Source organism: Halobacteriovorax sp. RT-2-6, assembly GCF_047085025.1.
In the GTDB taxonomy this organism is placed as follows: Bacteria; Bdellovibrionota; Bacteriovoracia; order Bacteriovoracales; family Bacteriovoracaceae; genus Halobacteriovorax_A.
Genome location: NZ_JBKIYH010000002.1, coordinates 804,447 through 861,232, shown reverse-complemented (window position 1 = coordinate 861,232; position 56,786 = coordinate 804,447). Strand labels below are relative to the sequence as shown.

At 36.6% G+C, this 56,786-nt stretch carries 62 protein-coding genes (2 of these 62 cut by a window edge); 33 read left to right on the top strand and 29 right to left on the bottom strand.

What is annotated here, in order from left to right; translation table 11 throughout:
- Together panB and ACMAYS_RS12655 are read right to left on the bottom strand one after the other, a co-directional pair.
- A protein-coding gene (panB, locus tag ACMAYS_RS12660; RefSeq protein ID WP_103217993.1) for a 3-methyl-2-oxobutanoate hydroxymethyltransferase crosses the window boundary here: on the bottom strand, nt 1-383 show its 5' portion. Its footprint begins 424 nt before the window's first position; the window shows 383 of its 807 coding nt (coding positions 1-383); its start codon is at nt 381-383; its stop codon lies beyond the left edge, outside the window.
- Nucleotides 355-1,323: a hypothetical protein gene (locus ACMAYS_RS12655; protein ID WP_412463413.1), complete on the bottom strand. Its 969-nt coding sequence runs from the start codon at nt 1,321-1,323 to the stop codon at nt 355-357. The genes panB and ACMAYS_RS12655 overlap by 29 nt, the downstream gene beginning before the upstream one ends.
- A gap of 39 nt (nt 1,324-1,362) precedes the next feature.
- Here ACMAYS_RS12655 and ACMAYS_RS12650 point away from each other — a divergent pair, with 39 nt between their 5' ends.
- The 5 genes from ACMAYS_RS12650 (at nt 1,363) to ACMAYS_RS12630 (ending at nt 5,183) form a co-directional block, all read left to right on the top strand.
- On the top strand, nt 1,363-2,163 hold the full coding sequence (locus tag ACMAYS_RS12650; protein ID WP_412463412.1) for an aminotransferase class IV: 801 nt from the start codon (nt 1,363-1,365) through the stop codon (nt 2,161-2,163).
- A gap of 5 nt (nt 2,164-2,168) precedes the next feature.
- Complete coding sequence (locus tag ACMAYS_RS12645) at nt 2,169-2,372, top strand: DNA gyrase inhibitor YacG (protein ID WP_199177538.1); 204 nt, start codon at nt 2,169-2,171, stop codon at nt 2,370-2,372.
- Entirely contained in the window at nt 2,356-3,198 is an 843-nt protein-coding gene (locus tag ACMAYS_RS12640; RefSeq protein WP_103217818.1) for an inositol monophosphatase family protein, read from the top strand. The genes ACMAYS_RS12645 and ACMAYS_RS12640 overlap by 17 nt, the downstream gene beginning before the upstream one ends.
- 115 nt (nt 3,199-3,313) lie before the next feature.
- A complete protein-coding gene (locus ACMAYS_RS12635) occupies nt 3,314-4,372 on the top strand; it encodes a hypothetical protein (RefSeq protein ID WP_412463411.1) in 1,059 nt (352 codons plus the stop codon).
- Between the two features lie 46 nt (nt 4,373-4,418).
- Nucleotides 4,419-5,183, top strand: coding sequence for a HEAT repeat domain-containing protein (locus tag ACMAYS_RS12630; RefSeq protein WP_103217820.1), 765 nt, complete (start codon nt 4,419-4,421; stop codon nt 5,181-5,183).
- Here ACMAYS_RS12630 and ACMAYS_RS12625 read toward each other — a convergent pair.
- From ACMAYS_RS12625 to fabF, 6 genes are all read right to left on the bottom strand, one after another.
- Nucleotides 5,180-5,584: a hypothetical protein gene (locus ACMAYS_RS12625; protein ID WP_103217821.1), complete on the bottom strand. Its 405-nt coding sequence runs from the start codon at nt 5,582-5,584 to the stop codon at nt 5,180-5,182. The two genes, ACMAYS_RS12630 and ACMAYS_RS12625, sit on opposite strands and share 4 nt — an antisense overlap.
- 1 nt (nt 5,585) lies before the next feature.
- Nucleotides 5,586-6,065, bottom strand: a complete 480-nt coding sequence (nusB, locus tag ACMAYS_RS12620; RefSeq protein ID WP_158246856.1) for a transcription antitermination factor NusB — start codon at nt 6,063-6,065, stop codon at nt 5,586-5,588.
- A complete protein-coding gene (gene nrdR, locus ACMAYS_RS12615) occupies nt 6,040-6,576 on the bottom strand; it encodes a transcriptional regulator NrdR (protein WP_021268241.1) in 537 nt (178 codons plus the stop codon). Before nrdR ends, nusB begins: the two co-directional genes overlap by 26 nt.
- Before the next feature lie 43 nt (nt 6,577-6,619).
- Entirely contained in the window at nt 6,620-8,203 is a 1,584-nt protein-coding gene (locus ACMAYS_RS12610; RefSeq protein WP_103217823.1) for a YiiX/YebB-like N1pC/P60 family cysteine hydrolase, read from the bottom strand.
- Nucleotides 8,204-8,304: 101 nt separating this feature from the next.
- Complete coding sequence (gene glyA / locus ACMAYS_RS12605) at nt 8,305-9,555, bottom strand: serine hydroxymethyltransferase (RefSeq protein ID WP_103217824.1); 1,251 nt, start codon at nt 9,553-9,555, stop codon at nt 8,305-8,307.
- Nucleotides 9,556-9,558: 3 nt separating this feature from the next.
- Nucleotides 9,559-10,818, bottom strand: coding sequence for a beta-ketoacyl-ACP synthase II (gene fabF / locus ACMAYS_RS12600; RefSeq protein WP_103217825.1), 1,260 nt, complete (start codon nt 10,816-10,818; stop codon nt 9,559-9,561).
- A gap of 224 nt (nt 10,819-11,042) precedes the next feature.
- Between fabF and ACMAYS_RS12595 the strand changes: the two genes are divergently transcribed.
- Nucleotides 11,043-12,632, top strand: a complete 1,590-nt coding sequence (locus ACMAYS_RS12595; protein ID WP_393057236.1) for a protein-glutamine glutaminase family protein — start codon at nt 11,043-11,045, stop codon at nt 12,630-12,632.
- Between the two features lie 11 nt (nt 12,633-12,643).
- Entirely contained in the window at nt 12,644-12,901 is a 258-nt protein-coding gene (locus tag ACMAYS_RS12590) for a hypothetical protein (protein WP_412463410.1), read from the top strand.
- 51 nt (nt 12,902-12,952) lie between these two features.
- Here the strand turns inward: ACMAYS_RS12590 and acpP are convergent, their stop codons facing one another.
- The 7 genes from acpP to ACMAYS_RS12555 form a co-directional block, all read right to left on the bottom strand.
- Nucleotides 12,953-13,177 (bottom strand): acyl carrier protein, encoded by a 225-nt coding sequence (acpP, locus tag ACMAYS_RS12585; RefSeq protein ID WP_021268262.1) that lies wholly within the window; start codon nt 13,175-13,177, stop codon nt 12,953-12,955.
- Nucleotides 13,178-13,262: 85 nt separating this feature from the next.
- A complete protein-coding gene (gene fabG / locus ACMAYS_RS12580) occupies nt 13,263-14,027 on the bottom strand; it encodes a 3-oxoacyl-ACP reductase FabG (RefSeq protein WP_233189709.1) in 765 nt (254 codons plus the stop codon).
- 8 nt (nt 14,028-14,035) lie between these two features.
- A complete protein-coding gene (gene fabD, locus ACMAYS_RS12575; protein WP_412463409.1) occupies nt 14,036-14,989 on the bottom strand; it encodes an ACP S-malonyltransferase in 954 nt (317 codons plus the stop codon).
- A 15-nt stretch (nt 14,990-15,004) separates the two neighbouring features.
- On the bottom strand, nt 15,005-16,003 hold the full coding sequence (locus tag ACMAYS_RS12570; RefSeq protein ID WP_103217829.1) for a beta-ketoacyl-ACP synthase III: 999 nt from the start codon (nt 16,001-16,003) through the stop codon (nt 15,005-15,007).
- Nucleotides 16,004-16,146: 143 nt separating this feature from the next.
- Nucleotides 16,147-17,457, bottom strand: coding sequence for a cytochrome-c peroxidase (locus ACMAYS_RS12565; protein WP_392993364.1), 1,311 nt, complete (start codon nt 17,455-17,457; stop codon nt 16,147-16,149).
- Between the two features lie 147 nt (nt 17,458-17,604).
- Nucleotides 17,605-17,811 (bottom strand): 50S ribosomal protein L32, encoded by a 207-nt coding sequence (rpmF, locus tag ACMAYS_RS12560; RefSeq protein ID WP_103217831.1) that lies wholly within the window; start codon nt 17,809-17,811, stop codon nt 17,605-17,607.
- A 105-nt stretch (nt 17,812-17,916) separates the two neighbouring features.
- Complete coding sequence (locus ACMAYS_RS12555; RefSeq protein ID WP_392993361.1) at nt 17,917-18,489, bottom strand: YceD family protein; 573 nt, start codon at nt 18,487-18,489, stop codon at nt 17,917-17,919.
- 97 nt (nt 18,490-18,586) lie between these two features.
- Between ACMAYS_RS12555 and ACMAYS_RS12550 the strand changes: the two genes are divergently transcribed.
- From ACMAYS_RS12550 to ACMAYS_RS12505, 10 genes are all read left to right on the top strand, one after another.
- Nucleotides 18,587-19,093: a shikimate kinase gene (locus ACMAYS_RS12550; RefSeq protein ID WP_103217833.1), complete on the top strand. Its 507-nt coding sequence runs from the start codon at nt 18,587-18,589 to the stop codon at nt 19,091-19,093.
- Nucleotides 19,094-19,152: 59 nt separating this feature from the next.
- Nucleotides 19,153-20,505, top strand: a complete 1,353-nt coding sequence (locus ACMAYS_RS12545; RefSeq protein ID WP_103217834.1) for a hypothetical protein — start codon at nt 19,153-19,155, stop codon at nt 20,503-20,505.
- A complete protein-coding gene (alr, locus tag ACMAYS_RS12540) occupies nt 20,502-21,629 on the top strand; it encodes an alanine racemase (protein ID WP_103217835.1) in 1,128 nt (375 codons plus the stop codon). Before ACMAYS_RS12545 ends, alr begins: the two co-directional genes overlap by 4 nt.
- 37 nt (nt 21,630-21,666) lie before the next feature.
- Nucleotides 21,667-22,467 carry an MlaE family ABC transporter permease gene (locus tag ACMAYS_RS12535; protein WP_103217836.1) on the top strand — a complete coding sequence of 267 codons (801 nt, stop codon included), beginning with the start codon at nt 21,667-21,669 and terminating at the stop codon, nt 22,465-22,467.
- 1 nt (nt 22,468) lies between these two features.
- Nucleotides 22,469-23,221 carry an ABC transporter ATP-binding protein gene (locus ACMAYS_RS12530; protein ID WP_103217837.1) on the top strand — a complete coding sequence of 251 codons (753 nt, stop codon included), beginning with the start codon at nt 22,469-22,471 and terminating at the stop codon, nt 23,219-23,221.
- Nucleotides 23,222-23,248: 27 nt separating this feature from the next.
- The gene (locus ACMAYS_RS12525; protein ID WP_103217838.1) at nt 23,249-24,619 is read left to right on the top strand and encodes an MlaD family protein; all 1,371 of its coding nucleotides are present in this window, start codon (nt 23,249-23,251) and stop codon (nt 24,617-24,619) included.
- Nucleotides 24,620-24,633: 14 nt separating this feature from the next.
- Nucleotides 24,634-25,737 carry a hypothetical protein gene (locus tag ACMAYS_RS12520; protein ID WP_103217839.1) on the top strand — a complete coding sequence of 368 codons (1,104 nt, stop codon included), beginning with the start codon at nt 24,634-24,636 and terminating at the stop codon, nt 25,735-25,737.
- 266 nt (nt 25,738-26,003) lie between these two features.
- Entirely contained in the window at nt 26,004-26,828 is an 825-nt protein-coding gene (locus tag ACMAYS_RS12515) for a hypothetical protein (protein WP_103217840.1), read from the top strand.
- Nucleotides 26,825-27,412, top strand: a complete 588-nt coding sequence (locus tag ACMAYS_RS12510; protein WP_412463408.1) for an L-threonylcarbamoyladenylate synthase — start codon at nt 26,825-26,827, stop codon at nt 27,410-27,412. The genes ACMAYS_RS12515 and ACMAYS_RS12510 overlap by 4 nt, the downstream gene beginning before the upstream one ends.
- Nucleotides 27,396-28,019, top strand: coding sequence for a methyltransferase (locus tag ACMAYS_RS12505; RefSeq protein WP_392993350.1), 624 nt, complete (start codon nt 27,396-27,398; stop codon nt 28,017-28,019). The genes ACMAYS_RS12510 and ACMAYS_RS12505 overlap by 17 nt, the downstream gene beginning before the upstream one ends.
- Here ACMAYS_RS12505 and ACMAYS_RS12500 read toward each other — a convergent pair.
- Nucleotides 28,002-28,532, bottom strand: a complete 531-nt coding sequence (locus ACMAYS_RS12500; protein ID WP_158246857.1) for a DUF721 domain-containing protein — start codon at nt 28,530-28,532, stop codon at nt 28,002-28,004. The two genes, ACMAYS_RS12505 and ACMAYS_RS12500, sit on opposite strands and share 18 nt — an antisense overlap.
- A 77-nt stretch (nt 28,533-28,609) precedes the next feature.
- Between ACMAYS_RS12500 and ACMAYS_RS12495 the strand changes: the two genes are divergently transcribed.
- Nucleotides 28,610-29,269: a hypothetical protein gene (locus tag ACMAYS_RS12495; RefSeq protein WP_103217844.1), complete on the top strand. Its 660-nt coding sequence runs from the start codon at nt 28,610-28,612 to the stop codon at nt 29,267-29,269.
- Nucleotides 29,217-30,185: a hypothetical protein gene (locus ACMAYS_RS12490; protein WP_146037839.1), complete on the top strand. Its 969-nt coding sequence runs from the start codon at nt 29,217-29,219 to the stop codon at nt 30,183-30,185. Before ACMAYS_RS12495 ends, ACMAYS_RS12490 begins: the two co-directional genes overlap by 53 nt.
- Before the next feature lie 78 nt (nt 30,186-30,263).
- On the opposite strand, the gene rpsT is transcribed toward ACMAYS_RS12490, so the two are convergent.
- On the bottom strand, nt 30,264-30,524 hold the full coding sequence (rpsT, locus tag ACMAYS_RS12485) for a 30S ribosomal protein S20 (protein WP_103217846.1): 261 nt from the start codon (nt 30,522-30,524) through the stop codon (nt 30,264-30,266).
- Between the two features lie 227 nt (nt 30,525-30,751).
- Between rpsT and ACMAYS_RS12480 the strand changes: the two genes are divergently transcribed.
- From ACMAYS_RS12480 to ACMAYS_RS12465, 4 genes are all read left to right on the top strand, one after another.
- Entirely contained in the window at nt 30,752-31,597 is an 846-nt protein-coding gene (locus tag ACMAYS_RS12480) for a 3-hydroxybutyryl-CoA dehydrogenase (protein WP_103217847.1), read from the top strand.
- Nucleotides 31,587-32,378, top strand: coding sequence for an enoyl-CoA hydratase/isomerase family protein (locus ACMAYS_RS12475; protein WP_233189710.1), 792 nt, complete (start codon nt 31,587-31,589; stop codon nt 32,376-32,378). Before ACMAYS_RS12480 ends, ACMAYS_RS12475 begins: the two co-directional genes overlap by 11 nt.
- 3 nt (nt 32,379-32,381) lie before the next feature.
- Nucleotides 32,382-33,521, top strand: coding sequence for an acyl-CoA dehydrogenase (locus ACMAYS_RS12470; RefSeq protein ID WP_103217849.1), 1,140 nt, complete (start codon nt 32,382-32,384; stop codon nt 33,519-33,521).
- Nucleotides 33,522-33,595: 74 nt separating this feature from the next.
- Nucleotides 33,596-34,651, top strand: coding sequence for a hypothetical protein (locus ACMAYS_RS12465; protein WP_412463407.1), 1,056 nt, complete (start codon nt 33,596-33,598; stop codon nt 34,649-34,651).
- A gap of 380 nt (nt 34,652-35,031) precedes the next feature.
- Here the strand turns inward: ACMAYS_RS12465 and ACMAYS_RS12460 are convergent, their stop codons facing one another.
- The 3 genes from ACMAYS_RS12460 to ACMAYS_RS12450 all read right to left on the bottom strand — a co-directional run bounded on the left by ACMAYS_RS12460 (nt 35,032) and on the right by ACMAYS_RS12450 (nt 38,705).
- Nucleotides 35,032-36,870 (bottom strand): hypothetical protein, encoded by a 1,839-nt coding sequence (locus ACMAYS_RS12460; RefSeq protein ID WP_103217851.1) that lies wholly within the window; start codon nt 36,868-36,870, stop codon nt 35,032-35,034.
- Nucleotides 36,871-36,986: 116 nt separating this feature from the next.
- On the bottom strand, nt 36,987-37,217 hold the full coding sequence (locus ACMAYS_RS12455) for a ferredoxin (RefSeq protein ID WP_021268351.1): 231 nt from the start codon (nt 37,215-37,217) through the stop codon (nt 36,987-36,989).
- Between the two features lie 24 nt (nt 37,218-37,241).
- Nucleotides 37,242-38,705: a SurA N-terminal domain-containing protein gene (locus ACMAYS_RS12450; RefSeq protein WP_103217852.1), complete on the bottom strand. Its 1,464-nt coding sequence runs from the start codon at nt 38,703-38,705 to the stop codon at nt 37,242-37,244.
- Nucleotides 38,706-38,834: 129 nt separating this feature from the next.
- On the opposite strand from ACMAYS_RS12450, the gene mreC reads away from it, so the two are divergent.
- The 6 genes from mreC to ACMAYS_RS12420 all read left to right on the top strand — a co-directional run bounded on the left by mreC (nt 38,835) and on the right by ACMAYS_RS12420 (nt 44,295).
- Nucleotides 38,835-39,725, top strand: coding sequence for a rod shape-determining protein MreC (mreC, locus tag ACMAYS_RS12445; protein ID WP_103217853.1), 891 nt, complete (start codon nt 38,835-38,837; stop codon nt 39,723-39,725).
- Nucleotides 39,722-40,252 carry a hypothetical protein gene (locus tag ACMAYS_RS12440; RefSeq protein WP_103217854.1) on the top strand — a complete coding sequence of 177 codons (531 nt, stop codon included), beginning with the start codon at nt 39,722-39,724 and terminating at the stop codon, nt 40,250-40,252. The genes mreC and ACMAYS_RS12440 overlap by 4 nt, the downstream gene beginning before the upstream one ends.
- Complete coding sequence (gene mrdA, locus ACMAYS_RS12435; RefSeq protein WP_392993333.1) at nt 40,252-42,267, top strand: penicillin-binding protein 2; 2,016 nt, start codon at nt 40,252-40,254, stop codon at nt 42,265-42,267. The genes ACMAYS_RS12440 and mrdA overlap by 1 nt, the downstream gene beginning before the upstream one ends.
- A 15-nt stretch (nt 42,268-42,282) precedes the next feature.
- Nucleotides 42,283-43,395: a rod shape-determining protein RodA gene (gene rodA, locus ACMAYS_RS12430; RefSeq protein WP_103217856.1), complete on the top strand. Its 1,113-nt coding sequence runs from the start codon at nt 42,283-42,285 to the stop codon at nt 43,393-43,395.
- 64 nt (nt 43,396-43,459) lie between these two features.
- Nucleotides 43,460-43,732 (top strand): hypothetical protein, encoded by a 273-nt coding sequence (locus tag ACMAYS_RS12425; protein ID WP_103217857.1) that lies wholly within the window; start codon nt 43,460-43,462, stop codon nt 43,730-43,732.
- A 77-nt stretch (nt 43,733-43,809) separates the two neighbouring features.
- A complete protein-coding gene (locus tag ACMAYS_RS12420) occupies nt 43,810-44,295 on the top strand; it encodes a MarR family winged helix-turn-helix transcriptional regulator (protein WP_103217858.1) in 486 nt (161 codons plus the stop codon).
- Nucleotides 44,296-44,300: 5 nt separating this feature from the next.
- Here the strand turns inward: ACMAYS_RS12420 and ACMAYS_RS12415 are convergent, their stop codons facing one another.
- The 7 genes from ACMAYS_RS12415 to ACMAYS_RS12385 all read right to left on the bottom strand — a co-directional run bounded on the left by ACMAYS_RS12415 (nt 44,301) and on the right by ACMAYS_RS12385 (nt 51,987).
- Nucleotides 44,301-44,807 (bottom strand): rhodanese-like domain-containing protein, encoded by a 507-nt coding sequence (locus ACMAYS_RS12415; protein WP_103217859.1) that lies wholly within the window; start codon nt 44,805-44,807, stop codon nt 44,301-44,303.
- Nucleotides 44,808-44,874: 67 nt separating this feature from the next.
- On the bottom strand, nt 44,875-45,780 hold the full coding sequence (locus tag ACMAYS_RS12410; RefSeq protein WP_392993328.1) for a hypothetical protein: 906 nt from the start codon (nt 45,778-45,780) through the stop codon (nt 44,875-44,877).
- Entirely contained in the window at nt 45,773-46,447 is a 675-nt protein-coding gene (locus tag ACMAYS_RS12405) for a hypothetical protein (RefSeq protein WP_103217861.1), read from the bottom strand. Before ACMAYS_RS12405 ends, ACMAYS_RS12410 begins: the two co-directional genes overlap by 8 nt.
- A gap of 50 nt (nt 46,448-46,497) precedes the next feature.
- The gene (locus ACMAYS_RS12400; protein WP_412463406.1) at nt 46,498-47,811 is read right to left on the bottom strand and encodes an HD domain-containing protein; all 1,314 of its coding nucleotides are present in this window, start codon (nt 47,809-47,811) and stop codon (nt 46,498-46,500) included.
- A gap of 17 nt (nt 47,812-47,828) precedes the next feature.
- Nucleotides 47,829-48,071, bottom strand: coding sequence for a glutaredoxin family protein (locus ACMAYS_RS12395; RefSeq protein WP_103217863.1), 243 nt, complete (start codon nt 48,069-48,071; stop codon nt 47,829-47,831).
- 69 nt (nt 48,072-48,140) lie between these two features.
- Entirely contained in the window at nt 48,141-49,088 is a 948-nt protein-coding gene (locus ACMAYS_RS12390; RefSeq protein WP_412463405.1) for a histone protein, read from the bottom strand.
- A gap of 133 nt (nt 49,089-49,221) precedes the next feature.
- On the bottom strand, nt 49,222-51,987 hold the full coding sequence (locus ACMAYS_RS12385) for a Tad domain-containing protein (protein ID WP_103217865.1): 2,766 nt from the start codon (nt 51,985-51,987) through the stop codon (nt 49,222-49,224).
- 389 nt (nt 51,988-52,376) lie between these two features.
- On the opposite strand from ACMAYS_RS12385, the gene ACMAYS_RS12380 reads away from it, so the two are divergent.
- The 3 genes from ACMAYS_RS12380 to ACMAYS_RS12370 all read left to right on the top strand — a co-directional run bounded on the left by ACMAYS_RS12380 (nt 52,377) and on the right by ACMAYS_RS12370 (nt 54,317).
- A complete protein-coding gene (locus tag ACMAYS_RS12380) occupies nt 52,377-52,799 on the top strand; it encodes a hypothetical protein (RefSeq protein WP_103217866.1) in 423 nt (140 codons plus the stop codon).
- A 212-nt stretch (nt 52,800-53,011) separates the two neighbouring features.
- Nucleotides 53,012-53,485, top strand: a complete 474-nt coding sequence (locus ACMAYS_RS12375; protein ID WP_103217867.1) for a single-stranded DNA-binding protein — start codon at nt 53,012-53,014, stop codon at nt 53,483-53,485.
- Between the two features lie 130 nt (nt 53,486-53,615).
- On the top strand, nt 53,616-54,317 hold the full coding sequence (locus ACMAYS_RS12370; RefSeq protein WP_103217868.1) for an ankyrin repeat domain-containing protein: 702 nt from the start codon (nt 53,616-53,618) through the stop codon (nt 54,315-54,317).
- A gap of 58 nt (nt 54,318-54,375) precedes the next feature.
- Here the strand turns inward: ACMAYS_RS12370 and secG are convergent, their stop codons facing one another.
- Nucleotides 54,376-54,717 carry a preprotein translocase subunit SecG gene (secG, locus tag ACMAYS_RS12365; RefSeq protein ID WP_103217869.1) on the bottom strand — a complete coding sequence of 114 codons (342 nt, stop codon included), beginning with the start codon at nt 54,715-54,717 and terminating at the stop codon, nt 54,376-54,378.
- Nucleotides 54,718-54,835: 118 nt separating this feature from the next.
- Complete coding sequence (locus tag ACMAYS_RS12360; RefSeq protein ID WP_412463404.1) at nt 54,836-56,272, bottom strand: phospholipase D-like domain-containing protein; 1,437 nt, start codon at nt 56,270-56,272, stop codon at nt 54,836-54,838.
- A gap of 160 nt (nt 56,273-56,432) precedes the next feature.
- Here ACMAYS_RS12360 and ACMAYS_RS12355 point away from each other — a divergent pair, with 160 nt between their 5' ends.
- Nucleotides 56,433-56,786, top strand: the 5' portion of a protein-coding gene (locus tag ACMAYS_RS12355; protein ID WP_103217871.1) for an endonuclease/exonuclease/phosphatase family protein. Its footprint extends 546 nt past the window's final position; the window shows 354 of its 900 coding nt (coding positions 1-354); its start codon is at nt 56,433-56,435; its stop codon lies beyond the right edge, outside the window.

Genomic DNA, 56,786 nt, shown 5'->3' with positions numbered 1-56,786 from the left:
TTGATGATATCTAATTGGTGAGGGTAGGCACCTTCAAGCTTAAGTGCTTCAGCTTGAGTTTCTTGAAATAGCTTTGTGGCATTTTCAAGGGCCTTATCAAAAGTTGTATATGAACCAAAAGGCATATCAACAATAACAAATTTATTTGGAGCACCTCTTCTTACTGCTGCACCAAAAATGGACATTTCTGTTAGGCTAACTTGAACAGTCGTATCATAACCAAGAACAACATTACCAAGGCTGTCGCCCACAAGAATCATATCAAGCTCAGTTTCATTTAACATTTGAGCTGTTTGATAATCGTAACAAGTAAGAACTTGTAGTGACTTTCCTGTTGCAGAAAGTTTTGATTTTCTAATTTTGCGAGTTGTTAGCTTCTTCATTCCCATGAACCAATTTCTTTCCAAAGCTATTATAAACCTTGGTGATTTCTAAGTTATTCCACTCACTTATAACCTGAGAGAGCTGCTTTTGGAAATCAGTATGAAGAATTTCACGGGCAAAAGAGCCATTTTCGATATTTTTATAGATTTTATTGAGCTTGTTCTGATACTCATCATCAAAAATCAGTGACTTGGCCATTTCTCCACCCATAAAGGCATTTGGAGAGATGAGCTTCATAAACTCGGTTGGGCCAAATTTTATCATGGCGTCAGCTATGAGTTTAACCTCATGCCAACATTCGATATAAGCAATCTCTGGAGTGTGACCTTTTGCAATCAGGGTTTCAAATGACAGCCTTGCAGCTTGGGGAATGACTGAGCATAGGATTGATTGCTCAGAAAAGAGATCACAAATAGTTTCTTCTTCGAAGCTTGCGACAATTGGGCCAACACTAATGCCTAAATCTTTTGATAGCTTTAGAAGTTTCTCATCTTCACAATTAACAACAGCAGTTAAGGGCGCATTTGTTTCGTAACCAAAGCGTAGTTCACTTGCAATAGCTTTAGGCGCCAAGAGAAAGTGCTCATGTGAAGGAAGCTTTGATCGTAGGTCTTGGTACATAACACTATAGCCATGACCGTAAACTAATCTTTGCTTAAAATTCGTATCAGAGAATTGAAGAGAAGTTAAGATTTCTTCATGTGTATCATCTGGTGTTAGGATGATGATAAATTCATAGTTAGCAATTTTCGAATTATTGATATCAATTGTTGGAAACCCCATCTTATTTGCAAGGGCGATTGAGCTGCTACCTTGGCGCAAGCCTATAGTGACTGATCGAGCAGAATCTCTTAGGTTAAGTGACCATGATTTTGCTTGAGAGCCAAAGCCAATAATTAAAATATCATTAGAAATATTATCGCTACTATTTTTCATCATAAAAATTAGATATCATGGATTGAAACAATAAGGGAAGTTATGGCACAGGAAGTAATCTATTTTTCTAAAAAAGGCTTAACAGCACGTGATGCATTAATTAATGAGGGAAATCTCTGGGGGAATTCTTTTTTTACAACAATACTTGTTAAAGAGGGAAAGGCGATTTTTTGGGATCAGCATCGTGAAAGATTAGAGAAGTCTTTTCAATATTGTTGGCCTAATGATTTTAGTAAATCTTTAATTGATGAAGTCCAATTGGCCACAGCTAAAATTCTTGATGAGTTTACTTCTATTGCTCATGCTTATCTAAGAATTACATTCTATCGTGAACTATCTGGAAAAATTCAATATTGGATTTGGGCGGTAGAAAAATTGCAATTAACGAGTGCCTTAAAGATTATGTCTCGTTGCTACTATCCTGATCGAAACTTTCCCGACTTTTTAAAGCGCAGTAATTACCAATTTCAATTTCAATTGAGAAAAGAGTGTTTGGCCCAAGGTTATGATGACGTTCTCTTGCTTGATTCTGAATCATATATATTAGAGCTACCTACAGCTAATATTATTTTTAAGAGAGGGGATGAGTATATTACTCCCATTGCTGAGTTTGGTGTTCTTGATGGAATTTCCCTTGAGAGAATTAAGTTTATGCTAGAGAAATTAGGACGTCCGCTAAAAGAGATGCGCGTTCATGCAGCAGAACTACATGAATTTGAAAGTTGTTTTTCTACAAGTTCATTTAATGGCATAAGGCATATTTCAAGTATAGATGAAGTAGCTTATAATGAAGATACACAAATTAAGAAGTTAGTTAACGAGTTTTACGGAGAAATTTGGTGACAAAAGTGTTGAAGGTTAAATGCCCTGAATGCTCAAAAGAGTTTAATTATTATTCAAGTGAATTTCGTCCATTTTGTAGTGAGAAATGTAAAATGGTTGATTTGGGAATGTGGCTTACTGAAAATTATACAGTCGCAAGTAATGAGCCATTATCTGAAAGTGATTTAGAGGCCGTAATTAGAAAGAGACAGGATGAAGAAGATTACTAAGAGTGAACTTATTGCCATTGAAGGTGAGTTGATTAGAATTGCTCGTGGAGCTGGAAGAATTTTAAAACCTTATCAAAAAGATCTTTCAAATTTATCGATTAGTTATAAAGATGCTCAAGGCGCAGTCTCAGCAGCAGATCATGCTTCTGAGGGATATATTATAGATCAGCTCTATAAACTACATTCAGATATTCCTGTATTGGCCGAAGAAGACTTCTATCACAAGTACCAAGGTGATTATAAGCATCTTAAGGAATATCAAGATAGCGACTACCTTTGGGTTATTGACCCCCTTGATGGTACAAATAATTTTGTCCACGGCCTGGAACATTACTGTGTTTGTCTTTCGCTAACTTATAAACTTCAACCGGTCGTTGGGGTAATTTACATCCCTGAAAAAGGTGAGTTTTATTGTGCTACAAAAGGCAATGGAGCATATCTTATGAAGGGCAAAGAAAAGACTCAACTAAAAAAAACGCGCTCAAGAGATCGTGGTTTTCTATTAGCAACAGGCTTTGCCACAGAGAAGGGAAAGCCATTTAATGATGAGTTCAAAAAATTTAAAAAAGTCATGGTTAATATCTCTGCTGTTCGCAGACTTGGTTCAGCGGCCATCGATCTTTGTTATGTGGCCCGTGGAATCTTTGATGGCTTTTGGGAGAAGGGGCTGGCCCCATGGGACGTAGCCGCTGGAAAAATAATTTGTTCAGAAGCTGGTGCAAAAGTAACAGAGTATAATGGTCATGATCATAATATCTTCTCAGAGACAATTATTGTGGGCAGAAATCCCCTTTATGAGAAACTAAATGAAATGGTTTCTGATTAAAAAGCTCGGCCAAACACCTACTTTATAGGTTCATTTTTGCTATTTTTTCATATCTTTTAAATAGCGCTGATTATGTTAAAATAATCAAAGGTTTATATATTAAAAGGATTAAAAAGTGACGAATTCTATCACGAGATTATCAAGAGAAATGATGTACGTTAGTGACAACGTTTTTTATATTTTATTCTCTATTCTTATACTTTTAATTTGTATCATCGTCGTTTATTGGTTTTATACAAGAAAACGTATGCAGGAGTTACAACATCAAATTCCAGCAAATGTTCTAAAGAGCTATCTAGACTCAGTTATTCAAAACTCGAATGCTCTTAAGTCATCTCTTTTTAGAGGCGGTGGATTAGATACAGGAGAGGGGATTCCTTCTGTAGTTCCTGGAGGAAGTCTTCCAACAGGTAATGTTGATGGTGCACAGCTTGCAAGTAAGAATGCAGAAATTGCTGCACTTAATGGACAAATTGCAAATAAGGATTCTCTAATTAGAGACCTTGAAGCACAACTTAATGTTGTAGAGCAATCGGGTTCTAATTCTGATTCAGCTCAAATTATAACAAATCTAAATTCTGAAATTGCACAGTTAAAAGCACAAGTTGAAACTTTAAAAACTGCTAGTGCCACGGCCGGTGATAGTAGTGCTGAAGTATCAGCTCTAGCTTCTGAAAGAGATGAGCTTCAAGCTAGACTTAAAGAATATGAAATGATTGAAGGTGATCTTGCTGACCTTAGAAAGTTTAAGCAAGAAAATGAACAACTTAAAGCGCAATTAGCGGATTCTGGAGCAGCTCCAGTAATGCAAGAGCCTACTGAACCTTCTGAGCCTTCAGAGCCTGAGATTGACTTAACTCCAGAAGCCGAACCTGAGGTTGATCTTTCTCCTGAGCCAGATGAATTTACTTCTCCTGAGGAAGAGCCAGTCGAAGCACCAGAGCCAGTTGAAATTCCTGAACCTGAGACGCTGATGGAAGAAGCTCCTGAGGTTTTCGAAGAATCTTTTGATGAACCGACAATGGATGCAGCCCCTGAACCAATTGAAGAAGCAGAGGCACCTGCTCCTGCGCCAGTGGCCGATGTTGCTGCTGAGAAAGCGCCTGATAATGAATCAGCTGAGCAAAAATCTGCAGAAGAACTTTTAAGTGAATTTGAGAAAATGCTAGGTTAGAATTAATTACTAAAATCTTATAAGTTTATTTGGACAAGGATGTCTTTTGAAAAAACTACTTCTTATTGCAACATTAATTGTTAGTTTTAACTCGTACTCTGCTGTTAATCACAAGGCACATCAAGCTGTCTTAACGCAGAAGCTAGAAAGACAATTCAAGTACAATCTAAAGTCTGCTGAAATGGATAAGCTTAAACAGCAAGTATTAAAGCTTAAAGGAAAGTCAGTAGCGGCACTTATCAATGTAATGAAGAACGAAAAGTATCCGGAGAAAAATCGTTGGATGGCTACTTTCTTACTTGGTAGAGTTATGGGAAAGAAATCAGCTCCATTTATTTCTAAGTTTGCGAAGCATCCTAACTGGGTTATGAGAATGGCCGCTCTAAAATCATTATTAGCTTTAAATCAAACAGATTATAAGGATGTTTATAAGCAATCTCTAAAAGACAATTCTCTAATTGTTCGCTATCAAGCACTAGAGAATGTTAAGAAGTTAAACCTTACAGACCTCGCTCCAAATATTTGGGCCATGCTATATGATAAGAGAAACTATCATATCAATGAAAAACTCAAGTCAACAAAGAGGGCCCATATTGTAAAAGAAATTATTACTACAATAGGTGATCTTAAGTTCGAAAAAGCTAAGAAACCTCTTCTATCAATGATTCAAAAAGAAAAATATTCTGATATTCACAGTGAAATCTCTGATACATTAGAGAAGATTACTGGTAGAAAAGCGCCAAACGGTAACTTAAAAGAGAAGAAACGTTTCTGGTCTAAAATTTCTCAAGCGGCAGTAGTTATCCGCTAGTATTCAAAATGATTAATCTGAAATGATGGGTGATGAAACTTAAAGGCATGTCCTTTAGGTTTTATCACAACGATCTCTTTCTCTTCGATATGAGTTTTCTTCTGAGCATCTAAAACACCAATGAATTGCTTTAATTCAATTTGAGAAGGTGTATTAGGAATTGAAGTGAAAATGATATTGAGTTGTTCACCATAATTCTTTGAAAAGAAGTAATGGCTTAAGCTATCTTTAATTAGATTTTTATTCTTAGACTTTAAAATTCTTTCCTCTAGTGTGCCATCAACGAGATGGTTAATGGCCTCGAGGATTTGAGCAGAACTTTCTTGTTGCTCGTCATAGAGACAGATGACTGCGCCAACTTTTTCATTTATTAATGTGAAGAGTTCGTGCTTTAGTGCCATTTTATTGTGCTTTACTTACCTTATCTAGGATTCCGTTAACAAAGCTTTTAGATTCTTCTTTCCCATAGCTCTTTACAAGGTTGATGTACTCATTGATTGCAGCATTATTTGGAGTATCTTCAAACTTAATCTCATAAGTTCCAAGGCAAATAATTGCTCTTTCAATTGCATCTACTGAATCAAAGCTTCTTTTTAGAATATAAGCTGATGCTGTTTCTTTGATTTCAGGAAAGTTCTTGATAACACCTGTAATTAGTTTATTACCAAAGCTTTGTACGCTTGGGTTGATATCATTATCATGGTGCTCTTCGTCTTCTTTCATGTATGATTCTTCAAACATTTCAATATCGGCCTTAAGCTTTCCAATATCATCTTTATATTCTTCAAGTTCTGTTTTGAAGTCTTTTAAAAATAATTTGTAGATAAATTTAAAAGCAAAACGACGTGCTGCTGACTTATTGTTGAATGCTTGGTTTTTCACTAGTTGAATCCTTATTTAATAAAAACTTTTCTTTTAAATTTCCAAATTGACCGATGCTCTTTTGTAAACTTTCGATGAAACCATCGATGTCTTTAAAGTTCCAATAGAATGAAGCATATCTAACGTAGGCAACAGGGTCTAGCTCGTAAAGCTTTTCCATAACAACTTCACCAACAATTTTCGCAGGAACTTCGATATTGTTCATTTGCGATAGAGTCATCTCAACATCATCAATTAATCGGTTGATTTGTGCCGTAGTTAAAGGTCTTTTTTGACAGGCCTTATTGATCCCTTTCGAAATTTTTTCGCGGTTATATGGCTCTCGTCTTTTGTCATTCTTTACAAGTGCCGGAACTTGAAGCTGAAGCTTCTCATAAGTCGTATAACGAAAGTCACAATTTAGACATGCCCTGCGACGACGAACAGCAAGTCCATCTGACAGATGTCTGGAATCAATAACTTTTGTGTTAGGTGTTTGGCAACTTGGGCAATACATATCTATTTTTAGCATAATATGAATGCATTGCATATTCCCATTTTTACGGTGTGAATATTTATTGAAGAGAAGAGAGCTTTCTGAAATTATCCTCAAGGTCTTCCATTACTTCGTTTCCATCATGGTAGAGAAGAACCGTGAAAAAGTCTTGTTGTTCTCCTGTGCGCTGTGTAATTTTATATGGAGCAACAGCTTCTTGTTTGTACATGTGGGACTTATCCCACTTAATCTGAGGAAAGGATTCAAAGACTAACTGCGCAAATGAAATGCGACTTGTATCTGAAGGGTCCATCTTGTAATCATATGGCTTACCTATATTACTTAGGGCCAGAACAATTCCTTGAGTTGTTTCATGATAAGATAATTTTCTTTTTCGAATTACAGCAAGGTCGTCTTGATTATAGATCGATTCGATACTTTTTAGTTTGATGCCTTCTCTTGTTGTTGTAATAAAGTTGAGGTTTTTAGATTGAATCTCATTACGATACTTAATAATGAGAGGATGCTTAGATAATCCAAGCTTAACGATTTCATCCCAAGAACCAATCCAGATTCCAACATTATCCCAAAAGCGATCGACGACAGCGTTATTAAAGCTATTCTTATTATGAGTAAAAATAATGTCCATTGGTTTAAGTTGATAAACTAAATGGTCTTTTTCTGTTTTTCCTAAATAGGTAACTTGACCACCTGTTAAATTTTCAAATTTGATAGCTTTATTAAAGTAGCCTACATAATAAGTCTTATCTTTAAGTGCCATCGATGAGATTGTATTTTGAAGTGAAGAAGTAATTTCATTCCATCTTTTCTTTTTATTATAGCTCTTAATCAATTCATTATAGACAAGCGTCTCTTCAATAAGTGGATTGATATAATAAGAAATTCTTGTTTTATTTTTAACTTCTTCAAATATTTTTATATCACGATAAATTGCGGCCATCTTTGCTAGTCTCCTATGAGAAGGGGACTTAACAAGCTTGTTGACAAGGTTGTTGTGATAATTTTCAAGCTCTTTTTGAAGAGTAATATCTTTTTCACTTTTTATTGCTTCACGAATTTTATTCTTTAATAGTAAGTGATTTTCATAGATTGCAATATTTGCGATAAAACCAATTTTTATGGCCTTTATAATTTCGGCACCTTTTATGTCATAAGGATTAATGATTGCGTAGTCGATATCTCTTTCTTGTCTTTTAAGCTTTCGTTTTCCCTCAAAATATATTTCTCGTCTTTGTTCAACTAGTGTCGTTTGATTAGTTCGTATTTCAAAACGTGTTGTTGGATCTGTTACCCACGAAATATTTTTTAAAAAAGTATTTAGCTCAGAAGTTATTTTTTGATTCGAATCAAAATACGGTGAAATAAATTTTAGAGAACTCTGATTATTTTTCTTTTGTGCTTTTGCAAAGTCCATTCGCCACACAAGATTTTTTTCAACGGCTTCCTGAAGTTCATAGATAACTTCTTTACTGATCTTGAACTTAGATGGATTGTAGTCTGGTGTTGTTGAAGCGATATAGCGAGATACTGCAGCAGAGTACTGATCATAGGCCATTTCTATTTGATCGACAGTAGAAGCACAAGACGATAACAAAGTTGAAACTAAAATGACTGAAATAAATTTCGAATGAAAATTCCTCACAATATCCCCACAAACTAAATCTCATTTAGTTATCGGCTAATTTAAGAAATTTTATTAATATTAGAGGATAGTAGGCTACTATCCTCTATAAAGTATTGAAATTAGTAGACAGGAAATTCTTTGCAAAGCTTTTCAACTTGCGACTTGATGTCCTTAAGAGCGGCTTCATTCTCTGCATTTTTTAGGGCCTCGACAATCCAAGTACCTATTTGCTTCATCTGCTCTTCACCCATTCCACGAGTTGTAAGTGCAGGTGTTCCGAGACGAATCCCACTTGTTACAAATGGAGATCTTGTATCCCCTGGAATCATATTCTTATTACAAGTAATTCCTGCTTCTTCTAAAGCCTTTTCCGCAACTTTACCTGTAACGCCTGCTGGATCAGTTTTCATAAGGATTAGATGATTATCTGTACCACCTGAAACAATTTCCATTCCTAGCTCAATTAGCTGTTTAGCTAATGCTTGAGCGTTTGTAATAACTTGCTTTTGATATTCCTTATATTGTGGATCAAGAGCTTCTTTAAAAGATACCGCTTTCGCAGCAATAACGTGCTCAAGAGGTCCACCTTGAATTCCCGGGAAAACGTTGAAGTTTATCTTCTTTGCAAGTTCTTCATCGTTTGTCAGGATAATACCACCACGTGGTCCACGTAATGTTTTATGTGTAGTAGACGTTACAATATGCGCGTGAGGAAATGGTGAAGGGTGAAGGCCTGCAGCAACAAGGCCAGCGATATGGGCCATATCAACCATTAAGTAAGCACCAACTTCATCAGCTATTTCTCTGAACTTAGCGAAGTCAATTGTTCTTGGATATGCAGATGCACCAGCTACGATTACCTTTGGTTGGTGTTCTTTAGCAGCTCTTCTTACATCATCGTAATCAATCATTTCTGTTTCAGGATTTAATCCATAAAACTTCACATCAAAATATTTTCCAGAGAAGTTTACCGGTGAACCGTGAGTTAGGTGGCCACCTTCTGATAGATCCATCCCAAGAATTTTGTCTCCCGGAGCAATGATTGAAAAGTATGCGGCCATATTTGCGCTTGAACCTGAGTGAGGTTGTACGTTTGCAAATTTACATCCAAACAATTCACATAGACGATTAATTGCAAGCTGTTCAACTGAGTCAACAACTTCGCACCCACCGTAGTAGCGCTTGTTAGGTAAACCTTCGGCATACTTATTTGTAAGTACTGAACCTTGTGCTTCCATTACTGCAAGTGAAGTATAGTTTTCAGAAGCAATTAATTCTAATCCTTCTTCTTGTCTCGCTAGTTCTTTTTTTGTTAACGAGAAAATTTCCTCATCCATTTTTTCTAGGCTATTGGCGTTTTTATGAAACATTCTTTATCCTTCAATTTTCTTCAGTACTAATGAAGAGTTAGTCGACCCAAAACCAAATGAGTTATTAAGGGCGTATTTAATATCTTTCTTAACTGCCTTATTAGGAGTGTAGTTAAGATCACATTTAGGGTCTTGATTGTCGATGTTAATCGTTGGGGGAATAATCCCGTGGTGAAGAGCTAGAGCTGTAAAGACAGTCTCAACACCACCAGCAGCACCTAAAAGGTGACCAGTCATTGACTTAGTTGAAGATACATTTATTTTCTTTGCATGCTCTTCTCCTAGTACTCTTTTAATTGCACCAGTTTCTGCAACATCTCCAAGTGGAGTTGATGTTCCGTGAGCATTTACGTAATCAATATCTTCTGGAGAAATACCTGCATCTTCGATAGCTTTTTTCATACAACCGTAAGCACCATCACCTTCTGGATGTGGAGCTGTAATATGGTGAGCATCTGAAGTTGCACCGTGACCTACGATTTCTGCATAGATCTTAGCTCCTCTCTTAACTGCACTTTCATATTCTTCAAGAATTAGAACTCCAGCACCTTCACCCATTACAAAACCATCACGATCAATATCAAATGGACGAGAAGCTTTAGTAGGCTCATCAACGCGCTTTGAAAATGCTTTCATATTGATGAATCCACCCATACCTAGGTTACAGATAACAGCTTCAGCTCCACCTGTAATCATTAGGTCATGACGGCCAGAACGAATCTCTTCTACCGCATTTGAAATAGCGTGGCACGAAGATGCACATGCAGATGAAACAGTGTAGTTAACACCCATGAATCCATGTCTAATACTTAAAACACCAGTTGCCATATTTGGAATAATCGCCGGGATGAAAAAAGGTGAGATACGACGTGGCCCACGCTCGACAAATGTCCTTGCTGTTTCTTCTGTAATTGGAAAACCACCAATACCAACTCCAAGGATTGCACCAACTTTGTACTTATCGAAATCCTCTAGGTTTGCACCTGAGTCTTTTAGGGCCTCTTCAGTTGCGTGAAGAGCAAAGTGAATGAAGCGGTCATATTTTTTCGCTTCACGAGCTTCCATGATATTTTCATCTAATTCGAAGTTTTTAACTTCTCCAGCAATTTTGATTGCTAGATCTGGAATAGGGAAGCTTTCAGCTTCTGAGATTCCTGATCTTCCTTCGATTAGTCCATTCCAAACATCTTGTGTGTTGTGACCTAATCCACAAATTGTTCCAAGGCCTGTGATAACAACACGTTTATTACTTCTGTTACTCATATATATTCCTTTATCTTCCTTTATTTATTCTTCAATTCTACTAAGTTTTTTTCCTAGTATTTGATAATTTTGCAGGCATTTTGACAAGGCATAGAGGGTCTTAATTTTTACGCTTTTCAAGCATTACTGTTTAATTTTTAACGTAATTTCAGTAGGTTGAACACTTTATTCATTTTTATCGTTAATAAGTTAATATTTTTAAAGGCTTATACGATAAGACTGCCATGAAAAAGATTAACCTATTAATTTTATCAATTTTATCTGTTTACACTTTTGGCGCAAAGGTTTCCGTTGAATTTGCCAATGATATGCGCTTTGACAGCTGTAATGCTCCCGCAGAAGTTCCGGTTGTCATTTGTGAAGATGGTGACTCGCAGGTCGTTCTTCAGCGAAATCAAAGTGGTCACCTATTTGGGATTTATCGCAATGGAAGCACCAAGGAAACTGAGCTTTTTCCTGTTAGGACGATTAGCGATGGAAAAGAAATTATTTTTCATAATGCCAATAGTAAGCAATTTGTTTCTCAAAGAGCAGTACAAGAATTTGATACACCGGCCGCTCGTATCCAAGCAATGGATGAGGCCCAAAAATCTATCTTCTCACTTATTAGAAATATTGATCCTTCCCAAGAAGAAATTAGGGATAGCCTACAGAATATCTTAGAAGGTGTTGAAGACGATATTGAAAATCAAAATGAAAAGGTGACTCAAGCATACACAAAGATGTGGGTCCAAGATAATAATAACAAAAATCATCAGTGTGAGATGGCCACTAAGTGTACTATTAAAAAGTGTGGCGATAATCACTACATAATCTTTGATCCAGCTCGTAATGTGTATATGCCTATCAATTACTCTCGCGATACGAGAGGTAATGCTCAGTTCACTAAGAACGATAGTTATATCAAGTATGCTCGTACTCTTGGTGGTGCTGTTATTGAGAGAAATGAAGAGTATGAGAAGTCACGTCTTACTGTTCAAAGAAAGGCACCTGAAGCGATGGGGCACAACTCCACAACTTTCTTCAGCATGCAGGATGCTGGATTTAGCGACTACCTAAAAACAGTTCTTCCTCATTGTCCAAAAGAGATTCAGGGAGATATTATCGGCCTTGGAAGGCAATCGGTGCGCGAAAGAGATAATTTAGACTTCGTTCATCTTGTTGATGTCGTAAACGGAAATATCAATAGCCAGTATATCAATCGCCAGTTCTTACCAAAGAATAGCTGTCGCGATGGTGATAGTTACTATGCTGCTGATTCATATGAAAAAGTTCAAGACTATCGTCCACGTGCTAGTGGTGTTATCTCGATTCAAAAAGCAAATGAGCTTTTTAAGAAGGCCCGTGCAATGGAAGGGATGGCCTGGCAGTACGTACAAGACGGATGCTATGCTCGTTCAGAACTTATGGTTAATATGTTTGAAGAAGAAGGTGTTATCGCAGATAAGGCCTGGGCATCAGGAAAACTTAAAATTCCTAATCAGCAATATCCTTACTGGAGTTATCATACGGCACCTGTTGTTTATGTTGATAATGGAAGAGGCGGAGTTTCAAAGATGATCATTGATCCTGCTATTGCTTCAAAACCGATTCATGTTAATGAGTGGCTAGAGACAATGGGAGCAGATGCTTCTAAGGTCGATCATGTGGGGTTTCCTCCAAGTTTAGATGCTGTGAGTGTAGGTAAGACTGCTTTTGGAATTGCTAGTAGGGAATCATATCACCCGCAAACTGCGGCCAATATGATGAGCCGTGAAGCAAGATCAAAGGCAGCTAAGGAACTACTAGCAAATTATGAGAAGAGAATTCTTTAGGAATAAGTAAAATGAAAAAAATAATTCTTTGTACATTACTAAGCTTTGTATCTACTTATGCAGCCAATCTGGCCACATCACAATACCATGTCTCAACTTTTAAGTTAGAGAAAGATGAAATTACTGTTAGCTTCGTGGAGAGTGCTCCCTTTTACCGAGCGAGTAAAAAAGATGCGAAGTGCTTTCAAAAGGCAATTAAGTCAAAAGAGAAGGTTGAGATTAAGTACGATTACAAAACTTTTCAAATACAAAGCTGTAAAAATTTATAAAAAGAAAGCCTGCTATAAGCAGGCTTTTTTTATCTAAGAATTATTTTTTGATTATTGCTTAGACTCTAGGTACTTAACTACGTCTTGAACAGACTTAAGTCCTTCTGCATCTTCTTCTGGAATTTGAATATCAAATTCATCTTCCATCTTCATCATAAGTTCAACGATGTCTAGTGAGTCTAGGTTTAGATCGTCTACGAATGAAGTTGTTGCATTGATTTTTGCGATATCGATTTTTGTTTGATCCGCTACTAGTTGAATTACTTTTTGTTCCATATTTGTCTCCTAATAAATATATTAAGTTATAAACTCAATTTCTCTCTCTTATATAAAAATTTAATTTTAGTATATTAATATTTTTCTAGATATAAAGTCCACCGTCAATTTTAATAACTTCACCAGTAATATATCCTGACGCTTGGCTAAGTAGGAAGCAAACTAGGTTTGATACATCTTCCGTTGACCCAAAGCGTGAAGTTGGAATTGAAGCTATATAAGCTTCTTTCGCCTTTTCTTCAAGAGCATCAGTCATATCCGTTTCAATAAATCCTGGACAGATAGCGTTACAACGAATGTTGCGACTAGCTAATTCTTTGGCAATTGATTTTGTTGCACCAATAAGCCCTGCTTTAGAAGCTGCATAAGCTGTTTGAGAAACGTTACCCATTAAACCAACAACTGAGCTCATATTAACAATTGATACATTTTCAGCTTTTAAGAATCCACGTGAACAGATACTTGTTAGCATGATAGCACCTTTAAGGTTTGTATCGATAACTGCGTCTAGGTCAGCCTTTCTCGTTCTAAGCAGAAGAGTGTCTTTTGAAACACCCGCATTATTTACAAGACCTTCAACTGGACCAAATTCCTTAACAAAGTCATTTACTGCCGTCTTCATTTGCTCTTCATTATTTAGATCGAACATTAGGCCAGTTACATTTGAAGCACCAAGCGCTTTAAGTTGCGACTCAACTTCTTTAGCAACATCTTCTTTTCCTTCACGGTAGTTGAAGATAACGTGTGCGCCTTGAGAAGCAAGTGATTTAGCGATATCTAGTCCGATACCACGGCTTGCTCCTGTTATTAAAACTTTCTTGTTCTTTAAATCGTTATAAGTTGCAATCATATTTGCTCCTAAGAGTTTAGTGCTTCTCTTAATTCATCAAAGGCACCATCTTTGTCTAAAGAGATAACTTTGATATTACGGTTAATTTTTCTTGCTAGTCCCATTAGAACTCGTCCTGGTCCAACCTCAACACAAAGAGTGTCATCATCTAGGCTTGCAAAACTTTGAGTCCAAAGAACTGAACCATCAATTTGCTTGATCAGGTTCTCTTTTACAACTTCACCGTCTGTACCAATTTGATACTTTTTGGCGTCAATATTGGCAATATAAGGAATTGTCGTTTTATTAAAAGTTACGTCATTAAAAAATGCTGCCATATTTTCTCTCGCTGGTTTCATAAGACTAGAGTGGAATGGAGCACTTACTTTCAGCTCAACTGTTTTATGTGGTTCAGAGAAGTTTTCTGAAATCCATGCAACGGCCTTGTCACATGCGTCTGCATGTCCCGAAATAACGATTTGTCCTGGCTCATTAAAGTTTGCAGGCATTACTTCATTGCCTTCAGTTGAAACTTCTTTACATGCTTTTTCAACGATATCCGCAGGAACTCTCATTACTGCATACATTTTTCCCATTCCCGCAGGAACAGCTTCTTGCATATATTTTCCACGATTGTGAACAGCTCTTAGTGCATCTTCAAAGCTTAGAGCACCAGCTGCAACAAGTGCAGGGTATTCACCAACTGAGTGTCCAAGTACACATGAAACTTCAATGCCTGCTGCATCTAAGATCTCTTTAGCTTTTTGAAATAGGCCAATTGAGTAAGTCAGAATTGCTGGTTGAGTGTTTTGTGTAAGAGTTAGCTCTTCTTCAGGGCCTTCAAGCATAATTTTTGAAAGGTTGTATCCAAGAGCTCCATTTGCTTCTTCAAGTAATTCAAATGATGGGTGTCCTTCAAGACTTTTTCCCATTCCTACGTATTGTGATCCCTGACCAGGGAAAATTAAAACAACTTTTTTCATAATATAAAACCTTAATTAATATCTAAGTAGAGTTGCTCCACTAGTTAAACCTGCACCAAACGCATCTAGTAATAGTAGCTGACCACGTTTGATTCTTCCATCAACAATTGCTTCGTGCATTGCGATTGGAACAGTTGCCGCCGATGTATTTGCGTACTTATCAATATTAACAATTACTTTCTCTGGGTTGATTCCTAGAAGTTTTCCTGTTGTTTCGATGATTCTTACGTTTGCTTGGTGAGGGATTAACCAATCAACTTCTTCTAAGTCTTTACCTGCTTTTTCTAAAACTTTTTTAGCATTTTCGGCAAGAGTTCTCGTTGCTACACGGAACATTTCTTTACCTTTCATTTGCATAAAGTGAGTTCTCTCGTTTAGGTGTTGAGATGTAATTGGATCAACTGCTCCACCAACTGGTTGGTCAAAGAATTCTTTACCTGCACCATCTGCACCTAATTCAAGTGAAAGGATATCTGAGTCATCACCATCTTCGTTTGCACCAACAATGGCAACACCACAACCATCTCCAAAAAGAATACAAGTGTTACGATCTTCCCAGTTCACTTCTCTAGATAACATTTCCGAACCAACAACAAGTGCATTCTTAATTGCACCCATGCGAATAAGTCCTGTCACCATATTTAAACCGTAAACAAATCCAGAACATGCTGCTGCAATATCAATGGCCGCACACTTATTTGTGATTCCTAGCTTTTGTTGAAGAATACAAGCTGTATTTGGAAGTTTATAATCTGGAGTAACCGATGCGAAGATAATCATATCAATATCATTTGGCTCAAGGTTTGCCGCTTTAAGTGCATCTTGAGTTGCATGGTAGGCCATATCACTTGGCCACTCGCCACCTTCTGTTGAGCAAATATGACGCTGACGGATTCCCGTTCTTTCATAAATCCATTCGTCACTTGTTTCAACCATACTTTCTAGGTCGACATTTGTTCTAACTTCTTTTGGAGCGTAGATTCCAGTTCCTTTAATCTTTACTTTAATATCCATTTAAATTCCTAATCTTGGTAATAAAAAATTGCGCCTATTTTATTGAGTATAACAATGATGGGGAAGGGCAGGGGCGTTATTATTTGACACTGTGTGTTTTTGGGTCAAATTTACAATAAAAGGCCACGTTTGTGGCCTTGTGTTCATTTTAAAAGTTTTGAAGCTTCTTTAAGCCTTTGTAGACGGCGTGAAGCCAATCCTGTCTTTAAGAATTGAACAAGATCTGCTTTCTCATCCTCTGTTAATTGTAGTGGACGTCTAATATCGTCATCGCTTATTAACTGATATCGCAATTTATTGTTAACAAAATTTTCATCTTTTACGATTTTTTCTTCGTAATGACCTTGAGTTACCTCTGTGACAATATAGTTTTTAATAGCAGGACGCGTGTGATTATAGTGATCAACAACCTCTTCTAGAGTCTCATAAACACCGTTGTGCATATAGGGTGCAGATAGATGAATATTTCTTAGCGGTGGTGTTCTGAAATTATATTGGTCTGCCTTATTGCCAGTGACTTCGAAGCGACCTTTATCGTTCAAGGTAGCATCTGAACTGATTGGTCCAATTTGTGGAAGCCCAATTGATTTATAATCCCAGTCGGTTAAGTGTTGGCCACTGTGGCAGTTGATACAAGCGCCTTTATCTAAGAAAACTTTTAGACCTCTTTTTTCGGATTCATTTAGTGCTCCTTGATTTCCATTTAAGTATTCATCGTAGGGAGTATCAACAAGGTTAAAGTTTCTAGTGATAAAAGCTGCTAGTGCATTAGCAACATGTGAAATATCAATTTTATTCGCTTCAAAATCTTTTGGGTAAGCGCGTTTGAAAAGATTTTGGTACATCGCGCTTTTAGATCCATTTAGAAGGCGCTTAACTAGAGCATCCCACTTTGCTAAGTCTCCTTCTTTAGAGGCGATTTCATTATCCTTTCCTAACATCTCTTCAACAGAGAGGAGAGGGAAGATAACTTGAGCTGCTAGGGCATTGCGAATTTTCTTATTTAGTTCAGGCTTGTTATTAAGCTCCACACTTGGAGTTTTAAATTCACCCTTGTTCCAGTCAACGTGAACTCGTCCATCCCAAAACATATCTGTAATTTCGTCGTAGCCAAGATTGATTAAGGCCGGAGCATGGCGCTTAATAATATGGCCTTTACCGTCTTGAACGCGACTTTTTCCAAGTCCGGCACCACCAGTTCCAATTGAGAATGGAATATTGTCTCCTGTACCAAGCATTGGATGATGACAGTGCATGCATGTGATATCTTTATTTCCACTTAGGCGAACCTCTGCAAATAGGCGCGATCCTAGAATTACTTCATTCTGATTTTGTAGTTGGGATTCAGGTAGGGAAGTTAAGTTGTGTTTTTTGATGAGCTTAGAAAGTGCTTCATCTAATGGGGATAGGGCAAATGTATTAAATACGAATGCAATTGTTAAAAGTAGTCTCATGGTCTCTCTCTCAGTTTGTGTAGTTTAGTTATACTAAAAGAAAGTTTGATGGGTCAAACTGATTTTTATTAGATTCCAGCAGACTTTGAAAACGCAAAAAGCCCACTCATAGAGTGGGCTTTCTTATATGAGAAATAATGAATTATCTTATTCTTCTACTTCTTCTCTGTCTGCTTTTGTAGCGAATACTTTCTTACCTTTCCAGTAACCAGATGGAGAAATACATCCCTTCTTAGTTAACTCACCAGTTGTTGAATCAGCTACAACTACATTATTCGCGTAAAGCTTGTGTGTTTGACCAGCTCTTCTTAGGCCTTTTCTTGAAACACTTGTCTTCTTCTTAGGTACTGCCATTTTCTACTCCGTTATATTCAACTTCAATTTTTAAAAATCTTTACGAATGAGCTTACTTAAATACCTTACTCACTCCATTATTACAAGCCTAAAAGTTAGGCCTTATTAATTCTTATGTTCGCAACTGCCTGTATTTAGGTCGACTCCACAAGTTTGACATAGACCCTTGCAATCTGCGTCATGAACTGGGTAGTGATTTATGGCCAAAAAGCAGTTTTCTGCTACGGCTTCTCTTAAATCTGCCTTACCTCTTTCGTGGAAAAACATATCTGCAGTTTCATCAGAGATGTAAATCTCATCAACTTCTTCATACTCAGGATCGTCTTCATATCTCTTATTAATAAAAGCACAAGTGAACTCAGTTTCAAACTCTTGAGGAGTATCAATAAGACAACGTACACAAGTTGCTGTATAGGCTCCTGAAGCTTTTCCTTTAACGATTAGGTGCTCGCCAAAAGTATAGTCGCGAGCATTTTTAAGTTGAAGTTCAACATTTAAGTGCTCGAAGCCCTCAGGCTTAACTTCAGGTTCGAAGTCCTTTGTAATACCGTCTAGGATTGATTTTACCCACGCATTATTTTTATCAGTAAGATGATAAGTTTCAAACTCATCACCAACGCGTGAGATGAGAATCGTTGAATCTTTTAAGAAAGTATTATCTTTATTTACGATTTGCATTTTTTCCTCTGTGATTTGAGTTCTCTGTTTATATTGCGAGGGGCCAAAAGGCAAGAAAATTAGGACATTATGAACTTAATCGTGTAGTTTTTTACTTATGAGAATCTTTCTAACGGGCTTTTCTGGAGCCGGCAAAACAACATTTGGTGAGAAGCTATCTAAGGATGATAAATTTCAAGTATTTGACTTAGATGAAGAAATTTTTAATCGTATGGGAACTGGCTATGACTCGCTTGCGGAGTATATTCAGGACATTGGCATTGAAGAATTTCGTAAAGACGAAATCGATATGATTAAGCTACTTCATCAAAATATGAAAGATGATTATCTTGTTTCACTTGGGGCCGGAGCATTAGATGAGCAAGTTGTGGTTGATTTCATTTCAGAAATTGGCGGAAAGCTTGTTTATATTCAAAGTACATTTGAAGAATGCTGGGAAAGGCTTAAAAAGGATAATAATCGTCCATTGGCCAAAAATGGTATCGATTTTATGAAAGATCTCTATGAAAAGCGAACTCCAAGCTATGAAAAAAGTGATCTATTTCTTACGCAGGCACAAATTCAAGAAATAAATACAGTAGAAGAGCTCTTAAAATTGCTATAACCCTTCTATTTTGATACGATTTTAGACGATGTTATGTCCTTAGAAGGAGTTTTTGCGCCATGACAATGATTAGTCCAAAAGTAGCCATTCTTTCTTCGATGATTGAAGATTGTAAGGGATTTTCTAAAATCTTTAAAAATATCAATATTCTTATTGATTCATTTGATGACGCAGATTCATTTCTAATCTCTCATATTCAAAGACAATATGACTTAGTATTAGTACGCGCTCAAGATGTGGACTATGAAGGCCAATCTCTTTTTGATCGTCCTGAGCTAAAGAAAGTTCAAAGAGCATTCATTGTTGCTTCAAACTCTGACTTGAAGTCAGTTGCTAAAATTGAAAGTCTTGGATCGATCTTCACTGAATTAGATCTTCTAGTGCAAGTGCGTGGAGTTCTTGATCAATATAATCGCAAAACATCTTTAATTAGACAGGTTAATCAGCTTGAAACTTTCCATGATAAATATCGTCACAAACAAGAAGCTTTAGTTGCAAGTCTTGAGAGTGAAAGAACGAAGACTCTTTATGGAAAAGATTTCTTTGAAGTTTGCGACATAATTAATTTCAATAAAGATGAGAGTGACTTTAAATCTCTAATTGCAAATGTATTTGAGCCACAAGAATTTGTAACAAGTGTTACAGTTTTTGATCTTAATAGTAATACGAATAAGTTATGTGCCGTTAAATATGATGGGATGAAGAATATCAATGTTCCTGATATCTGGTTAGGTCATATTAAGCTTAGAGGGGTTAATGAGAACGGAATGAATATGGTAAAGAATATAGTTTCTAGCCTTGTTCATAATCCTGTTGTAACTCTTGCAATGTCTGCAAATGGTGTGGATATTACAACTGTTGTAGCTCTTGAAGTTGATCGTGATTACTTATTTAATTTTAACTGGCAGGTTGTAGAGTCTCTACTAAGTGGAGTATATGCTCAAATAGTGAATGCAAATACTCACTCAGCTGCGGTGGCAAGTGCTCAAGGACCTTTTGAGTTACTTGGTCAAATCTCTCAAACTACTCACGGAAGAAATCTTATTGCTGTAGACACTTCTGAAATATCAGATCTACTGGAATTAAGATCGGACTTTGATTTTGATTGGGAAACTTTTTGGCGCGATATGAAGATCAATCTATCGCAGATAACTAATTTATCAAATATTTATAATATCTCTTTTGAATCAATTGTTTTAGATGTTGAAAATGATTTCTTCGAAGAAAGTTTTGCAGCGGCAAAAGATCTTTGCAAAAATATTCGCTTAGCAAAGTATTTTTCAGGGAAGGATAAGAGTTTAATTCTTTCAATGTCATTAAATGTATTTGAAGTACCATATTCTCAGTATTCAATGGTAACAACAGCAAGAAAGTTGAAAGCTAAGAGATCGTTTCAAGAAAGCACAATATGAGAATAAAAAGTTGCATGGAGATTAACGTCTCAACTCTTGCAAATAATTACCAACTACTGAAAGAAATTTGTCCAAATAATGAAGCCCTTTTTATGGTTAAGGCAAACGCCTACGGCCATGGAATGGTTCCAATTGTTAAGTTTGCGTACTTTGAACTAGGGATTAAAGAATTTGGCTGTGCCAGTATTGGTGAAGCCTTAAGACTGCGTGAAGAAATTCCTAATGGAGAGTTTGAAGTATATGTTTTCTCAGATGTGAATCTAGATCTTCAAGAAGCAGCAGATATCTATTTAAATAATCGAATCATTCCAGTTCTATCAAACGAATCAAACTTGAAGTACTTTTTAGAGCAAGAAGACTTTAGATATTTTCCTCTGTGTTTAAAATTTAATACGGGAATGAATCGACTTGGATTGAGGCTTGATCGAATTGATGAAGTCGTTAAACTAATTAAAGCTTCAGGTAGAAAGAGTATCTATCATTTGATGTCGCACTTTTCGAGCTCTAGTTTATCGATGGATAAAAATAAGAGAAATCTTGCACAAAAAGAAAATTGGCGTGAGCTAAAATCGCAATTGCTTGCATCAGGGATAGAAATTGATAAGTCATCACTTGCAAATTCTGGAGCAATTGAACAGAAAGTAGGCTTGGAGGAAACACACGTAAGGCCAGGACTTATGATGTATGGACCAACTTCACTTCTTCCTCAGTATAGTCACCTGAGCTGTTGGCAAGGAAAGTTAATTTCTAGACTTGAGACAACTTTTATCAACAGTTTTAAAGTAGATCGCGGGACTCCAATTGGTTATGGAGCAACTCCATGTCCAACAGATGGTGTTGTTGGGATATTTGCACTTGGTTATGGGGATGGCTTTTCGACTCGATATCAAAATGTTCACTTAAGACACGGTAAAGAAATTGGCCAAATTGTCGGGCGAGTGAATATGGATATGGGACAAATTTTGTTTAATAACCAAGATCTTGAAATTAAAAATGGAGAGAGATTTGTGGTTTGGGATCAAAGTGGTGAGAACTTCTCTAACATATGCCTCGAGTCTAAGACAATTCCTTATGAAGTGTTCATTCACTTAACAGAAAGAATTCCCAAAATTTATCGACAGTAAGTAGCAGTTTCATTTTTTTTCCCGTAAAATTTCAGTAATGAATTATTTACTTAGAAGTTTTGTCATCTTTAATGAAAACTTAGGTCGCATCATTATTAAAAATGTTGCGGGCCTTGGAACGATAATGAATTTTATCGTTAACTTTTTCTATTGGGCCAGTCGAAAGCCTTATCGTTTCAAATTATTTTTTGAGCAGATGGACTTTATTGGCAATAAAAGTTTATTCATTATTTTCTTGGCCGGATCATTTACGGGAATGGTTATGGCCTACCAAACTTATTTTGGTTTCAAGTTAATTAACGTTGATTCACTAGTTGGGCCAGTTGTTGCAATTACATTGGCTAAAGAATTAGCTCCGGTATTAACTGGTTTGATTGTTGCAGGACGTGCTGGAGCAGCTATGGCAGCGCAGATTGGAACAATGAAGGTTACAGAACAAATTGATGCACTTGAAGTTATGGGTATTAGTAGTGTTCAATTTCTTGCTGTACCAAGAATTGTTGCCGGAACATTATCTCTACCATTACTTTCAATTTTCTTTCTCTTAGTAGGAAATATTGGATCTTATATTGTTGGTACTGTTGCCCTAAAAATTGATGATGCGATTTATCTCTCAAAGCTTGGACAGTTCATGTATGTCTCAGATATTTTCCAAGGAATAATCAAAGCTATCGTATTTGGATTTGTTATTTCTGTTATTGGAACATATTTTGGTTTCTCTGTTACAAAAGGTGCCCAAGGGGTAGGTAAGGGAACAAACTTAGCTGTTGTTTGGGGAATGATCTCGGTACTCGTTCTTGACTATTTCTTAACGAGCTTTTTAGTGCAGGTGATGTAGAATGTTACACTTTGAAGATTCGTCAGTAAAAATATTTAATTTAACTAAGACTTTTGGAAAACATACTGTCTTAAATGATCTTAGTTTTGATATTCAAAGAGGAAGTATTACAACAATCCTGGGGTTCTCAGGAGCGGGGAAGTCGACTCTTTTAAAACATATTCTAGGGCTTCATCATCCAACTTCTGGAAAAATTGAAGTGTTAGGCAAAGATCTTTCTCTTTTAGAAGAAGATGAACTTAGAAAGTTTCGTCAAAACTACGGAATGCTTTTTCAATATGCTGCCTTATTTGACTCTAAAACAACTTTTGAAAACGTTTCTTTTCCATTAGAAGAGTTCACTAAAATGACTCCAAAAGAAATAGAAGAGAAGGTGTTTGGTCTACTAAAGTCAGTAGGTCTCCAAGAAATTTCATTTGATAAATTACCAAGTGAACTTTCTGGGGGGATGAGAAAGAGGGTTGGTCTTGCAAGAGCGCTGGCCTTAAGTCCACAGGTTATGCTCTATGATGAGCCAACTACTGGTCTTGACCCAATTACGACTAAAATGGTCAACGACTTAATTGTCGATACGAGCCATAAACATAAAGATATAGGATTAACGTCAATTATTATTTCTCACGATGTTAAAGCGACGCTGGAAATTTCCGACTACGTTGCCTTCCTTAATCGTGGTAATATTGTTGAGTACTTACCAGCGAAAGAGTTTAGAAATTCAAAGCACCCTTTGGTGCAAGAGTTTATAAATCTGTAAGTACTAAGCCTAGGGAAGAGGGTTAAAATGAATGAATTTAAAGTTGGGCTAATGGCCCTAACTGCCATGATAGCAGTTGTTGTTATGTCACTTATTGTGACTTCAAACCAATCTGGTTTTGGAGCATATAATGAGTACTATACAACAGTAAGTGATGCGTCTGGTATTTTTCCAAAAACACCAATTAAGGTTGCAGGTATCAATGCCGGCCGAATTAAAGAAATTCGTCTAATTGGAAATAAAGCAGAAATTACTTTCGAAGTTCTAGCAAGAGTAGGAATCACAAAAGGATCAAAACTGAAGATTCGCTCTGTTGGTTTCCTTGGCGATAAGTATCTTGAAATTTATATCGGAAACTCTGAGGTTATTCTTCCTGATGGTTCAGAAATTATTGCAGAAGAGAAAGCGGGGATAGAGACGCTTTTAAAAGATGCAACAGATGTTATGCAAGATGTGAAAACACTTGTCGGAAGTATCAAAGAATCATTTGTTCCAGAAGGTGGCGAGCCTGCAATGAAAAAGATCATTCGCGACGTTCAGCTTACTCTAGAAAATACTCGTGAAATGACTGCAAAATTGAATGATATTGTTGGTCGCAATAACGAGAAGATTCAAAATATTGTGAATAATCTTGAAGCATTTTCTGATCAAATTGCCTTTCAAACAGATGCAAATGAGCCTGAGAGTACAGTTGCTGATGTAAAAGAAATTTTAAAGAAAACAGATCGTATGATGGCCGACCTACAAGGCCTTGTAAGAGATATTAAAGATGGTAAGGGGACAGTTGGTAAGCTACTTGTAGAAGAAGAGATTGCTGATGAGGTTAAAACGACTTTAGCTAGTGTTCAAAAAGTTATTGGGCGTGTTGATAGTATTCGTACTCAATTTTCTGTTTATACAGGGGCCAATACGGGAACAGGACAAACTGATACGACAGCTGAACTTAGAATCTTTCCTTCTCCTGGACGTTTCTACTTACTTGGTGTGACAACAACTGAGTTTGGACCAGAAAGAAGAAAGATTACAGAGACGACTGTTGGTGGAACCACAACTGTTGTTGATGAGAAGAAAAGAAAATATAACGATATTCTTCTTAACCTACAGCTTGGCCGTCGCATTGATAACTGGACATTTCGTGGTGGTCTAATTGAATCATATGGTGGATTCGCTGTGGATTATAATTTTGACGATATTGGTCTGGTATCTTCATTAGAAGTTTTTGATTATAGAGAAGATGTAGGGCCAAATATTCGCGTTGGGCTAGATTTACAACTTTGGAACGTACTTTATGGTAAAATCGAAGGTGAAGATTTAATTAATGACCCACATGCAGTTTATAGTCTTGGTCTAAAATTTAATGATGAAGACTTAAAAGGATTCATAGGAATTTTTCTATAGGATGTAGTAAATAGATGATGATGGACAATAGAAATTGGCTAATTCGCACAAAATCAAATAAGATTCTTGGCCCACTTTCGAAACAAAAAGTTATCGAATTTGTTCAAGATGGAACACTTACAGAGGAAGATGAAATCTGTAGTGGTAATGGATATTGGTTTTGGATTAAAGAAGACGATTTATTAAATCGTTATTTATTTGGCGAAGAAGAGCAAAGTTTCAATCCTGTATCAGAGGCAAAAACAAAGGTTGCCTCTAGCGTATCTAAGCTTGTAAAGACTACTGGTATAGTCGAAAAAATTAAAGACTCTGAAGAACTTCCTGCTACACCAAGTTCTACTGAAGCTGAAACGACGGCTTCTGGATCAATCTCAATAAATACAACAGAAGATGGTGAAGAAATCGTTTTACCAGAAGATGGTGATCTCGATTTTCCTGAACCAATTGATTATAGCAATAATACTCTTCCACAACATGATGCTCCAGTTGTTACAAACGCAAGTCCGCTAAAGGATATGGATGCTGGTGTTAGTATGGCCGAAGTTGCTGAGGCCATGAATGTAGAAGAGGAAGAAATTGTATTACCAAGTGATGATGACCTAGACTTTCCAGATCTGGGAAGTACACAGTCAACGCTTTCTCTCGTCTCTGAAGAGCAAACGGACACATCAAGCAGTGAGAGCCAAATTGATCTTCTTGTTGCTGAAGCAGAAGCTGAGAAAGAGAAAATTGTCGCTGAAGCAGATTCTAATTTAGACGAGATTGCTGAAGATGCGAGACTTGCTCTTGAGGAAGAAAAGCTAGCAGGGCTTCCAGCATCGGCGCCAAATTTAGATGAGGAAGAAGAAATAAAGCCTATGAAGGCCGTTGAAATGCCTCGTCCAAAAAGAAAGAAGACGAAGAAAAAATCGACGAAATCAAAAAAGAAAAAGAGAAAGAGTGACTATAGCTTTGTCTATGTGGCCATTGGAGTTCTCATAATTCTTTTATTTTTTATTTCTAAGTTTTATTCAAAGTTAGTGGGAAAGGATCTCTTTTCTGAGCTTCATTTTAAAATGCCTACTACAACAGTATTAGCGCAAGAGTTTCAAGCAGATAAAAAAAAAAGATATTTTTAAACTTTGTTAATATTTCTTATAATTTATCGTTAAGTGGAGTTGAGTACAAGCCTGAGTTTGTAAAATCAGCACCTCCAAATTGTTCAAATATTTCACAATTTGAATTTAATTTAATCTATGCATTTACAACTTCTGGCCAGTCCTCAAACCAGTGGATTGAGTTTCAGGCAAAATGTCAGGAGCTATTTTATTCAGATCTTATTGTTCAAAATAAAAAAGAGAGTCGTTCATTAAAAGCACTCGAGGAAATCGAAGAAGCTTTAAAGATGAAGTTTGATAGCAAAAATATTGGACATCAGAAGTTTTTGAAAAAGTTAGAAAGAGAAAACTTTCATCAATTGATGTTAGAAATTGTCATCGCTTCTTCTTTAAATAAAGCAGAATGGTTAACTGGTGTAATCATTGACCTTTTAAAAAGAAATATCGAATTATATCCAGTTTGGATTAATGAAAATATTCCGCGTGAAGCAAGAGCAAGGTATGAGGGAGCACTCATACGTATTTTTGATATTATTAATAACTCAAGTATTGATGAAGTTTATAAACTAATGCTTTTTAAAAAATTCACTCATATCTCTTCTGGAGATAGTCGATTAAAACTATCACAGCTTCTAAACCAAACATTTGGCTCGACTCTTGAGTTTGATCTCTCTAGTTATAAATTTGGAATCAAGCTCGCTCCATTTTGGGTTCAGGAATTAGAAGACTTTAAGTTGAAGCAAAGACTTGTCGAGCGCTATTTTAATACTCCTGCGATTCAAGGTTTTGATGACTATGGAAATATTTTGTTTGAATATAATATTCCAAATATAGGAAAAAAGAGGGATGAGTTAATTGAGAAGGTAGCTTCATCTTATCAGTCATATAATTTTGAAAAAATGATGTCATTGATTGTTGGACTTAGAAATCCTGTCTTTAAGCGAGAATTAGTTAAGAAAGATAAGTTTTTTGAAAGACCTATTTTTAGTATTGAAAGAACTTATCTGGCAGAGAAATTAAACGAAAAAAATAGTAGCTGGATTGCATTTCATTTACTATATCTAGGGCAAAGAGACGAAAATATTATTAAGAACATAATGGTCGACCTATGAAGAATATATTTATTTATCCAACTGATACAGTTTGGGGTATTGGTGGAAATCCATTTGAAATAGAAACATATGAACTGATCGCAAAGATTAAGGGGACTTCTGTAAACAAACCTCTGAGTATCTTAACAAATGATGTCCAACAGCTTATTTCAATCTCTAGAGGCTCGGAGAGTTTGGATGAGTTATTTGATGACCTCTTTAAGTTTCAGATAACAGTAGGGTTACCAAAAGCTAGCTTGTCACTTAATTTCCCTACAGGTCCATTTGATGAAACAAGCTTTATCTGTTTTCGCGTAATTCAAAATGAGATTATTGATGAATGTATTAGGGACTTCCCAGGTTTCATTACTTCTACAAGTCTAAACTTAACAGGTGAAGATCCTATTAGTGATACTGAAGAAGCTAACTTATTTTGGCAAAAGCATTGCCCTGAAACGAACTTTATCAGTTCCGAGTTTTTAACTCCAAGTGGGAAGTCTTCAACAATTGTCTTTATATCTGGCTTGAGTGCAAAAATAATACGAGAAGGTGAGGATATTAAAAAAATTCTCGAAACATTAGATAAGCATGGAATTAATTACTGATTATTCTCAACCTGAATTTTATCGTTTTTCTCGTGATTCAATTGAGCTTGCTGACTCGGTTGTAAAATACCTTTTGGCAAAAACGATTAATCCAGAAACAATTGCTGACTTATGTTGTGGTTGTGGAGTTATATCCCTTGAAATAATTCAAAAGCTATCAAATAAAGTATCATTAAACACGACTTCTCTTGATCTCTACGAGCTTCAAGAAGAATACCTCGAACATATTGAAAATAATATTGATCAACTTCGTAAGTACTTACCAAGTATTAAATTTAAAACTCAAATTTGTAATATACTAGATGACTCGAACTTAGCTACTAATTCTTACGATCTCATTGTTATGAATCCTCCTTACTTTAATCAGGCCAGCGGACGATCTGCTTTGAATGAAAGAACTAGGAAATGTCGCGAATATAAAGATGGCCAATTTGAAGCATTATTAAAAAAAGGCGCAGAGTTATTAGCGCCAAAAGGATATTTCTTCTTTGTTTGCCGTGAAGATAAAGATACAAAAAATGTCATCAGTAATATTTCAAAAAATTATTCAATTGAAAGGTTAGATCAGACAAATGCCTTTTCAATATTTTTACTTTTTCGTTCTTAATTGAAAGAATAAGGACTTTAGAGATTCTTTCAAGTCATTATCACTAATATCTCTAAATTCATTTTCTGCTGCTTGCATAATTGCTTTGTATTCAGGAGACTGAGGGTGAAGTCTATTTTCAACTTCTTGTTTTACCTTCTCTTTTTGAACAACAGAAGATTTCTTTTTTGTGAAGTATTGATTATCTACTTGGAAAAAGACCTTTGAAATATGACCTTTTGTTTGTGGCAGTACATTACCAATAGACTTGATAATTTCTGTTTCCATATACTTAAGCTGTTGAGCATAAACTGGGTGAGACGTTAAAATAGTCAGTGACTTATGCTTAAGTTTCAATGGAATTGTAAATTGTGAAAGTCTTGGCCCAACAATTCTATCCCATGAATTTGAAAGATCGAGGAAGTCAAAAAGGTCGACACTTCCAAGGCCTTTTTGCTTGGGAGCATAGTTCTTATAGCGCGCCAGCTGGCCGTCAGTATCAATATCTTTAAGAATATCTTTCAGGTTTTTCACAGCATGCATCATATATTAAATAGGCTCTCACAGTCAAAGTAATAGACGATTCCATTAATCCTAGGCATATTAGTAATATGAAGTTTCTTATACTTATAAGCATCGTTTTATTAAGTTCTTGTGCGGGGTATCGTTTTAGTGATTCAAGTAATCCTTTTGAGGCCCAGGGCGTGCACAGTGTAACAGTTTTTGTTGTTAAGAATCACACAGGGATTACTGGCCTATCTCAAATTTATACAGATCAAATAGTTGAGACATTATCTTCATTTAGTAACTTAAGAGTTCGTTCTGGAAAGAATTATCGAAGTGATGCAATACTATTGGCCGAAATTACAAGTAAGAAAATTGCTGGTAAGGAAGTTAGGGAGCAAGGTGATACTCTGATGAGTGATGATCAGAAAAATCAACTTGGTGGAAATAGAAATGCATTCTATCTTTCGACTGAAGGTGCATATGATTTTGATATTGAAGTAAGTGTTTTTAAAAAACCAAACTTTGAAGAAATTAAATTCTACGAATCATTTTACAAGTTAGATCATTCTCAATTTCCTCGTAGTATTTTCTCTAAGAAATTTACGATTAACAGTTCTTTTATTATTGAAAATACTGTTGGTGGCATTGATACATCTGCACCTCTAAGAAGTGTAAAGAATAGAGGTACATTCAAGAAGTCTCTAGTAGATGATGCAAAAGAGTTCGGAGAAGACTTTAGAGAGGTACTTCTATATGCCTTCTAAAAAGCAAAGCTTCGAACTAAATGGTATTGATAAGATCGTTTCAGTTCTAGAAGCATTTGATGGTGTTTATCATCTGAGTGTTCCAGATGAGTTTACTTCAAAAATTATTTGCGATAGCTTGGCCAAGAAAGCTAAGAAGCTTTGGCCTCATGAATTTAGTCTCGACTTTATTGAACAAGAACTTCTTGCTGGTGGTGGTTTGTTTGGTCCATCAGGGCCATTCATTGTAATTGATGCTCAAGATATTAAATCAAATGCATTTGATACATTTAATAATAATCGTCATTTAATTAATGAATCAATTATCTTTATAACGAAGGGAAGGCTACCTAAGGGATTTCCTAAAGATGACTTAACGGCACTTTCTTTAAGTGCTCCTAAGCCATGGCATTTTGGCCAATATCTTGATGTTTTTGCAAAATATTTTGGTTTTCAGATCTCTGCTCAGATTAAAAACTTTATTGAAAAGTCTGTGCCTGAAAATGCTAGTGATTATTTCAACTGCTGCCATATTCTTTCTCACCATGTTGACGAGAGTGGGATGATATCTCTCGATAAGGCCAAGACTCTTATTAAGATTAAGAAATTGGATTTTTTTGATCAGGCAGATTTATTCAATCAATCAAATCTTAAAAGGTTTTATTTGAACCTTCTTCTTATTGAAGACGATTTTGGAATATATCTCGATTTTTTCCGCTCATTCCAGGGGCATGTAAATAAGGTTATTGATCCTTCATATTTGGCTGCGAAAAAAACACCTAGTAAATACGATAGGGGAATTCAGCTTGCTTCTCGTAAATGGGATTTCCAAGAATTAGTTAAATTTCAACAGAAAATGATTGATTTTGAAATCATGGCAAAGTCAAAGGACTTTTGGTTGAGAGACAGTCTACGAAGAGAATACTTAAGTCTATAGGATTAACTTCAAATAAGTACAAACACAAAAAGCGGAGAAATATCTCCGCTTCTTATATATTCAAACTTTCGAAAAAGATTAAAGTTTGTTGATTTGACCAGCAAGTCTAGATGTTTTTCTACCAGCAGCGTTACCTTTGATAACTCCGTGCTTAGAAAGACGTGAAAGAAGCTTTTGCGCTTTAACTAGTAGAGATGATGCCTCTTCTTTGTTACCTGCTTCAATAGCATTTCTTACGTTCTTTACAGCTGACTTAACAGCAGTTTTTCTTGCAGTATTTCTTTCGTTTCTAACAATTGATTGTCTAGATCTTTTCTTTGCAGATTTGTGGTTTGCCACAATCGACTCCTACGTTTAACTTGTTCAACATCTAATTAATAAGCCCCTTTTTATAATCTGCCAAGGGCCTTTTTGCAAGTGAAAAGTTAAAATTACACGATAAGTCACTATATTTTGTTGTTTTTGTTGGTTGGGCCATAGGACCAAATAAGGCCCTATTAACCAGTAATTTAATGGACGATCCCTTTTAAATTAGGTACTTTCAATGCCAATACAAAGGAGACACAATGATTAAACAAATTGCCGTTATTGGAGCAGGGCAAATGGGGCGTGGAATTGCTCAAGTTGCTGCTATGAATGACTATAAAGTTTTTATGTACGATATCAGTGCCGAGGGTCTTGAGTTCGGTCACAACTTTATCAAAAAGCAATTAGACAAAGGTGTTTCAAAAGGGAAGTGGGAGCAGTCTTACGTTGAGGCGACTCTTGCAAATCTTACGACAACTTCTGATATGGCCGACCTTAAGGATTGTGATCTATTCATTGAAGCTGCAACTGAAAACAAAGAAATCAAATTTAAAATCTTTAAACAATTAGATGAAATTGCAAAACCTGAAGCGATTCTTGCTTCGAATACTTCTTCAATTTCAATTACTGAAATTGCTGCTGCAACTTCTCGCCCAGCGAAAGTAGCAGGAATGCACTTTATGAATCCAGTTCCTGTAATGAAGCTTGTTGAAACAATCACAGGGCTTGAAACAAGTTCTGAAACAATCAACGCTGTGGAAGAAGCTGCTCAGAAAATGGGGAAGACTGTTGTACGCGCAGACGACGTAGCAGGCTTTGCTGTAAATAGAATTCTTATGCCAATGATTAACGAAGCTTTCTATACACTTTATGAAGGTGTTGCTGAAGCTAAAGGTATTGACGATGCAATGAAGCTTGGATGTAACCAGCCAATGGGTCCATTAGAACTTGCTGACTTCATCGGTCTTGATACTTGTCTTGCAATCATGGAAGTTCTTCACGATGGTCTAGGTGATACAAAGTATCGTCCATGTCCACTTCTGAAAAAATATGTAACTGCTGGGCGCTTCGGACGTAAAGTAGGTAAGGGTGTTTATGAGTACTAATTTTGAAACAATCTCATTTGAAAAAATGGGTGATATCGGAGTTTTAAAAGTAAACCGTGAGAAGAAGTACAATGCTCTTAACTCACAAGTTCTTCATGAACTAAAAGATTTCCTATCTTCACTAAGCGAAAATCATGACCTTAAAGGGATGATTTTTACAGGTGCTGGAGAGAAAGCATTTATTGCTGGTGCCGATATCGCAGAGATGAGTGATATGAGTGTTGATGAAGGACATGACTTCTCAACTCTTGGACAAGATGTAACGCTACTTTTTGAAAGTCTTAATATTCCAGTTATCGCATGTGTAAATGGTTTTGCACTTGGTGGTGGTTGCGAAATGGCAATGGCATGTGACTTTATCTATGCAACTAATACTGCAGTATTTGGTCAGCCAGAAGTTAAGCTAGGTCTAGTTCCAGGCTTTGGTGGAACACAAAGATTGTCTAAGCTTATTGGTCGCAATCGCGCCAAAGAAATCATCTATACTGGACGCAATGTAGATATTAATGAAGCAAAAGAAATTGGCCTTGTTGTTCGTTCATTTGAAACTCAACAAGAAATGCTTGATGAAGCAATGAAGACACTTGAGTCTATTGCAAAGAACTCACCAAATGCTGTAGCTATTTCAAAAATGCTTATGAATGAAGGAAACGACCTTACTGTTGAAGAAGGTCTAGATATTGAAGCTCGCCACTTTGGTGATATCTTCTCTTCTTACGATATGAAAGAAGGGACAGCTGCTTTTGTTGAAAAAAGAAAACCTGTATTTAAAGGGGAATAATAAATGATGTTAAGTGACTACCAAGAACTTAGAGACCTAGTTTCTAAATTTGCAGACAGTGAAGTTGCGCCACTTGCGGCTTCTATTGATAAGAATGAAAAAATTCCAACTGAGCTTGTTGCTAAGCTTGGTGAAAACGGATTCCTAGGTTCATATGTTCCAGAAGAGTACGGTGGAGCAGGTATGGATTACGTTTCATACTCAATTATCGTGGAAGAGATTTCACGTGCTTGTGCTTCAACAGGGGTACTAATCTCAGCTCACACATCTTTATGTGTTTATCCAATCTTAAACTTTGGTAATGAAGAACAAAAGAAAAAGTATCTTCCAAAGCTTGCTACAGGTGAGCATATTGGTTGTTTCTGTCTATCTGAACCAAATGCAGGAACTGATGCTGGTTCATTAACAACTTATGCAGAAGATAAAGGTGACTACTACGAGATTAGTGGAACTAAGAACTTCATTACAAATGGTAAAGAAGCGAATATCGCTGTTGTTTTTGCAAAAACTTCTAAGACTGATAACTATAAAGGAATCTCTGCATTCATCGTTGAATGTGACTCAGAAGGTTTCGAAGTTATGAAATGTGAAGATAAGCTTGGGATCAAAGGATCTTCAACAGCTCAAATCGCATTTGATAAAGTTAGAGTTCCAAAAGAAAATTTACTAGGCGAGTATGAAAAAGGTTTCAAAATTGCGATGAATACACTTGATGGTGGACGTATCGGTATTGCTGCTCAGGCCCTTGGGATTGGTGAAGCTGCATTCCGTTATGCAAAGCACTACTCAAATGAAAGAGTTCAGTTTGGTAAGCCACTTCACGCTCTTCAAGCGATTCAATTTAAACTTGCTGATATGAGTACAAAACTTGCTGCGTCTCGTCTTCTAATTTGGGAGGCTTCTCGTAGAAAAGATAATGGTGAAGAGTATTCACTACAATCTGCTCAGGCAAAGCTATTTGCAGCTGAATCGGCAATGTGGATTACAACTCAAGCGATTCAAGTTTGTGGTGGTAATGGTTATACAAAAGAGTATCCGGTTGAGAGATTCTTCCGTGACGCTAAAATTACAGAAATTTATGAAGGGACTTCAGAGATTCAAAGAGTGGTTATCGCTGCTAATGAGCTTAAGAGCTTAAAGTAGATAGTTGTTCAATTGAAAGAGAAGTGATACGGTTTTAACTTGTTATGTTAAAGAAAATCTTGGAGAAAGTAGGCATGGCCAAAAAAACTACTAAGAAGAAAACAGCTAAGAAAGCTGCGAAAAAAGTTGCGAAAAAAACGACTAAGAAAACAACTAAAAAAGCAGCACCTAAGACAGCTAAGAAAACAGCTAAGAAAGCTGCAAAAAAAGTTGCGAAGAAAACAACTAAAGCAGCAGCTAAGAAAGTTACAAAAAAGACGGCCAAAAAAGTTGCCAAGAAAGTAACAAAGAAAGCGGCTAAAAAAGTAACAAAAAAAGTGGCCAAAAAAGCTGAAAAGAAAGTCGCTAAAAAAGTTGCAAAGAAAACTACAAAAGTAGCAGCAAAGAAAGTTGAGAAAAAGACTACTAAAGCTGCAGCTAAAAAAGTTGCAAAGAAAACAACTAAGGTAGCAGCTAAGAAGACAACTAAGAAGGCTGCAGCTGAGAAAAAAACAACTGCAAAGAAAGCAACAACAAAGCCAACAAAAGCGAAAGCAAAGAAGGAAGAGGTTGTTGAAGAAGTTGTAGAAGTTGAAGAAGAAATCGTTGAGGTACAACCAGAGCTTTTTGATGAAGATGAAATCGAAGAAGAAGAGCTTGAGGTTGCTGGTGAAGACGAGATTTTAGAAGAAGAGGACGAGGAAGAAGAAGTAATTAAAAAGACTCCACTTCCGGCAACTGAAGAAGAAAAAGTTGAAGAAGTATTCAGACTTGCTGAAACTTTAGACTACTTCCTAGGTGATACAGATGAGTGTTTAGCAAAAGGATGTGATAATCCTGCGACTACAGCTGGTTTCTGTCGTCTTCACTATATTGGATATTGGAAAGAAATTAAGAATAAGATCTCAATTCTTGAAGAAGGAATGCTTCAGAAATATGTAAAAGAGATTATTGGTAAGTACCCGATAAAAGTTATTGATGAAGTTCTAAAAGATCTTAATGATGATAAGGCATTCGTAGATGTTCTTCGTGAGATGGATATTGAAGCGGATGAGAGCTTTGACGAAGTTGATGATATTGATGCAGAAGACGATCAGGATATCGCTTTTGAAACTAAGTCATCTGTTAAAGCTATTATGGATGAGGAATAGCGTCATTGTTTGCCCAAAGGCAAACTATTGGACGCTATGCCAGCTCCCCAATCTTTAGCTAGAAAACTAATTCAACAAGCCGGGTTCAAGCCCGGCTTTGTTGTCTCAGGAGCAATGGGAAAGATGTCGCAAAATAAAAGCGACACTTTAGCGAAGCTAAAGTTAGCGAATAATCTTTCTCATATGACCGAAACACGCGAGCTACGCTCTTTGTTTCTTGAGTCACATTCATCTCTGCTTCAAAACTGCCCTTTGGGGCACTTTTGCCGCAGGATGTGTCTCAGGAGCAATGGGAAAGATGTCGCAAAATAAAAGCGACACTTTCACGAAGTGAAAGTTAGCAAAAAAATTTACTTAAAAAATCAGAATTACTTAGAAACCTACTCACCCTTAAATAAACTTAAAAGATAAGTGTTAATATCACCAACATCTAGTGTGGCATCATCATTTGAAGATTCAGAATAGTCCATTCCTGTAGTTGCAAATTTTTCATTAAGATCATCTGCAGAGTAACCAATCGATCCTAGATCAACTCCCATCTCTTTGTACTTTTCACGATTCTCTTCCGAAAGGATAGAGTTTTTCATCTCCATTGCTAGAGCACGCGTGTTTCGTTGAGTATCTTCGTTTTCGTCTCCACTACGAATTTCCAGGTATGAAGAAACGATATTATTAAAGTGTACGAGCTTAGAGAAATTCTCGGCTTTTTTCTGCGTTTTTTCTGCTAGTGCCGCTATGGTTTCAAGATCTTCAATTTCGCTAAATTCATCACCCTTTGTTGTATGTTTTTTGATTTCATCACTTAGAGATTGAAGAATGGCGTCTTTCTTGGCCTCATAACGTTTTGCAATTTGATCCTTTACACCTTGAACAGTTGCAAGATTCTTAGCTTCATCCTCAGTGTAACCTTCTTCAATAAGAAGTTTTGCAACTTCCTCTGGATTATCTTCGATATCTTTTAGTCTTTGTAGTGTAACTTCTTCTTGTACCTTTAGCTCTCCAAGAAGAGAGTACTGTTCCTCTCTATTTGATGAAAGAAAGTTTTTACATGCCTCTGCATCAACGATCTTGCCATCTTTATAACATTCTTCCATTGCTGCAATCTCTTCTTTTTGTCCTTTTGCAACAGCGTCCATTGCTTCACCAGAAGAAATCGTTGTAAGAGCATCAATACTCTCGTCTGACTTTTCTCGTGAATCATACATTTTTACATTTGATAAGCTATCTGTGCCTTGAAGTTTTTCAAACTTCTTTGCGATACCATCTGTTGTTGTAATACTTTGTCTTGCTAACTCAATATACTGAATGACGTTACAGGCTCTTGGGTATGAGTAGCGAACAAGAGAATCACACTTATCAACTTTTTCGTCACTATCTTTACCTGAAACATGTTTTGCACAAGTATTTATGATATCTGCACGAACGATCTTTTTCTCGCCTTGTGTGTTATTCGGGTCGGAGTTGAAAACTTTGAATTCTCCACCGGCAGCCCCTGCGTAGCAAACAGCGTTGATATTACCAATACATGCTTCCCAGTTACTTGCAGATTTTAGAACTTGTTTTTGTTCACCGGTATTTGGATCTGTTCTTATGATAGTTTCATTTAGGCCAACGAGGTTTTCATTTTTAACTTTTTCTCTTACCGATTCATCTTCAGAAATGAGAGGGTAACCATAGTTCTTTGATTCAATACAGTAGCTCGTTGCTGCTGAGATAATATTTTTACCAAGTTGCGTTTTATATAATTCAAAGAATGTTTTTTGACTTGCGATTTTATCGTATTGGCCAGTTTTACTATCAAATTCTCCGTAAAGGGCCTTTTCAAGCTTTTCGATAAGAAATTGTTTTAAGGTTTCAAGTCCTTTTGATGTTCCTTTGGCCGTATCCATTGTTGTACGATAGCGCCCGGATCCATCTTTTCCACTCTGCTTCTCAACTAGTTTGTTGATTTGCTTAAGTGTTCCTTCATCGGCCTGAATTTTTCCCCATAGACAATTTCCAACTTCAACACCATTAAATGATGTTTTCTCTGATTCCTGTCGATAGCATTCGGAATACATATCCTTGACACCAGGAACACTCATGGCACTTTCAAACATCGGGTTCTGACTTGTTAGAACTTGAAGATAACGTGCTTCTTGATTGTCATTGCTATTTTTTGCAACGGCACTAAAGCTTAAGCTCGTTAGAATGAATAGGGTTTTTAACCTCATAACCATATTATACTACTCGGTTATTTGGGCAGATAACTTTAATTCAATTTGATTTAATTTAATGTGATTTTAGTAGTTTAGGAGATTAAAAAAGAGAGGTGAGTTGCAAAGAAATTGAGGACTTAGCCGTCCTCTCCAATAGCTTCTACTGGGCATGCCTCAAGAGCAGACATACACTCTTCAAGTTCAGCATCATTTGAAGGCTGAAGCTTAACGAAGGCATGGCCTTCGTCGTCATTCATTTCAAAGAAGCGAGGAGCCTCCATCACGCAAGCATCACAGGCGATGCATTGGTCATCAACATAGAACTTTCCATCTACATTTTGATCAAATTTTGCGCTTTTGTCGGCCATCTCACTTCTCCAAATTATTTAAAATTACTGTGGTAATTGTGCGTATTTATTTTGCTTAAAAGTATATTCTTTTCCTAACTTATCTAGCAGAGTTTTTAGAGTTTGTTGAGCACTAATATTAGTAAGTGCGTTCACATCATAACCCTTTGAATCTGTTGATTTTGCAGGAGTCGTAGCAACAATTGTTGTTTGTGTAGCGTCTTCAAAAGTAAATAGACCCGAGTCTTTTGTGAAAACTTCAGCAACTTGTTTCTCATCAAGTTCACCTGTTGGTCCAGCACCTTCAAGTTTATTGATATTGATTTCTTTAATACCAAGTCCGTACTTCTCTTCAAGTGACTTAAGTGCTTTTGAGTTTGAAGCTGCTTTTTGTACTTCTTTAATTGCTGTTGCCATTAGAGGAGCAACATCTTTTTCTTTTTGAAGAATTTCTTTTGCAATATCTCTTTGGTGATCTTCAATTTTTGCAACTACCGCTTCTTTACGATCTTGAGCGTAAATGATGTGGTAACCATATGAAGTCTTAACTGGCTGAGAGATTTCACCTTTCTTAAGAGCAAATGTTGCTTTTTCAAATTCTGGAACCATTTGTCCACGCTTAACCCAGTTAAGGTCTCCACCGTTCGTTTTACCTTGTGGCTCTTGAGTATATTTCTTAGCAAGAGTTACAAAGTTCTTAGTGTTAACTTCTTTTCTGATCTTGTTTGCTTCTTTAAGTGCTTCTGCTTCATTTCCATTTTCAGTAGAAATTAAAATATGTCTTGTTCTAACTTGCTCAGGTTGACTAAGTAGAGGCAGCTTGTCTTTAAATAAAGATTCTACTTTAGCCTTATTAGCTTCTTCTTTTAGAAAAGCTGTAATATCTGAAGATGAGATTGTTACAAGCTTTCTTACGTTTGCACTTTTGATTGTAATAATCTTTGCATTTCTCTTGTCATTGTAAAGTTCATTTAATTCTTTAGTAAGAGCTTTTGAAACAGGAACATGTTGAACAATGTTTTGTAGTTTCGTCAGTGCAATTCTTTCTTTTTGTTCTTCTTCATAATTTTCTGGAGTGAACTTGTTATATGAAAGAAGAGTTTTATATTTATTGATATCGAACTGCTTATTTGTTTGGAAGTATGAAGTGTTTTTAATTTCATTAATTACTTCATCTTTTGAAACAAGAATCCCAAGATCTTCAGAAAGAACAACTCTTAGTTTTTGGAAAACTAAATTTCTGATCGCGTTGTCATAAACTTTATATTGACTCATTTGTTGAGAAGTAAGAGGTTGGCCTCCACCAATAAACTTTGAGTAAAAATCAGATTGTCTTTGTACTTCCATGTTAAAGTCGCGAACCTTAATATCGTGACCAGCAACACTACCAATTGAATCAGGTGTTCCCGTATTGAAAAATGGGCCTGAAACCATGAATGAAATAACGATAATTCCGATGAAAAGAGTCAGGAATATCTGCGATGATTTTTTCTGAAAATTAGATGACATTTTACCACTCCATGTAATTTTAATTTTCGTTATTATCACTTAAATATGCTACTCCGTAAAGAATATTGGCAGTTTAAATAATCCTGTGTACTCTTTTAATATAAAAAAAAATAGCAACTTAGGATTAGAATGAAGCTAATTGCATCGGAAGGATCTCGAACCAAATTAATCATAAACCTAGTTGTTCTATCACTTGCATTTTACGGCGTGTCAAAGCGTAAGGCACCTTACAAAGAAGCCTCAATTTTTGAAAATGTTATGATGGACACGTTGGCACCTCTTCAAAGAGGCATTTCAAATGCATACAAGAATGTAGCTTCGTTCTTTGAAGACTATATGCTTAATGTTAATGCGTCGAAAGAAAATGTTACTTTGAAAGAACAAATTGGTTCGTTAAAGCAGGAAGTATTTGCGTTAAAGCAATTAGAACAAGAAAACCAACGCCTGCGTCAAATCTTAAATTTTGGTAAAAAAATTAAACATGAAATGATCTCTGCTCAAGTTGTGGCCTGGGACTCTTCAAGTGACTTTAGAGTTATTCGTATTGATAAAGGTTTCAAGGATGGTATTAAGTTGCAATCTACTGTTGTAACTTCAGATGGAATCGTTGGCTACGTTTATCGTTTAACAGATCACTTTGCCGACATTCTAACAATACTTGATCCAAGTAACCGCGTTGATGTTATCGTAAATCGCACACGTTCATATGGTATTCTTGAAGGTTATTCTGGATGGCGTACTGTGATGAAGTATGTGGTACGTACAGATCCTGTTCGTTTGAATGATCTTGTTATTACTTCAGGACTTGGAAATATTTATCCTCGAGGAATCCCTGTTGGGATTATCACAAAGATTGAACGAGAGAGTTATGGGATTACTCAACACCTAGAAGTAACTCCAACTGTCGACTTTTCAAAACTTGAAGAAGTCGCTGTTCTTGTTCCTTCAGAGGACCAAGACAAGAAACGTGTGGAGTGGGAAGCTCTAGAGAATAATGCTCAACAAGGAGATGGGAGATGATTAAGTCTTCAGATATCCCAATTCGATTATTAATAACTGTATTAATCCTAATTGTACTAGAAGTTTTGGCCAGTGCTTTCTTACCACTATTTGGCCTTAACAAATACATGATTCCATTTAATGTTCTTCTTGTTCTTTATATTGGTTTCAAATTGGAAACTCCGTATCTTGCAATTATCATTTTAATTCTTCAATTAACTCATTCACTTTTTTCAATTGAAGGGTGGGAGTACGGAACAATTTCGGGAATCTTAATTTGTATTGTGATTGGATACCTAAGAGATCTTCTACACTTTACAAGTAGCTTTATCACGATGCTGACAGTTTTTCTCTTTCAGGTTCTTTGGTTTTTTATCAGTTCATCACTACTATATTTAAAGTTTGATAGCTTCGATTATATTGTGCAGAAATTTTGGCGCTTTATTCCTGAGAGTATTATTTTATCTTTATTAGCTCCTATCTTCTTTTCATTACTTGATAAAGTTTGGAGAACGAAGAGTGAAGGCCTTATGGGGAATAATGTCTAATGTTTGCTGAAGAAGAAGTAGTTCGGTCTCATAAGACTAGGGCCGACATTCTATTTACTTTAATTACACTCGCGTTTGCGATTATTTTAATACGTTTATGGTACCTTCAGATTTACCAAGGTGATCTACTGTATCAATATTCAATTCAAAACCGCTTAAGAAAAGAAACAGTTAAGGCACCAAGAGGAATGATCTTTTCACGTAATAATCAACTCATGGTTGATAACGTACCTCGTTTTGACTTAGTTATTATTCCACAATACTTAGACAATAAGAAAGAGACGATTAAGAAGCTTGCTAAAATTCTTGAAATGACTGAGAAGGAGATCTACTCAACTCTTAAGAAATTTCGTGGGCAAGCACGCTATCGTCCTGTTCGTATCAAGAAAAATATTTCTAATAAAGAAGTGGCCATCATTGAAACAGAAAATGAGAAGCTTCCAGGTGTTCAAGTTGAAACATTTATTTCTCGCGAGTATCGAGATAAGGAAGTTGGTTCTCACTTGCTAGGTTATATTGGAGAGATTTCTCAAAACCAACTACCTCGTTATCGCAAAAGAGATAATATTGATTACAAGCTTGGAGACTTTATTGGTCAAGCAGGTGTTGAAGAAAGATTTGATCAGGACCTTCGAGGAGAAGATGGTTATCAAATTATGGAAGTAGACGCTAGAGGGCGTATGCGCCGTTCTATTGGAACTAGTAATATTCTTGCGGGCATTGAAAATAAGAAAGCAACACCAGGAAACAACCTAAGATTAACAATTGATCGTGATATGCAAAAAACTGCTTATAAATCCTTAGAGGGGAAAGTTGGTGGTGTTGTTGCTGTTGACGTTAGAAATGGTGAAGTACTAACGATGGTATCTCGTCCTTCATTTGATCCTGGGCAGTTTTCTAAGGGGCTAACTTCAGAGTATTGGAACTCTCTTATTAATAATCCTGACCGCCCACTTCGAGATCGTACAATCCAAGATCACTATGCTCCAGGTTCTACATTTAAAGTTTTTACAGCGATTGCTGCTTTAGAAGAAGGCATCATTAAAGCTAAAGATGAAATTATGTGTGGCCCACGCTTCCGCCTAGGTCGTCGTACTTATAATGACTGGAAAAGATCAGGACACGGAATAACTGATTTATACAAATCTCTAAGAAGATCTGTTGATGTTTATTATTATAAAATCGCAGTTGAATTGGATATTGATGTACTTGCAAGATATTCGAGAATGTTTGGACTTGGTGAGAAGACAGGTATCGCACTTCCAAGAGAAACGACAGGTCTAATTCCTACTCGTGAGTGGAAAGAAAAACGCTTTGGAGAAAAGTGGCAAGATGGTGAAACGGTAAGTTGTGTTATTGGACAGTCTTATGTTTTAACAACTCCACTTCAACTTGCTGTTTCTTATGCTGCGATTGCAAATGGTGGGAAGGTTTATAAGCCTCAAATCGTTAGAGAAGTTTTTAATAATAAAGGTGATATCATTAAAAGCTATAAAGAAGATCTAGTTCAAACAGCAAAGGTGAGTGAACAAACTCTGATTGATGTAAGACAGGGTCTTTATGAAGTGGCCAACCACCCAAGAGGTACTGGTTGGTGGGTTAGAGGTACTGGTGTAAAGATGGCCGGAAAGTCTGGTACGTCTCAGGTTATCTCGATGAGTACAACTGAGCTATTTCAAAAATGTTCTGAGAAACCATATAACCAGAGACACCACGGGTTATTTGTGGCTTTTGCTCCATATGAAAATCCTCGTGTTGCAGTTGCAGCTGTTGTTGAACACGGTTGTTCTGGATCAGGTGCTGCAGGACCTATTGTTCGAGATGTTCTAACGACGTATATGAAAAAGTATATGCCAGATCTTCATAAGATTTATGCCAAAGAAGATCGCAAGATCATGTCAGACTTTTTCGCCGATAGAAGAAAAAAGCGTGAAGAAGCGGAAAGACTTAGGGCCGAAAAAGAAAAGAAGAATGAAGATTCTGATGGTGATGACGAAGGTCAAACTGAAGATTAAAAAAGTGAGAACTTAATGGATTTATCAAATATTAAAGAATTTTTTAAAAGATATGACTTCTCATTCTTTCTTTTGAGTTCAGTTATCTTTTTCTTCGGAATTCTTAATCTATATTCAGCAACACATGCGTCTGCCTCTACTGCACACGCTAATTTATTTAAAGTACAAATTGGATGGTATGCTCTTTCGATTGTAATTGCTTTCGTTATTAGTTTTATTAATCCACAAAACCTTTATCGTTTCGCATGGCCTATTTATCTATTTAATATTGTTCTACTAATATTGGTTATTGTTCTTGGTCATAAAGGAATGGGGGCAAGACGTTGGCTAATGATTGGGCCAATTAGATTCCAACCTTCAGAGTTAATGAAAATATCTGTTATTTTCGTACTCGCTAGATACTTTAGAAATTATGCTCCTGATAGTGAACTTGGACTCAAGGATTTAATTAAGCCTGCTATCTTGGCATTTATCCCGACGATCTTAATTGTAGTTCAACCGGACTTAGGAACAGGACTTCTTATTCTTCTTATTTTCTTTACGATGGTTTTCTTTAGAAAACTTAAGTGGAAGACACTTTTAATTCTCGCTCTTGTTGGTCTTGTCAGTGGTGGAGTGATGTATCAATTCGGTTTAAAGGAATATCAAAGAAATCGTATTAAAACCTTTATTAATCCAACTGCGGATGCAAAAGGGACTGGCTATAATGCTATTCAATCAAAGATTGCTATTGGGTCTGGAAAAATATTCGGGAAGGGACTTAGAAAGTCCTCACAGGCTTCCCTGAACTACTTACCTGAAAATCATACTGACTTTGTATTTTCTATTTATAATGAAGAGCATGGCTTCTTTGGAGCAATCTTATTAATTGGGTTATATCTTTTCTTGTTTTTTAGATTTGTGTGGCTCTCTGTCAACGTCAGTAGAATCTTTGAGTCCGTCACCATTATCGGGGTCATGAGTATATTCTTCTGGCACACCTTTATTAATATGGGAATGGTCATGGGGTTATTACCTGTTGTTGGTCTGCCTCTTCCTTTAATGTCTTATGGTGGTTCTTCACTTTTGACATTTGGGGTTTGTATTGGAGTAGCGACTTCTATTTCAAATACAAGACGCTTCTTTTAGAGGAGCGGGATTTTGGCATCGATAATGCATCTATATTAGTAAAACAACTTAATATGGAGCAAATATGCTAAAAAAGATGATCAATTTTTTAACACTTGTCTTAATACTATCCGCGCCACAGGCCTTTGGTGCTGGTTTCGATAGTGAGTTCGAGTTATTTGATCGCCTTAAAGAAGATATGTGGAATCTAGGTCTAGATTTCGAATATGTGCATACAACTGATATGAAAATTCCGAATACTGATGTCATCGATGGGGGAGCTCAAGGGAGCGAAGATCAAATTATCGTGAAATCAGTACCTTATGAGTTAATTCACCGTTTTGAGAGAACATTTTAAGATTTGATTAAAATAGTACTAATATTTGACTATGTCTTTTTTATCTCGCTACAATATTCGTGTTAGTGAGGTATGCAATGAAGCACGTATCTGCAATTGGAAGTTTACTGAAGAAGATCTATCGTATCTACAGTAATCACATTCTTAGTTATCTACAAGACAAAGGCTTTACAGACTTAAGGCCAAGCTTTCTTGAAATTCTAGTTTATATTTGTGAAAACGAAGGACCAACTATCAAGGAGATTGGATCTTCTTGTGGCCTAAAAAAACAAACAATGACAAGCCATCTAAATGAATTACAAAAGCGTGGCTATATCGTTCGTAAATCTTCAGAAGTTGATAAGCGTGAACAACGCGTTTACTTAACTGAATATGGTGAGAAGTTTAAGTTCTCTCTCTTTGATGTTCTTGAATTAATTGAAGGTAATTATTCGAGAAGAATTGGAGAGGTTGAGCTTGAAAGAATTCAGTCTACTCTTGAGAATATGCACAACAAATTAAGTAATGTTGAAAGGCAAACTCTAGAGTCGAGAATTCAACTCAACCTATCTCTCGATTTTTAAGAAGTTTAAGCTACTTTAACTACAACTGAACCTTGAGTTGCCGGCCAAAATTTATAGCCGCCGGAAACGTTATTTACGTTAAAGAAACCTTTCTTTACTAGCTTTTCGCATGCTTGTATTGATTTAAGTCCATCCTCACTAATCACTAGGATAGGTGTTGTCTTATTTGTAATCTCAACATAGCGGTGATCGAGTTCTTCATACGGAATATGAATAGCACCTTCAAGCTTTACAGGTTTTTCATAATCCTTAGGTGTGATATCTAAAATAATATAATCCATATCCTTATCTTCGTAGACATCAAAGGCTTTGCGAGGAGAAAGGTCATTATATGGAAGTCCCATTAAGATCATATTATCATCGATGAATTCACCATTTTTTACGCGAATTAAATGATTTCTTTGAAGTGAAACAGAGAAGTCGACCTTTTCGTCAATCTTAGCAAGGTTGCGTTCAATATTAGTTAGTCTAGTATTGATAAAATCTAGCATTTGAAAATATTTTAAATCCACGAAAATCCTCCTCGTTCCAATTTCTTATCGGCCAAATAAAAAGTGGAATGAAGGAATGTACCCTTATTTAGAAGAGAGGGTAAAAATTTCCGTAATAGATATTCCCAGTAATAACCGTTGTTAAGAAGCATGAAGTGAAGAGAATTGCACCTTCATAAATACCATAACCAAGTTCAACACTAAGGTTTGAATCGTCAGTATCATCCTTCTTAATCTGTAGATCATCTTGAATTGAGAAGACCCAAATAAGGCCTTTACGAATAATTGGAATGATAATAATAGAGAGTAGGATTTTTAAAATAACTTGAATCGTGTACCACTTAATATCTTGAAGAGAGTGATCAAGTGATGATGAAATAATCGTACAAAGCCCTAAAATAAATCCCATGTATGAGATGGCAACCGCCAAGCTTTTTTGCACAAGTAGTCTATTAAAAGAGAGCTTTGAAATAATCTGAAATGTCTTTGAACAGAATCCAATGAGAACTACAGCGAAGAGCCATAGAAAAAGCGTCATAATAAGAGAACTATTTGAAACCTTAATAACAGTTTTTAAAATATAGGCCAAAGAAATTGAGTGAGAAAAACATATAATAGCGTAAGCATAGTTTTTACGACGTAAAATTTCATCAGCATATTCAAAGTTATAAAGAACAATACTTTCTAAAATATACAGTGAAGCTAGGTAGAGTGCGATTACCATTATCGACTCTAAAAATAATTGTCCAAGTGCAAAGTACATTCCATCTGAAACATTTATTACAATATTCGAATAAATTATTCCGATTCCAATAATTCTTCCAAATAGGTGAATTGTATCAGTAGAGTTTTTTGATGGAGAGAATTTCTTTAGAATTTGATGCTTAATTGATGGAAAGAGAATTAAATGAGCTTGCTTATAAATATAAATAATAAAGCAAATAATTAGTGCAAAAATAATTCGAATAATTAATTTATCGTATAGCTCATTCATTCTTTTGTTCCCACTTAGGTAAACTTGTATATTTCTTAAGTATGTCTTTTAGTGTTGTTTTATTTTCACTTTTTTTCTTGAACGCATAGTGTGCCGTAGTCACTGTTCCGTTTGTCCCAAATTCATTGTTTAGGCCATAGAAAGGAGAGCTTGCCTTTTCTAAGACAATCATTCTGCGATAAAAGTCATATGTTGGAGTAAATTCACCCCAGTGAAAGATTTGAGGAAAGTTTTTGTAGGTGCGGTGAAAGCGCCATACTTTTTGTCCTGAATCAGATGTTCTCCATGTTCCATAAGCAGGGGAGCCGATATAGATTGAACCCGGAGGCATTGGGACTGTTGAGCTTTCATCATTTTCATATCTTCTAAATAAAGACATCCCAATATTATTTTGATTCTCCAAGAAGAACTCTCGAGAAATCCTGACGTTAATTCTTTGGGGTGCTTTGAAGGCATGAATGATTTGGTATCGATGGTGATAAGTCTTAATCAGAGCACCAGTAGAAAATTCTCTTTCAAGAATAACTGAAATTGGTGAGCCCTTAAATATATTTGCATACGCATTCGCATTAGGAACAAATATTGTTCTCTTCTCAGACGGAGAAAAACTCTTCGATATACCGAGATAAAGCAAAATTAATAGCACATAAAGTGAAAACTTATTCATATCTATTTATTATAGACGGGCCCCATGAGGCTAGTCCAAAGATTCAAAGATTAATTTGAAGAAATAATTTTATTAATTTCTGCTAAATTCTCTTTGCTTAGTTTGTCCATGTCACAATGAAGTCTATTAATTGCGTGAGACTTCGAAAATTTATGGAATAGATCAGTTGCTTCGTTAATATCGAAGTATTCAGTCTTTCCACCCATTTTTGAATTCCTTACAACTTTCATCGTGTATTGCCCCTTGTCCTTTGGTCTATCTGCTGCATAATACTTAGATAAACGTCCAGTTGAAGATGAGCGAATAACTTCCAGATTGATAGACTCTAGATAGGCTTGAACCTTCTCAAGAGTTGCCAATTGTGAAGAGTTGAAAGATTCAAAAATCTTTTCAGGCGTTTGATTGTTAACAATGGCCTTTGCGTAAGGATTATTTGAGTGTCTTAAAATCTTCATAAGGTGATAATCGTCGTGCTCAATATATTTTTCAATATCTGCCGGGATTAAATATTCATATGGAGAAGTTTTAAAATAGCGTTGTAAAAGTTTTTCAAGGCAAACTGCACGGTAGTGGAAGTAAACCATGATGAACATGTGGTAGCGACTTAGTAGGAAGTCATCAAAAGTAATAACTGCTCTTTCTGAAATACCAAGTGTAGCTTGGCCATCAATAATTGCAGGCTCAAGATTATCAAGAAGCCAGTCAAGATCGTAAGAACCATAACTAACTCCGCAGAAGTAACTATCTCTTAGAAGGTAGTCCATGCGGTCGCAGTCAAGTTCACTTGAAACTAATTGATGGAGAAGAGGGAAGTAGCTAATTCCATCGATTTTAAAATAATCGTGATCACTAGTTTCACCGCGAATTAAATCAGCAATATACTTTCTTTCAACTCCAAAGACTCTTTCAACTTCTTTTAGGCTATGAGCAAGGGAGCTATCTGCGATAGCTTTGATTGTATAATCTTCGTGAGTCGCTTGACGCTCACTATTTTTATCGCGATCAAGAAGATACTCTTGAGGAATTTTAAGATCAGTAAGCTTTGGCATTACGACTTCTGTCGAGTGACTTAAGGGCGCGTGGCCAATGTCATGCAGAAGGCAGGCAAGCTTGAAAGTTTCTTTAATCCTTAAGTGTTCTTTTGTGATGATTTGATTTTTGAAGAGACGGTCAAATGCCATTTCTCCAACTTTCATTACACCGATCGAGTGGATGAGGCGAGTATGAGTGGCACCTGGGAAAATATATTCAGAAAATCCAAGTTGCTTAATATTGCGAAGACGTTGGAAAAAGTCCGCGCGAATGATTGGCTCTTCTTCTTTAAGAATATGAATTGATCCGTGGACCGGGTCTCTTACTTCCATTAAAAATTCCTCAAAAATTAATTAATCTTATCTTTATTCGCAATCAGCCAATTAATGATATCTTGAGATTCGAACATCGGCTTATCATCGATATAGAGACATGGTACAGTTCTTCGTCCTGTAGTATTAATATGCCTTTCTAGGGCCGATGTGTCATTCATTATATCGCAATAAGTTAACTTAATCCCTAATTGATCAATAACATCCATAACGCGATGGCAAAATGGGCAGCCTGTATAGTAAAAAAATTCTAGTTTCATAATTTCGTTCCAAATAGAAAAAGCGGCAAAAGCCGCTTTTCTTATATTTATATTCGATATCAATAGATTTTAGTAAAAATCGTCCTCGTCTTCTTCCTCAGATGAGTCAAGGCCAAGTGCATATCTCTCATCTTCGTCAAGTTCTTCAGTAGAGATTTCTTCTTCTGGTGAGTCAAATGCATCGTTGTATCCCCAGCCAAAGCTAAGGTCATCTTTCTCATCTTGCTCATCATCAGGATTATACTCTTCTTGTAGGTTTGGTCCTGGCTCGTTGTAATCTTCCGCAGCTTCAAGTCCTACACTATCTTCAGTCTCTTCGATCGTTTCAAGCTTTGACTGTTCTGCCACTGCAAGCTTATCTTCTAATTCATATTCTTTTAGAGAGTCTGCTAATTGAGAATCAAGAGCATCTTTGTGCTTCTCTTTGTATTTTGCAATTGCTTCTTCGCGAGAAAGACCTTTGTTATCGGCAGATTTTTTTACAGTTTTCTTAGCGACTGTTTTGGCCGTTTTTGGAGCGGCTTTCTTTGTCGTTTTCTTTGCAGTTTTTTTTGCAACTTTCTTTGTTGCTTTCTTTGTTGCTTTCTTTGCAACTTTTTTTGCAACTTTCTTTGTTGCTTTCTTTACTGTTTTTTTGGCTACTTTCTTTGCTGCTTTCTTTGTCGCTTTTTTAGCCGCTTTTTTTGCAACTTTCTTTGTTGCCTTCTTTGCAGTTTTTTTAGCTACTTTTTTTGCAACTTTCTTCGTTGCCTTCTTTGCAGTTTTTTTAGCTACTTTTTTTGCAACTTTCTTCGTTGCTTTCTTTGCAGCTTTTTTTGCAACTTTCTTTGTTGCTTTCTTTGCAGTTTTTTTGGCTACTTTTTTTGCAGCTTTCTTAGTTGTTTTTTTAGTTACTTTCTTTGCCGCTTTCTTTGTTGCTTTTTTTGCAACTTTCTTCGTTGCTTTCTTTGCAGTTTTTTTGGCTACTTTTTTAGTTGCTTTCTTTGCAGTCTTTTTGGCTACTTTCTTCTTTGCCATATATACCTCGCGAAAAAGTTATAAATCGTCCTTAGTATATAAAAGAAATTAAAAATTTCGCAAGTTCTTTTTTATTTATAATGGCCCATTTAGGGCCATTTTAAAGGGGACTTGGTTAATTTAAGTAAAGTGATTAGAAGTATAAATTCGAACCAAATTCTTGCAGTTCAGTTCTTGGCAATGGGTTAGAAATGACATCTCCCGTGGCCTTAACATCTTCAGGGCTTCTTGGAGTTTCACCTTCTGGCGAGAAGCCTGCTTGAAACTCCATGTAATTTGATTCATTCTTCGCGTAACCTGACGCAGTATCTGTAATCGATGTTAGGCTAATAAGCTTTGTTGAATAGGCGTTACGGCGATGATTCTTATTTTTACTGGTGAATGGATTTACTGAACGTCCATTATTTTCCCCGCCATAATCTTTCCCAGGAGCATATGCCGTCCTTAGGGAGTTATTATTTAGTGACGGTGAAGGAGGGTTCGCTTCATTGTTCTGGCGGTAAGTCGTAATGTAGTAGAGGTTAGACTGTGTTTGTTGAGCCTTAGTGTTAATATACGTCTTCACGGCCCCTAATAGTGGGATCGTTTCACAGTTGTCTGGCTTTGCTTCTTCATCCTTTCCTAGAATGAAGTAAGTGAAGCGTGAGGCAATACTTTGTTTTTGGCACTGCGGAATCGGGAGGGCAACAGTAGTCGTTGTTGGGTCGCCATCAACATCTGGATCAAAGATTGCCTTTGAGGCTTCAATATAGGCCGTAGGATCTTGAGCACTAGTATTTCTTACTTTCGTTGCATAGAAATCCAGGGCCTTGCGATAAACGATAACAGCATCACTTAGAGTATCAATATAATCAGTTAGAACACCAGTCAGGGCCTCCCTGTCCTTATAAAGTAAAGTAGAGTGGAAGAGTGGTGCAAAGTAACCAATAGTTTTAGCCGCTGGATCAATATAGCGCACTGATGGAAAGTGATCGGCCGTCATATCTGTTTCTAAGCTGTTAACTGTTGGAACTAAGTAATTGAGAACATCATAATTTGTCGGAGCACGAACATTTTGAAAAGCTTCGATAAGATTTTGTGCTGTCACCCCGGCTTGATTTACCGTGTAGTTCGGAATATTTGCCCTTAAATCAACAAATTGCTTTGTTGTGAAAAGCCCTGCTTTCTCGCCAGTGATATTACTTGGGTTAGGATTGTAGGCAAGGGTTGGAAGGTCTGATTCCGAAGTCGTTTGCGAATTCAAATTATAGATCATATTCGGTATCGTAAATTTCACATCAACATTTGATGGAATCCCACCAATTGCAGCAGTTGTGTCAGCAGCATCTAGAAAAAAGTCTGAGGTTGCCGGTAGTGGTAGGCCCTGAATTTTTACACCATCAGTAGGGTCATCTGTTGTTCTTGGGTCACCAGTTGTTGTAAAGCCCATAATGAAGTTAGCACTTCTTGAACCAGAGGCATTTGCAATACGCGCTGAATTTGAACTCGATTCAGCATAATCTTTTCCAACTGTTGGTGAAACGAGGGCCGGCCCAATACGGCCACCAAAAGGCTTTGCTGCCGCATATGCTGCCATATCGATAAAGCCATTATTTTCTAGGAACGAAAATGGATTAAGTAAACCAAGGTACTTAGCTTTGGCCTTAACTGCATAATATGTCACAACTTTTGGATTCTTATAGAAGCCTAGAATATAGCCAGGTACAGGTAGTGAAGTCTTTGTCGATGCACATGACGCTTCTGCAGCTGTTCCACTTGAATCAGGAACAGCAATCGTTGAAATCCCTTCAGTTGTAGGAGCAAAAGTTGTAAAGAACGTCGTGAAATTCATAATCATCGGTACAAGATCAAGATAGCGCTTTGATGAAGCAACTAGTTCACCGCCGTTATAACTGGCATCTTGTGGGATTAGGAAACTAGATAAAGATTGTGGTGAAGGTGTGAACGTCTTTGGAGCTAATTCATAAAGCACTAAAGACTTTGCAAATGCACCGTCGAATGTTGTTTTAAAAATTCCACCACCAAGAGTTTTTGCCGCGGCCATATAGGCTTTCAGTGGTCGATCGTTAATTGGAATTCCTGTCGATTGATTCTCCATAAATAGTTGCTCAGGGTTAACGCAACCAGTGGCAGAACCACCACCACAAATTCCTTGTGTAATAGGTGGGCGGTTTACGATCATCTCAAGATTTCTAATTCTAAGAGCAAGCTCCATTGATTCAATCCACGCACCTGTTCGATCTGCTGCTGCAATAGGAACATCATTTTGTGAAACACCGGCTGCAAAAGCGTAATTCTTTGCGGCCGAAAAGTTATAAGTTGAACGAACCATACAGTTCTTTGCTTTTAAATTAACAAAGGCATCCATTGTTCTTTCAAATTCTTCACTAACATCTGGAATCCCTGCGACGTGAAAGCGAGGAAGACCAGGGATTTGATAAATTGTACAAAGGTTTTCGTTATTACCAGAGCCAAAGTGAAGACAAATTGAGGGAACGTTGTAATGGTCACCCTTAACACCACTACTAAAGTCAGAACCACTTTCATCAAAGCGCTTCAAGGCAAAGTTCATTGTTGTTGTTGAGTTAGCATGAGTGTTCTCATTCGCAAGTTGGCCAAGAACGTAGTACTTAAACATCCACTCTTTATAAGTATTTCTCATCTCCCAATTAAGGTGAGCAATATTTGTTAGTTGTCTAGCTTGAGAAGCGGCTCCCGACCAGGCAGCAGTATCAACTGCATTTTGCAGATTGATCTTGGCCTTTACGAAGAGTCCAACATTCACCACGAATGCGATGAATGAGAAGATTGCCACAAGTGTAACTCCAAAGAAGATACTAATTTGGCCTTTCGTGTTCTTAACTAATTTTTTCGAATGTGAATGTTGTGGTTGTGTCATAATGCCTTATTTTTCCGGTAACTTAATGCTACCGAAAGTGGCATTTATGCGTCAATTGATATGAACACTTTCTATTTCTAGTTAGTTGCACCGAGTTAAGTTGGCATTGAACTTGTAATAGAAATAGGTACCAAGGATATGGTGCCTAATCCCTGGAGTAGAACGTTTGTGCAGGCAAGGCTAACCACCTTAACCATGGCCTTTCGGTCATCTTTAAGTACTTGTTTTTGTGAGTACTTATCTCTACCAGGCTTATGGTCTTGTTCGAATCACGGATGAATAAGAACAGGGCCTGGTACCTTTTTTACCTGCTTAATTCTCAGCGACTAAATTGGTAAAATTAAGGAGTCGAAGTATGTTTACTTTGTCGATGCTTAGGAGGGCGATAATTGAAGACATTGAATTCATTTAATCCATTAGAGACGCGTACTTACAAATTTAAGAAAGCGCATATTGAATTCTTCTGTCCTCTTTGTCGCACTCAAAGGGCAGTTGTCACAAACCCTCACATGAATGCAAAAAACTACCTTCAGGTATTCATGCTTACAGTTGCAACAACTGGTGTACTTTATCCATTTATTAGCTTTGCAGGAATCTTTTCTTTCTTTCTATTCTGGGCAGGCTTTGAAGCAGCGCTTAGACTAAACTTCAAAAAAGAAATTCCATGTCCTCACTGTGGCTTTGATGCTGCTTGGTACAAGAAGGATGTGCGTATCGCGAAATCAAAAGTAAAAGAGTTTTGGCAGACTAGAGGTGGCCATGCTCAAATTGCTCCAGAGAATGTTGAGCAAGCTTTTGCAGACATGTATTAAAAAAATTTAGAACCTTCAATTTTTAATGAATATCATTTCAAGCTCTTGACGCAAGTTGTCCTTTTTTTTGTATTTGCATAGCTATTTATGACTTCTCGATAGGGGAAAGTCGTATTATTGTAGTAATGTATTCAGGTAATACTCAACCTTGCGGTTATAGCTGAATTCTTAAGTATTGTTTCAGCTATACGCGAAGAAAATTGGAGGAACAAATGAGTGTAAACAAGGTTATTTTAGTAGGACGTTTAGGACAAGATCCAGAACTTAAGTACACACCATCTGGGATGGCTGTATGTAACTTCTCACTAGCAACAGGTGAGTCTTGGACAGATAAGAACGGACAAAAACAAGAAAGAACTGAATGGCACAGAGTTGTTGTTTGGGGAAAACTTGCTGAATTATGTGGTCAATACCTAGCAAAAGGTCGTCAAGCTTACTTAGAAGGTCAACTTCAAACAAGATCTTGGGAAGACAAAGACGGTAACAAGAGATACACAACAGAAATCAATGCTAGAACAATTCAATTCCTTGGTGGAGCAGCTCCATCTGCTGGTCAAGGTGCTTCAATGGGTCAGTCTAATAACAACAACTCATTTAACCAAGAAATGCCTCAGCACGATGATATGAACCAAGGTTACGATATTTCATCGAACGCTTCATTCACAGCTGATGACATCCCATTCTAGAGATTAATTTAAATTTCTATATATGACTAAGGCCTGCTTTTGTGGGCCTTATTTATTTCTAAATACCTGAATTTTAAAGTAAACATAGAACGACTAAAGAAATCTTAACTTCGTGGCGATAAGTGAGTTGATGAGTCAGTTAAGATTTTTAACATTTCTAGTTATTCTTGCTTCATGTGGTTCTTTTGAGCAGCATGGGGGCCTTCTTCCTCTAAGCAAAGTTGAAAGTAATGAGATGCTTTTAACTGAAAGTGAGGAAGCTGAGTATCGTTACCTTGCAGACCTTTATGGGATCTCTGAAGAGAAACTTGATATCAAGGGGGACACTCCTAAGCGAGTTGTGCAAACAGAGAAAGACTGGCAACTTGAAGATATTAATCTTAATGAAATTGAAAATAGCTCATTTGTTATTAGCGACTACGAAGTAAGCTTTGTTGAAGATAAGTTTAAAAATGAAGCTCAACTAGTTGCAGAGGCCAAGGCCGCTGAAGCTGCTAAAAAAAGAAAGTCACGTGGAATTGCTTCTGTTCCAGAGGTAAGCTTAGTTCACAAGAAGAGAAGGCCAGCTTCACTCTTTGCTATGGCAAAGAAATCAACACCTGAATCAATTCGTTACTATATTGCTAAAAAAGGCGCTGATGTAAATGAGAAGAATAAGAGAGGTGATACTCCACTTCACATTGCTATCAAGAATAAGCGCTTCGATAATGTCCGTGCTTTATTAGGAATGAAGGCCGATCCAAATATTCCAGATGCGAACGGGAAGACTGTTGCCCAATATGCACAAGAGTTAGGAATAGAATCAATTTTAAAATTAATGAAGAAGAAATAAAAAAAGCTCCCTTCGGGAGCTTTTTTTTATTTTGTATATTCTTAGAATTTCTTTGAATTTATTTTGCAGCAGGAGCTGTTTCTTCAGTCGCTGGAGCAGTTTGTGCTGGAGCTGTTGTATCAGAGTTAAGTGGAGCTGCGATTGGCGCTGCACTATCAAGTAGTGATTTAGACTCTTTACCAGATTGAATCTTAGCAAGAAGAATACAGTTACCTAGGAAAAGAACAGTAAGTACAACTGTAATTTTACTTAGGATATTTCCTTGTTGGCTACCTGTGAATACGGCTTCTGAAGCACCACCTAGAAGACCTGCTTCCGCACCCTTACCAAATTGTAGAAGAACTACGATGATTAGAAGTACTGAAACAACACCGTGAAAAATCATTAAACCAGTAACCATAATTTATTTCCTTTCAATATAAATAGATAAATTAACAACAATTTATATCAACACATCGAGGCCATGACAAGTACTGTCTATGACCTGATGAGTTAAAAAATTATGATTTGATAATTATTTAGTTTGGACAACCAGTGAAAATTTGCTTTTCTAGATTGAAAAGATAGCAGTCACGTTTCTTGTAAGCGTTTTTAAAGAATAGTGGTGCTGCATTTGAAACGGCCTTTCTTACTTTATAGATTTCAGGCCAAGTAAGGGAAACAGGCATCTTTGTGTGAAGATAAATATTTCCGTTGTACGGTTTAGCGACGCGATCCCAAGCTTCTTGAGAAGGCTTATCATTGTCATCTCTATTTAGGAACCAAAGATTATCGAATTCACCTTTAAAGTCCTTAAAAAGCTGTGCAAATACTTCACCTTTATACGTGAACATATTGTCGAATTGAGTAAGCTCCGCTGTTTCTGAAATATTATATGAACCACTCATAAGTTTTGTCTTAGAGAAATCACTCTCATCATAATCAAAGATCATGTACTTGTGGTGATTAAGGGCCCAGTGACGAGGAGATGGTGCATGAGAGTAGTACTTAATTCTTACTGGTGCGACCTTATTCTTATTACCTGGAAGCTTCTTCCAATTGTAAACAAAGTAAGGAGTCATCTCTTTTGATTTTGTGCTTGTTTTATATTCTTGATTGTCGGCAACGATCTTAACATCAACACCTCGCTTAACAGCGTCCAAAAGTGCATCTGCTACATCTTTAATTACAAGGTGATTAACATTAACCAGAATATTCTTTTGAGATTCATTGATTAGCTTAATCATAGCATCGCGAACTAACCAAGTTTTCTGACCAGCTACCTTTTTAGGAGACATTCCTAAGTAGCGTCCAGTCTTGTAACTTTTAGAGCTTGGAGCATATTCTTTGTATGTGAAGTTCATTGAACTTGAAACGAATGAAGGATTCTCTTCTTCATTTGGAATATTCTTTAGATCTAAAAGATCAAGTGAAGCTAGGTTTTCTTCACTAACTTGTGAAGTGTAGATATCTTTTCCTGAATTCCAAAGAAACTTAAATTCTCGATTTAAAGTTTTAATTGTAGTACGACCTTCTTCAGAAGAGTCATTGTTGAAAATAAAGTTTTCAGAGTAACGAGATTTTGCACCACCTGAAAGGTTAGCACTAGAGTTGAATGCCCATTTATCATCAACGATTGAAAATTTCTCGTGCATTTTTTTGTAAGCGAACTTAACACCGCATCCGGCATCTTCAATTGATTTGGCATAATCAATTACGCGAGAACTACTTTTTAAATTAGGGTGAAGAACAACTTTTACATCGACACCCGAAAGGCATGCAACTTCAAGGTTCTTTGTTACTGTTGAGTCTGACCAGCTGTATACCGTTAGCCAAACTTTCTCTTTTGCGCCTTCGATTGCTGTATAAATTTGATTAAATGCTTCTTCACCTTGGTGTGGTGAGAAGAGGGCCCAGAAGCTTGTCCCAGCGAAGATATTACTTGCAATTAATGTCGTAAATAGCAGTTTTTTCATTGAGTCTCCCTACAGATTTGAGCATGGTGTATCCCACGCGATGCAAAATGAGAAGGTTATAAGAAATAATTTCAATAAAAAAGATGGTCACAAAGTGATATCAGTAACTTAAATAGATAATTTCTTTGACCTTCGGTAATCCCTTCTTTACCATTTTTATATGGGAAGAATTAAGAGACTTTGGCCATGGCTGGCCTGTGCTGCAGCGGTATTTTCGATCTCTGGAAATAGCTTTGCGAGTAGTTTAAAAATTACAACATTCAATCTACGTTGGTACGGACTTGGGGGGGAAATCTCTGGTCAAAGAACTGACGAATATCGAGATCCTTTTATCAAAGAATTTTTAAGCACGAAGTATATCAATACAGATATTTTTCTTTTTCAAGAAGTTATCGACACTGAACGATTGGGACAATTAATGGATGGCCTAGGTCACCACTGTGTTTCTTATCGTCATGAACAATTTAATCACCAGCACTTAATGATTTGCTTAAAGAAGTCACTTGATATCGTT

Coding starts and splice junctions, on each gene's coding strand:
- ACMAYS_RS12475 (WP_233189710.1), top strand. CDS start 31,587: ATGAGTACTAATTTTGAAACAATCTCATTTGAAAAAATGGGTGATATC.
- ACMAYS_RS12545 (WP_103217834.1), top strand. CDS start 19,153: ATGACAATGATTAGTCCAAAAGTAGCCATTCTTTCTTCGATGATTGAA.
- mrdA (WP_392993333.1), top strand. CDS start 40,252: ATGTTTGCTGAAGAAGAAGTAGTTCGGTCTCATAAGACTAGGGCCGAC.
- ACMAYS_RS12550 (WP_103217833.1), top strand. CDS start 18,587: ATGAGAATCTTTCTAACGGGCTTTTCTGGAGCCGGCAAAACAACATTT.
- ACMAYS_RS12530 (WP_103217837.1), top strand. CDS start 22,469: ATGTTACACTTTGAAGATTCGTCAGTAAAAATATTTAATTTAACTAAG.
- ACMAYS_RS12555 (WP_392993361.1), bottom strand. CDS start 18,489: ATGCAAATCGTAAATAAAGATAATACTTTCTTAAAAGATTCAACGATT.
- ACMAYS_RS12640 (WP_103217818.1), top strand. CDS start 2,356: ATGAAGAAGATTACTAAGAGTGAACTTATTGCCATTGAAGGTGAGTTG.
- fabG (WP_233189709.1), bottom strand. CDS start 14,027: ATGATTGCAACTTATAACGATTTAAAGAACAAGAAAGTTTTAATAACA.
- ACMAYS_RS12370 (WP_103217868.1), top strand. CDS start 53,616: ATGAGTCAGTTAAGATTTTTAACATTTCTAGTTATTCTTGCTTCATGT.
- ACMAYS_RS12420 (WP_103217858.1), top strand. CDS start 43,810: ATGAAGCACGTATCTGCAATTGGAAGTTTACTGAAGAAGATCTATCGT.
- ACMAYS_RS12495 (WP_103217844.1), top strand. CDS start 28,610: ATGAAGTTTCTTATACTTATAAGCATCGTTTTATTAAGTTCTTGTGCG.
- ACMAYS_RS12535 (WP_103217836.1), top strand. CDS start 21,667: ATGAATTATTTACTTAGAAGTTTTGTCATCTTTAATGAAAACTTAGGT.
- ACMAYS_RS12460 (WP_103217851.1), bottom strand. CDS start 36,870: ATGGTTATGAGGTTAAAAACCCTATTCATTCTAACGAGCTTAAGCTTT.
- glyA (WP_103217824.1), bottom strand. CDS start 9,555: ATGTTTCATAAAAACGCCAATAGCCTAGAAAAAATGGATGAGGAAATT.
- ACMAYS_RS12450 (WP_103217852.1), bottom strand. CDS start 38,705: ATGTCATCTAATTTTCAGAAAAAATCATCGCAGATATTCCTGACTCTT.
- ACMAYS_RS12425 (WP_103217857.1), top strand. CDS start 43,460: ATGCTAAAAAAGATGATCAATTTTTTAACACTTGTCTTAATACTATCC.
- rpmF (WP_103217831.1), bottom strand. CDS start 17,811: ATGGCAGTACCTAAGAAGAAGACAAGTGTTTCAAGAAAAGGCCTAAGA.
- ACMAYS_RS12565 (WP_392993364.1), bottom strand. CDS start 17,457: ATGAGACTACTTTTAACAATTGCATTCGTATTTAATACATTTGCCCTA.
- ACMAYS_RS12395 (WP_103217863.1), bottom strand. CDS start 48,071: ATGAAACTAGAATTTTTTTACTATACAGGCTGCCCATTTTGCCATCGC.
- ACMAYS_RS12490 (WP_146037839.1), top strand. CDS start 29,217: ATGCAAAAGAGTTCGGAGAAGACTTTAGAGAGGTACTTCTATATGCCT.
- ACMAYS_RS12470 (WP_103217849.1), top strand. CDS start 32,382: ATGATGTTAAGTGACTACCAAGAACTTAGAGACCTAGTTTCTAAATTT.
- ACMAYS_RS12360 (WP_412463404.1), bottom strand. CDS start 56,272: ATGAAAAAACTGCTATTTACGACATTAATTGCAAGTAATATCTTCGCT.
- ACMAYS_RS12390 (WP_412463405.1), bottom strand. CDS start 49,088: ATGGCAAAGAAGAAAGTAGCCAAAAAGACTGCAAAGAAAGCAACTAAA.
- ACMAYS_RS12525 (WP_103217838.1), top strand. CDS start 23,249: ATGAATGAATTTAAAGTTGGGCTAATGGCCCTAACTGCCATGATAGCA.
- ACMAYS_RS12400 (WP_412463406.1), bottom strand. CDS start 47,811: ATGGAAGTAAGAGACCCGGTCCACGGATCAATTCATATTCTTAAAGAA.
- ACMAYS_RS12625 (WP_103217821.1), bottom strand. CDS start 5,584: ATGGCACTAAAGCACGAACTCTTCACATTAATAAATGAAAAAGTTGGC.
- ACMAYS_RS12570 (WP_103217829.1), bottom strand. CDS start 16,003: ATGGATATTAAAGTAAAGATTAAAGGAACTGGAATCTACGCTCCAAAA.
- fabD (WP_412463409.1), bottom strand. CDS start 14,989: ATGAAAAAAGTTGTTTTAATTTTCCCTGGTCAGGGATCACAATACGTA.
- ACMAYS_RS12510 (WP_412463408.1), top strand. CDS start 26,825: ATGAAGAATATATTTATTTATCCAACTGATACAGTTTGGGGTATTGGT.
- ACMAYS_RS12440 (WP_103217854.1), top strand. CDS start 39,722: ATGATTAAGTCTTCAGATATCCCAATTCGATTATTAATAACTGTATTA.
- ACMAYS_RS12505 (WP_392993350.1), top strand. CDS start 27,396: ATGGAATTAATTACTGATTATTCTCAACCTGAATTTTATCGTTTTTCT.
- ACMAYS_RS12465 (WP_412463407.1), top strand. CDS start 33,596: ATGGCCAAAAAAACTACTAAGAAGAAAACAGCTAAGAAAGCTGCGAAA.
- ACMAYS_RS12405 (WP_103217861.1), bottom strand. CDS start 46,447: ATGAATAAGTTTTCACTTTATGTGCTATTAATTTTGCTTTATCTCGGT.
- ACMAYS_RS12650 (WP_412463412.1), top strand. CDS start 1,363: ATGGCACAGGAAGTAATCTATTTTTCTAAAAAAGGCTTAACAGCACGT.
- acpP (WP_021268262.1), bottom strand. CDS start 13,177: ATGGAACAAAAAGTAATTCAACTAGTAGCGGATCAAACAAAAATCGAT.
- ACMAYS_RS12515 (WP_103217840.1), top strand. CDS start 26,004: ATGAAGTTTGATAGCAAAAATATTGGACATCAGAAGTTTTTGAAAAAG.
- ACMAYS_RS12410 (WP_392993328.1), bottom strand. CDS start 45,780: ATGAATGAGCTATACGATAAATTAATTATTCGAATTATTTTTGCACTA.
- ACMAYS_RS12385 (WP_103217865.1), bottom strand. CDS start 51,987: ATGACACAACCACAACATTCACATTCGAAAAAATTAGTTAAGAACACG.
- rodA (WP_103217856.1), top strand. CDS start 42,283: ATGGATTTATCAAATATTAAAGAATTTTTTAAAAGATATGACTTCTCA.
- ACMAYS_RS12375 (WP_103217867.1), top strand. CDS start 53,012: ATGAGTGTAAACAAGGTTATTTTAGTAGGACGTTTAGGACAAGATCCA.
- ACMAYS_RS12590 (WP_412463410.1), top strand. CDS start 12,644: ATGAAAAAAATAATTCTTTGTACATTACTAAGCTTTGTATCTACTTAT.
- secG (WP_103217869.1), bottom strand. CDS start 54,717: ATGGTTACTGGTTTAATGATTTTTCACGGTGTTGTTTCAGTACTTCTA.
- ACMAYS_RS12595 (WP_393057236.1), top strand. CDS start 11,043: ATGAAAAAGATTAACCTATTAATTTTATCAATTTTATCTGTTTACACT.
- ACMAYS_RS12520 (WP_103217839.1), top strand. CDS start 24,634: ATGATGATGGACAATAGAAATTGGCTAATTCGCACAAAATCAAATAAG.
- alr (WP_103217835.1), top strand. CDS start 20,502: ATGAGAATAAAAAGTTGCATGGAGATTAACGTCTCAACTCTTGCAAAT.
- nrdR (WP_021268241.1), bottom strand. CDS start 6,576: ATGCTAAAAATAGATATGTATTGCCCAAGTTGCCAAACACCTAACACA.
- fabF (WP_103217825.1), bottom strand. CDS start 10,818: ATGAGTAACAGAAGTAATAAACGTGTTGTTATCACAGGCCTTGGAACA.
- mreC (WP_103217853.1), top strand. CDS start 38,835: ATGAAGCTAATTGCATCGGAAGGATCTCGAACCAAATTAATCATAAAC.
- ACMAYS_RS12480 (WP_103217847.1), top strand. CDS start 30,752: ATGATTAAACAAATTGCCGTTATTGGAGCAGGGCAAATGGGGCGTGGA.
- ACMAYS_RS12655 (WP_412463413.1), bottom strand. CDS start 1,323: ATGATGAAAAATAGTAGCGATAATATTTCTAATGATATTTTAATTATT.
- ACMAYS_RS12455 (WP_021268351.1), bottom strand. CDS start 37,217: ATGGCCGACAAAAGCGCAAAATTTGATCAAAATGTAGATGGAAAGTTC.